We start from the raw sequence: 57,671 nt of genomic DNA on the forward strand, positions 1-57,671 counted from the left end.
CTGGTTGGCAACACTCTTTATCCCTGGTTGCAGCCTAGCTGCCACACCGGCGTACAGTTGGCCAAACAGCGGCTGCTGCGCCTGGGGATCATTCTTTATGGCTTTCGTTTAACCTTCCAGCAAATTGCCGACGTGGGGGCCAGCGGGATCATTATCGATGCCCTGACCCTGAGCAGCACTTTCTTGCTGGCCTGCTGGTTGGGTAAAAAAGTGTTCGGCCTCGATAGCCAAACCACCATGCTGATCGGTGCCGGTAGCAGCATCTGCGGAGCCGCAGCCGTAATGGCCACCGAGCCGGTGCTGAAGGCGGACTCCAGCAAGGTTGCCGTCGCAGTCTCTACCGTAGTGGTGTTTGGTACGCTGGCGATCTTTGCCTATCCGTGGCTGTATCAACTGAATGAGCACTTCCAATGGCTGCCGTTGACGCAGGAAACCTTCGGCATCTACGCAGGTTCGACAATCCATGAAGTGGCTCAGGTGGTTGCTGCTGGCCATGCCATCGGCCCGGATGCGGAAAACGCGGCGGTGATCGCCAAGATGATCCGCGTCATGATGCTGGCCCCGTTCCTGCTGTTGCTGTCTGGCTATATCAGCCGCCGGGCCGGTAGCGGCAGCGGCAGCGGCAGCGGCAGCGGCAGCGGCAGCAAGAGTGAAAAATCGGCCATCACCATTCCGTGGTTCGCCGTATTGTTCATCGCCGTTGCCGGGCTGAACTCGTTCAACCTGATCCCGGCCACGCTGGTACAGCATCTGATCACCATCGACACCTGGATGCTGGCCATGGCAATGGCCGCCTTAGGGCTGACCACCCACATTAGCGCGGTACGTCAGGCTGGTGTGAAACCCATCTTGCTGGCGACGCTGCTGTTCGTCTGGCTGATCGTTGGCGGCGGTGCAATCAACCTGTTGGTGCAGCACCTGTTGTGATCCCCCCTCTTCAGGCCCGAGCTTTCGGGCCTGCTTGTTTTACCCCCGCCATTCAATCCTTCGCTTATCAATGCCATAATGGCAGCGTTAACACAGGAGAATGAAAATGAAGTTTGTCGGTGCACACGTCAGCGCTTCTGGCGGCGTAGATCAGGCCGTGATCCGCGCACACGAATTAGAGGCGACCGCATTCGCCCTGTTCACTAAAAATCAGCGTCAATGGAAGGCCGCCCCGCTGCCTGCCGACGTGATAGACAAGTTTAAAAGTGCCTGCGCACAGTACGGCTTCGGCCCAGGGCAGATCCTGCCGCACGACAGCTATCTGATTAACCTCGGCCATCCGGTAACGGACGCGCTGGAGAAGTCCCGCGAGGCATTTCTTGATGAGATGCAACGCTGCGAGCAACTGGGGCTGACGCTGCTGAACTTCCACCCGGGCAGCCACCTGATGCAGATCGATGAGGATAAATGCCTGGCAAGGATCGCCGAGTCAATCAACATCGTGCTGGATAAAACCCAGGGCGTCACCGCCGTGATCGAGAATACCGCCGGGCAAGGCAGCAATCTAGGGTTCAAGTTTGAACATCTGGCGGCGATCATCGACGGTGTAGAAGACAAGAGCCGCGTCGGCGTCTGTATTGATACCTGCCACGCTTTCGCCGCCGGTTACGATCTGCGTAGCGAAGAGGACTGTCAGAAGACGTTTAAAGAGCTGGGTGACGTGGTGGGCTTTAACTACCTGCGCGGTATGCATCTTAACGATGCCAAGAGCGAGTTTGGCAGCCGCGTTGACCGCCACCACAGCCTGGGTGAAGGCAATATCGGTAAGACCGTGTTCAGCTATATCATGCGCGACCCGCGCTTTGATAATATCCCGCTGATCCTGGAGACGGTGAACCCGGATATCTGGGCAGAGGAGATTGCCTGGCTGAAAGCGCAGCAGTAATCAACAACTTGTGCTTGTTTAAGATGCCCCTAGCACTGGCTTGGGGCATTAGATAGATTTTTAGGAGGGAGAACAGATTACGTCCAGTCCAGATAGCCATTCTCATGTACCCAGACAATGCCAGCAGGACATTTTTCTGTTAGAAACCAAAACCCATCGAAAGCACCATCCTCCATTTCCTCCTGGTTTTTGGGGAAAGCATCGCGATACAATGCAATTTGTTCCTCAACAGTTCCCTGCAAAAAATTTCCGCGAGACGCTAATTTTATCTTCCCTTCTTGTATGAGACGTTGAAGAAGCGCCAAAAAATACGCTTTCTTCTCTTCATATGATAGTGCCTCTCTACCGAAATTATCGGGGCTCATTGCTGACCATACAGTCCCAATTGATGACCCCTCTAATTCCTCGCTAAACAACTTGAACTCTTCATCGCTATATAGCATCGATAACCTCATCGGAATTTAATTTCTGTTCTTTTTTTTACTTTACCATTGCCCCTAAAGGCATCTAATTGTTGATTACCGATTATATCAATTGTCCAGCGAGCTTTGGTTTCCTCTTGGCTATTTGAATAATTCCGCAAGTTGATCGTTGCCCCATCAACTTTTGCATAGTAGACGGTACCTAAGGAGGTTTTTCTTTCTGTAAGTGCTAGGTGACCAGCCAACGACTGTGCATAGTTGAAGATCTCTTGCTCAGTCATCTTCTCGGTAGAGAACACCTTCACATTCCCTGGCTTGTTACTGCCCCCTTCACCAAGCACCTGTTCAAACTGCTTCCCGAACACATTCAGCTTACTATCCGCCTGTTTAGGATCAAATACCTTAATCAGTTGGTCTGTATTGATTTTCTGGATATCTCGCAGATAATCCACAGTCTTAGCCGACAGATTTGCACCAGTCGCCGTCTCACCCTTGATAAAATCCGCAACAGGTTGTGTATTAAAGCTCTTGGTTTTATACAGTTCATCGGAGGTCTTAACTAGCTGTTGTGCTAGTTTCTTTGTGCTACTCTCAGATTTCCCAAGGATAAGCGTGCTGCCGGTAGTTACTGCACCAACCCCAATGATGGCCTCTGGAGAAACAATATCTGCCGCAAAAATACCGGCCTGATTCAGACAAAGCGCGGGATTGGTTTTACAACTGGCAATAGCCAGACGAGCAGCCAATACCAATTCAGGTGCAGCACCAATCAATGTCATGCCACCAGCGGAAAGTGCCAAACCACCTCCACCGACAACAGCAACCGCCACAGCAGCCTCACGGCGCGCGACAACTCGCTTGGCGGCATCATTATCGCCTTTGTCCGCTGCCAGAATATCCCGCTGATTATCTAGAGCATATTGATACAACATATGTTCGGTCATGTTATATCGGTACACGCTCTGGGCGCTATCTGCAGCACTATACGCCCCCTCAGGCGTATGTGTCGTAAGGGCACCGGTCAAAGCCCCAATGACCCGTACCGTTTGCTCCTTCGTCTCGTTACCTTGTAGGGCTTCCTGCAAGCGCAGCAGTTGGCGTTCTTTCTCATTGAGATTAGACGGTTCGAACAAGGTGCTTTGCATCATCACCCCAGCCAGCTCCGCCGCCAATGCCCCGGCAGCAGCACCTTTACCGTCACCACGCCCAATCTCGGCCGCAACTCCCGCTACCACCGCATGACTCAATACCTTGCCAGGAACCCCCAGCACCTGCCCATTATCACCAATCAGATTAGCTCCTTCAGCATTCAACTGACCGCCGAGATTTGCCAACAGGGCGTTGCTCAGGTTATCTCGGAAACTACCTCCGTTAATCGTCGTGTTTAGACTGGAACTGATAATCGATTGGCCTGCTACGCGCTGCGTTACCTTGCTCCAATCACCATTGCTGAGCTGAGGCAACTTCACGTCCTTGGGATTAAGTGGCTTACCTGCCGCATCCTTATTCCATCCTGTTACACTATCAAAACCGTTCAGCGCGCCTCCAATTGCCATAGCGGTTGCAGTAGCCTTAACTGCGTCACTGTTACCCAACGCCTTCAACGTGTTCGACAGGTTGCCCTGATTCTCTACCAGCACAACGGCAGCCTGCGACGCTAGCGAAGACATTCCGGCGGTCACAACACCGCTAGTTACGGCCCCACCGCCTACTGCTGTAGCCGTGCTGCTGGCAGCGGTTGCAACTAATGAGCTACCCGCTGTCACTGCCGCTGCTGCAATAGCAATCACCGCCGCCACGGCCGGATTTAGTTTCTGACTCTTATAATCCCAGTGATCATAGGCATCCTTTACTACTCTCCATTGCACATCGTTACGCTTGTTGAGATTTTTTACCCAGGTCGTTCCCGACGTATTCCCCAGCGCATCGATGGCACTTTGCAATACCTGTCCATTCTTCGCCTTCACATCGGCACTGATACTATTGGCTGCATCAACCACCAATTTTCCACCAGTATGAATTTGCGGCAGTACCCATTTGCCTTCGGAGTAACCTTTATCAGCCTGTTTGACAAAGAACCCCTTGGATAGGGAAACAGTTTGTTCAAAAGTGGTATCTTTGACCGCCCGGAAATTGATTGCGCCCCGAGTACTTGTCAAGCGGGCGTTATTTCCAGCGGCTATTTTGCTCGCTTCATAAGTACTATCGTCTCGGCTCAGCAGATTGATATTGCCGCCAGCGATAAACTCGGTGACCTTATTGGTGACGTCATGACGTGTTTGCGTCACCTCTTTCTTGGTGATACATAGACTCCATTTATTACATTTTTCCTTTTTGTCTTCGTAGTGATTCGACTCTTCCATGGCTTGCGCATACAGATAACCTCCTTGCGCCGCTATATCTAGAGTGCCAGTACGAACAGCTAACTCCCGATTACGTGCATCCTCCTGTGCCTTGCGTTGTTTTTCCGCATCATATTGACGTTGTTTTTCAGTCCGCGCAGCATTCAGGCGGTTTTCAGCAACACTCTTTTCTCTTGCAGGCTGTTCCAAACGTTGCTGAGCCTGGTTGAACGTGTTTTGTGCCGTGTTAACCGCATTTTTGGCACTATTTACCACATTCTGCCGGTCAATTAGGCGCTGGCGTATCTTGTCATATTCCGCCACAGTGGCTTCTTTTATCGCATTGGCAACTTTGACACCGTCAGGGGTGGGAGCCCAAGCCTCTCCCCATTGCAAGACATTATTGACAAAGGCCCTTCCGCCTTCCCGCAACAGCCGATCTAGATGATCTTTATTGTCAATGCGAGCCAATGCATCAAAATGAACGCCTCCACCACTGTAACTTGGCACCGCAACGAAACGGGCTGTTGACGAGGTTATGGGATGCGCGCCGACATCAAATAGTGACAACGTATCCGGATGTTGCTGCGCAGCGCCTAGTTCACGTTTACGAGCACCAAGCTGCCCCTCTGCCTGCGCTTTATTCTGCTGCGCCTCGTCAAATCTCTGGCGGGATGCCTGAAACTGTCGCTCGGCCGCTGCCAATGCGGCATCCACACCGGATAGATTCGCCGCAGGCGCTACCGGGCCAGTTTGCCCTTTAGACTGTAACCGGGTCGCCTGGAACAAAATGCTGCCACGGGAAATTATCGTAAGCAGGCCACCAGCAATCAGTTCACTACCCTGCTGAATCAATTGTTCCGTGTAGCCACCGGAATGCACACGGTGAGTCTTGTTCTCCACCGCCTCGAAGCGAATATCGCCGCCAGAGGTCAGCGTCATATTGCCACCCGAGGTCAACTTGGCACCGTAAGCCAACAGTTGATTATTTGCCGCCGCCGTCAGGTTTTTTCCTGCATGAAGAGTGGTGATCAGTTGGCGATCGTTCTTGTTGTTATCATTAGCCGCATCAACGACGGAGTACCCCAGTGCAGACAACCATAGGTTTTGCCCCGCAAGCAGAGTGATATTACCATTGGCGGCTAACGTTGCCCCCTGGGTACCGAGATCGCGTGCTGTATTGATCAATAAATTACCACCAGCCTGTATCTGGCTACCCAGCTCAGGCGTACGTGAAGCGGGGAATAAAGCATTAAATTGTTTCCCCAATACACGGTAATTAAGATCGGCGTTATGACCAGCCAGTAAGGTGATATCCTTTCCGGCTTTAATATGGGTGCCGCGTAATGCCAGATAGCCGCCACTGTTGAGCAACACCGAGCCGGTAGCGTTCATTTGTCCGGCATTCAACATCTGGTTAAACTGCACCTGCCGTTTCTCAGCAGAAAGATGTTCTCCTACTCTCTCGTTATCCAACGCCCCATCATTTCTTTCGAACGAGATGCCAGCGCTGGCCGTCATGGCAATATTGTTGCTTTGTGGGGCCATATAGATGTTGCGTAAAGAGATGCTTTTGCCCGCGTTCAACGTCAAGTCGCCCGAGGCGTTTAACTGGCTTAGCCAGCGAGAACCATCGCTGCCGAAATAACGTTGAGTCGGCGATGTGTGAACCTTGACGTTGCCGTTTCGGCTGGTCAGGGTAATGTTTTTCCCTTTCAGGTAGCCTTGGTGGGCATCCAACTCATTAACCGCCAAAACGGATAGACTATTACCCGCCGTCAGTTCTGCGCCGTCGGTATAAAATAGATCATCAGCAATAACAGTTAAATCGTCATGTGCACTAATTTTATCTGTGCTGATAATTTGATTGGCGTGCAACAGAATATTTTTCGCAGCTAGCGTATCTGTTCGCCCTAATCCGATAATTTCATTGACACTCCCCTCCAGCGGTGACGATGTGTCAAAATGTATTTTATCTTTAAAATCCGCCGTCAAATTATTACCCGCGGTAATTGATGAGTTCTGATACCCCGTTATTTTCCACATCAGAATCTCCTGCCGTTTATTATATGGCGCTTTTTCATTAACATATAATAAATTCCAGTTTCCAGGTGGCGCATCTTCATCGCTGGAAAAACCGCCGACGCCAAAAGTGGTAGACGCCAATCGCCAATAAAGATCCTTTTGCCCCAACTGTTCCCCTTTAACTGAGAAGCTGTTCCCGGTCAGTATCATATCTTTAGCGGCTTTAATCGTGGATTGGTCATTCCATAATGTAGTGGCATTAATATAAGCATTACTGCCAGAACTGATCATTGCGGGAGCTTGTGATTGGGTTATCACATATTCATCCCGTTTGACATTGACCTTATCGCTTTTTGAAAGATTGATTTCCCCGAACCAACTGCCAAAACCAAAGTCTTTCAATTCTGGTTCCAGCCGTATAAGAGCATCTACACCGTTGCGTGTGTCGTAGTAACTACCCACGAAAGATTTATTAAACGCCTTGGAATTGCCAGGAATATTCCGCCACTCCGCGCCCACCGAATTGCGCACGTTATTGAGTCTGTCCGCCCGAATAACCAGATCGCCACTATTGGTCTGAATACGTGCAGAGCGGTTATCCACCAGTTTAGCCTTGTTGCCCTGCACGTCTTTCTGTATCCACAGATTCTTGTTACTGTGCAGTGCAGCCTTGTGACCGACGTTGCTTACTGAGTCGGCAAAGATCCGCATATCACGATGCGCTGTCACATTGCCGCTATTACTTAATGCGGTCGCCGCCAGCGTCATATCGCGTTCAGCACGCACACTTGCGTTAGCAGGAATAGCGACCTCACTAGCGCTGACGTTCAGATCCGTTTGCGCGTGCACGCTACCCAACACAATCTTTCCATTGGCGTTAAGTGTAATATCACGCTGCGAGCTGTTGATATTGTTAAGATTGACCCCAATACCAGTCTCGTTAGCAACCAAACGGATCCGGTTAGCATACATGCCACCCAATGCTTTGGTATCGACCGCTAACTGAGGCTTGGGCCCTTCGTTGTTGATCGGTTTGATGGTGCCATCCTTGATGCTGATTCGGTTAGCGCCTTGGATTAACGACAGATTTTGGGCGTTGATTTTACCGTTCAACTCGGTGGCGCGGCTGATGATGTCGACATAGTCGGCCGAATTACCATCCAGCCCCTTGCCGCCGATAGTTATAGCGCCTTTTTTTACCTCTAACGCCTCTAATGCTCCCCGCTGGTCAAACTGTGGTTTACCTGTAGTCAAGGTGACGCCAGGGGTGTTAATAAACCCACAGCCATCACAACTGATGCCATTAGGGTTGGCAATTATCACGTTAGCTTTATTGCCGAAAATTTCCAGCTTGCCCTGTAGCTCTGAGCGGCTACCACCAGTGACTTCGTTAACGATCAGATGGGCGGCATTGCCGTTTAAATTGCCGTTGGCGCTTAACTCTCCCGCCAACTGCGACTTGCCAGCCTGAGTTGCGTTATTCAGCACAACGCCGGGTGTACCGACGTTGAAGTCTTTGTAGCTATTGTGCGAAATGCCCGCCTCATTGGGTGTGGCAATATCTACGACCGGCACATTACCCTGCCGCACTTGAGTCTGATTATTTGTAGTATTGATCCCAGCACCAAATGCCGGATGCAATGGCTGTAGGGCGGTCAGATAAATCAGTAGGTAACTGGCTCCCCGAGCCAGCGGGTGATTGAGTTTATCCATATTCTGTCCCTCGAAAAGATATTGGTTTCAGGCCCTTTCCCGGCCTCGGTTGTGTTGGCGCTATAACGTAACGGTGGCTTGCCAATAGGCCACCCAACGATCCGGTTGCAAGCTTTCCGGGTATCTTAACGGTTTGCCAAAAGTGAACGACTGGCCGAACCAGCGGCTGTTTATTACCGCCCCCACCGCCGCACCGGTGACATTTCCCCCGTCGATTCTCCCTGCCCGGCCTTGAACCCAACCTGAATCCAGTGCACCAATAAGGGTGAGGTCTCCCAACCCCAGCCGCCAACTAAGCTCATTACGCCAATAGGCTCCGCGGTTACCGGTCAGGTATTGCTCTCTGAAGCCACGCACCGAATATTGCCCGCCAACGGAAATACGCTCACTGGAATACAGGTTGTCCGGGGTGGTTTGACCATAGGCTGAAGCTAGGTAAGACAAGGAAGAAACCAGAGGATGAAAATAGCTAGTGCTGAGACTGAATTTACGGAATTTGCTGCGCGGCAGGTCACGGTGTTGCGGATCGTCCGCCGTCGCTCCTAACATAGACAAACCGTGACTGATAGTGGGATTGAACGTCAGATAGCCCTGTCCCAAAACCGCACTGTAATTGCCGCCAAAGCTCAGTGAACTGATTGTTGGACTACTTACGGCCAATCGTTCCCCCGCCAACCGATTTTCCGTACGCCGCCGGGTCAGCCCTATATCTATGCCGAACTTACGCGTACCATCACGAAACAGCGTTCGGTTGGCGCTCAATCGATGAGTCTGACTATCTCCCTGATAGCGGTAAGTCGCTTGGTTGAACGGTATCGCCTGAAAAAAATCACTCCAGGCATAGTAATAACCGACTTGCCAGTAGCCGTAAGGCAGACTCATGCTACCACTGAAGCTGCGACTACGGTGGTTATGGTTGAAATGGCTATTGCGCGCGACGGAAAATGCCCACTGGTCGCCAAAGCGTAAAGGATTATCCAGCGTCACCCCCACATTCATCTGGCCGGTGCCCGTACTTTTTTGGCCGCTGTTATCGGCCCCTAAAGAGAGACTCAGCGGCAAGCGCTTGGAAACTCGCAGCAATACAACGTTTGAATATCCGGGACGTAAATCGGGTTGGATATCAATATTCACCTGCTGCGAAGGCAAGCGATTGAGCTGTTCCATGCCTTGCTCAATATCCCGCAGGTTTAATACCCTGTCGATCAGGCCCGCAAACGCCATTTTCAGCGCCAGCGTCTCTTTCCCATCAAGGGTTATGGAACCAATCCGCCCTTCGCTAACGCTGATGATCAGCACACCGCTAGAAATATCCTGGGCTTTCAGGTAGGCCTGAGAGGTCACAAAACCACGTTGCAGATAAGCATTGGTCGTTTCACGTACCAATTGGTTGATATTGGCCAACGTCAGGCAGCGCCCTCGAAAGGGGAAGACAAGTTGTTCCTGCACTGACCATGAAAGGCTGCCAACTCCCTGTAAAATGATCTGGTGAACTTTTTGGCAGGCCTCCCCTGACAGATCTGGCGTCGGAGAAGAAAGTGTAGGCAACGAAACTTGGTTTTCTAATGCTTCACGCTGTTGCTGTGCCTGCTCCAACATCCCCCTTTGCCGTTGAATGATGCTATCGCGGTCAGCCGGGCTAAATTCTGCTGCCTGACTGTAATGAGCCATCCCACCGCAGGAGGATGCAATAAATACTAAAGATGAGACCCATCGCTTCCATGCAAACATTTTAATATATCCATTTACGCTTAGTTACCAATGTGATCGTTATTCGATCAATTAGAGCCAAATGTAAATGATTTTCATTTTCACAACCACTCGAAAATGATCACTTAATGAACAGCAAAGGCGATGGTATTGCCGATTTTTACGAGACAAATACTAATTTTGCAGGAGAGAAACGGTGGGAAAAGGGAAACTCTTGTTGCGGCAAATCCTCAGGTGGGTAGAACTGACTAGGCTGTGATCCTAAGGAGCACAGCCTATTATCAAGTAACCGTTACGCGACCGTGGCTACCGGCGCTTCAGAGCGTTTGAGGACCGCATAGGCCACGCCCGCCAGCAGGGTACCCGCCACAATCGCCAGCAGATACAGCAGCACCGGCGAGATAGCACCTGGGATCAACAGCACGAACAGACCACCGTGTGGTGCCATCAGTTTTGCACCGAAGGCCATCGACAGCGCACCGGTCAAAGCACCACCAGCGATACAGCACGGCAGAACGCGCATCGGGTCACGGGCAGCAAACGGAATTGCCCCTTCAGTGATAAAGCACAGGCCCAACACCAACGCGGCTTTGCCCCCTTCCTGCTCGGACTTCTCGAACTTGCGACGAGCCAGAATGGTCGCCAGCCCCATCGCCAGCGGTGGCACCATACCTGCCGCCATAATCGCCGCCATAGGTGCGTAGACCGAAGAGCTCAACAGCGCCACACCAAAGGCATAGGCCGCCTTGTTGACCGGGCCGCCCATATCGGTACACATCATCGCACCGAGGATTGCGCCCAGCAGTACCGCGTTAGCGGTGCCGAGCGATTGCAGCCAGTTGGTCAGGCCAACCATGATCTTGGCGACGGGCGTGCCCACCACGTAAATCATGATCAAGCCGGTGATCAGGCTGGCAACCAGCGGAATAATCAGGATCGGCTTGAGCGCTTCCATACTCGGTGGCAAACGCAGTTTACCGCTGATGGCCTTGGCCACGTAACCCGCCAGGAAACCGGCAATAATACCGCCAAGGAAACCCGCACCGGTGCTAACCGCCAACATACCGCCAATCAGGCCCGGAGTCAGGCCAGGACGATCCGCAATGGAGAACGCAATGTAGCCCGCCAGAACCGGCACCATCAGCGCAAAGGCCGAACCACCACCAATCTGCATCAGCGCCGCAGCCAGCGTACCTTTGACTTCAAACGCCTTGATACCAAACACGAATGACAGCGCGATACACAGACCACCCGCCACCACCATCGGCAGCATGTAAGACACGCCGGTCAGCAGGTGGCGATAAGGCCCTGCGCTCTCTTTCTTCTTGCCTGAGCTCGCGGTGCTGCCACTTTTTTGCGGTTGGAAGATCTCGGCTTCTACCTGTGCCTTATCCAGTTCCTGCGCGGTTTTCTTCAACGCCAAACCGGTCGAGGTGCGGTACATCGGCTTGCCGGCAAACTTGTCCAGATCCACTTCGATATCGGCCGCGACAATCACCAGGTCAGCCGCAGCCACTTCTTCTGGGGTGATTGCATTCCCGGCACCGACGGAGCCACGGGTTTCCACTTTCACCCACCAGCCACGTTTCTTGGCTTCGCTCTCGATGGCTTCGGCCGCCATAAAGGTATGCGCAACGCCGGTCGGGCAAGCGGTAACGGCAACAATGCGTTTCGGACCGGCAGATTTTGCCGGTGCTACCGCCTGGGCCGGAGCCTGATACGGTTTGGCTTGCGCCTGTGCTGTGGCCAGGAAGGCTTCAGGTTCACGCACAGCGTGTTCCACATCACCGATATAAACCTGTTTGCCGTTCAGCTCAGCGTCAGCAGGTGCAGCAACACCCGCTACCACCACCAGTTCAGCCTCGTTGGCCGTGTTAACCAGCGTCAGGCCGGTTTTGGCCGCAGCGGCCTCAAGCATGCGTTTCGCCAGGTGGCTACGAGCCTGCCCGAGCGAACTGTCTATCATCAGCAGCGTTTTCATTCTGACTCCTGCGATTAATTAAAGGGTTTCAGATCGACGCGCGCCATCATCGCGGCCAACTGCGGGCGATCGGTGATGCCAACGTTGCTCTGGCTCACTGCCAGGGCAGCCACGGCAGTGGCCAAGCGCAAGGTATGTTCGCTGGATTCACGCATCAGCAGGCCATAGATCAGGCCGCCGACCATGGAATCACCGGCACCCACGGTGCTGACCACCTCACAGGCTGGCGGTTTGGCGATCCAGGCACCAGAGGCGTTAACCCACAGCGCACCTTCAGCACCCAGTGAGATCACCACGTGGGCTATGCCCTGTTCACGCAGGGCGTGAGCTGCTTCCACCACATCGTCCAACTTCGGCAAGGGTTTGCCTGCCCAGATTTCCAGCTCACGGCGGTTAGGTTTTACCAACCACGGCGAGGCTTTCAGCCCGGCCACCAGCGCTTCACGGCTACTGTCAAAAATGATGCACGGACACTGCGCACGCAGGCGGGTCATCCACTCGGTGAAGGCTTCCGGAGCAACCCCGGCAGGCAAGCTACCGCTGACTGCTACCATATCGAACTGGCCCAGCCAGCTCAGAGAATCCACCACAAAGCGTTCCCAATCCTGCGGCGTCACTTCAAAACCGGAGAAGTTGAAATCGGTCACTTCACCGTCTTTTTCCGTCAGCTTAACGTTGATACGTGTACGCCCAGGGACCACCTGGAAACGGTTGGCAATCCCCAAATCGCTGAACAGCAGTTGGAAACCATCCTGGTTGTCTTTACCAAGGAAACCGCCAACGGTGACGTCGATACCTAAATCTTTCAGTACCTTGGCAACGTTGATCCCTTTACCTGCCGCATGGAGACCGGCAGTTTTTACCAGGTTAACCTCGCCCCGTTCGATCTCCGGGCAAAAGCCCACCAGATCGTAAGCCGGATTCAGGGTTATGGTTGCTACTCTTCTGCTCATGCTGCACCCTCGCCAAGACCTTCACTGATGGCTTCGCCGATGGCTTTCAGCGCTGCTTCAGCATCGTCACCACTGGCGGTAAAGCGCAGGTGATGACCTTTTTTCACTCCCAGTGCCACGACCTTCATCAGGCTGCGGCCGTTAGCCGGTTTACCACTACCGTCGAGATTGGTAACGGTAATTTCACTGGAGAACTGTTTGATTACGTTGACCAGCGCAGTGCCTGGGCGAGCATGCAGGCCATGCTCATTGCGCACTACGTATTCCGCACTCAGAACCGCGCTCTCTTCGGCAACTTCGCTGGTCAGTAGCGCCAGCACGCCCACCGCATCGGCGTTCAGCAAGCGTTCAGCTTTTTGGCTCACTAACAGATCGCTTAAGTAGTTCAGCACCGTCAGCGGTTGTTGATCGGCGACGGCGACGGTCAGCAACAGCGCGACCTTTTCGCCTTCTTCATCAAACGCCTGTGCCGGGCGGCTGACGGTGGCTGCGCTGGTCAGGTTGCCTTCGGTGCTGTCACTCAACCAGATACCCTGCCCCAGATTCAGCGGTTTGCGGGTGATCACATCGCTGACAAACTGGGCGTTAACCGCTCCGATTTTTTGCAGACGGCCCGCGTTCAAAGCTTGCAGCGTCATCAGCGAATCGGCGGCCACATCAAGAGCAATCAGTGAGGCATCAAACTTGAATTCAGCCGCCAGCTTCTCGCCCATCAGCAAACTGCGCAGTTCTTCGGCTGAAGTCGTTTTTGCCAGCTGTTCGGCGACGCTGTCATCACTGAGCACGTGCGTGAGCTGACGCAGTAATGCCAGGTGTTCATCAGAACGCGCAGCAATGCCGATCACCACATAGGCCGTCTGGCCTTCGCCCCACTCGATACCTTGTGGAAACTGGAATACCTGAACACCGGTGTTCAGCACCAGATCGCGGGTATCTGTAGTGCCATGTGGAATGGCGATGCCGTTGCCCAGATAAGTAGAGGTTTGCAGCTCGCGCTGCAGCATGCCGTCAACATAGGCGGCGCTGACGCATCCGGCAGAGGTAAGCGCTGCCGCTACCTGCCGGATGGCTTCCTGTTTGCCGCTAGCGGCAGCTCCCAGGTGAATATCTTGCTGTGACAACTGGAACATGGTTCTCCTCTCCTGCTGAATTGAATCGTTTCAGCCAAGTTAAGAAAAAGGAGCGTTACCCATCGCCTAACCAGGCCATCGATGACGCTGAAACGTTTCAATGAGTGTGTGAGCAGCAATCACCGAAAGCAAGTTTTCTCGATCTCGGCGTGATAGTTTTTTGACCTTACGCACACTTTCCTGGCTAAAGCCCCCATGTACAGGGGAAAATGGCATACTGTGCTGAAACAGTGCTGAAGGAAGATAACAACATGGTTGCCACCGGTATCGGGGTCATAATCGTTAACGCTCAAGGGCAAATCCTGCTGGGGAAACGCTGCAGCACCCATGCCCCTTTTTGGTCGATCCCCGGGGGTCATCTTGACGCGGGGGAAACCTTTGAGCAGTGTGCCCAACGCGAAATCGCCGAAGAGACCGGGTTGCAGATAGCTCCGCCAACCTTTATTGGTGTCAGCAATAATCTGCAAACCTGGCGGGCAGAGGGAAAACATACGGTGTCGATCTGTATGCTGGTTCAGCATCCAGGAGGGGAAGCCGAGCTGAAAGAGCCGGAAAAATGTGCCGAATGGCGCTGGTGTTCCCCGCACGACCTGCCGGAGCCCCATTTTGAAGCGAGCAGAACGGCGATCCACCTATGGTTGAGCCAACAGGTATATCTGCCTATATTATGACGTTACCCCCTGTAATTTCTCCTCTGTTCATCTCAAGCATAGCGTTATGTAAAATAGAATATAACGCTAATTTATTGCTCAATCACTCTACTTTTCACTGTAAATACCCCTAAGGTATTAGGTTTCTTTTGCGAAAATACCTATACTTATCCAGGTGTTTTTGACCTGGTGTCGAAACCTTTTTGGCAAGTTTTTCCTTGGTATTTCATAACTATAAGTGGGTTCAATATGAGCAAAAAACAAGCTGGCTTTGAAAAGCGACGCCGGTGGGGATGGCTTTGGATTTTGGTGATCGGGATTATTCTCGGCGCCGCACTGCTGGCAGGGACCGCAACGGTCTTCCATAAAACCAGCGATACCGCCTTCTGTGTCTCCTGCCACACCATGCAACAACCTCTGGCCGAATATCAAGGCAGTGTCCACTTCCAGAACGCCAAGGGGATCCGCGCTGAATGCGCCGATTGCCACGTCCCTCATGAGCCGCTCGATTACCTGTGGACCAAGATCCGCGCGGTGAAAGACATTTACGGCGAAATGACCGGCAAAATCGACACCCCGGAAAAATACGAAGCCCATAAGCTGGCCATGGCGCAATCGGTGTGGAAAACGCTGAAAGAAAACGATTCGGCCACCTGCCGTTCTTGCCATAGTTTTGATGCCATGGATATCACCGCCCAGCGTCCTGAAGCCCGTATTCAACACCCGGTGGCCATCAAGCAAGGCGAAACCTGTATCGACTGCCACAAGGGCGTTGCGCATATCCTGCCGGATATGAGCGGTGCCGCACAGGCTGGCGCTGCCGAACTGGCGAAAGCCGCGGCGGAAACCTCTCCAACAGCGACCACGCTGTTCACCATCGCCACCGAACCGTTCTTCCTGAAAGCCGACGATACGCATAATGCCGGTAACCTGATGCCTTCAACTGAAGTTCACGTCGTGAAACAGGAAGGTGACAAGGTGCTGGTTGACGTCAGCGGCTGGCAACAGGATGGCGTCAGCGAAGTATTCTACGCTGCGCAAGGTAAACGTATCCTCAGCGTCCTGCTGGGCGAAGATGCGCGCAAACTGCTGAAAACCGGCAGTACCATGACCGACGCCGAAACTGGCCTGGTCTGGCACCAGGTTTCATTGCAGGTGTGGTTACCACGTAAGCAACTGATCGACGATCAGCAGAAAATCTGGCGTTACACTGCCGATATGATGTCCGCCAACTGTACCGGCTGCCACGGCCTGACCGCCCTTGATCGCTTCAACGCCAACCAGTGGATCGGCGTGATTAAAGGTATGGCTCCTCGCACCTCGCTGTCACAAGAACAACTGCGCGTTCTGACGCAGTACGTTCAGAAACATGCCAGCGATATGCAACCTGCCACACCGGCCAAAAGTTAAGGGAGAAGCGAAATGAGCAAGTACCAACAACAACCATTGGCCATGAGCCGCCGTCGTTTCCTGACCGGTGCCAGCGCCTTGGCCGCCGTGCCTCTATTTGCGGGCCTATGGCCTAAATCAGCGTTGGCGGAAGCCATCAGCCAGGCCTTGCCACAGTTTGTGGCCTTACGTCAGGCGCAGAAAGGCATCCTGACCGGGGCGCACTGGGGCGCATTTGAAGCCATCGTGCAAGACGGAAAAATGGTTGGCGTGTTGCCGGTCAAAGACGATCCTTACCCGAACGATCTGATCACCATGGCTCCCCACCAGGTGCATGCGGAAAACCGTATCAAGTACCCAATGGTACGTAAAAGCTGGCTGGAAGGCGGCCCTGGCAGCCGCACCGAGCTGCGCGGCAACGATGAATGGGTGCGCGTCAGTTGGGAAAAAGCGATCGATCTGGTCGGTAACGAAATCGTCCGTTTGCAAAAAGATCACGGCCCGCAGTCGATCTATGCCGGTTCTTACGGCTGGAAAAGCGTGGGCATGCTGCACAACAGCCGTACCCTGCTGCAACGCCTGATGAACCTGAGCGGCGGCTTCCTTGGCTACGCCGGTGACTATTCTACCGGTGCTGCACAGGTGATCATGTCGCACGTGATGGGATCAATGGAGGTTTACGAACAGCAAACCGCCTGGCCAAACGTCATCGACAACAGCCAACTGGTGATCCTGTGGGGCTGTAACCCGATGGTTACGCTGAAAAACAGCTGGAACGTACCCGACCACGTCGGCCAGACCGGCTTTGAGGCGCTGAAGAAGAAAGGCACCCGCATCATCAGCATCGATCCGGTGCACAGCGACAGTGCCAAATATGTCGGCGCACAGTGGATCGCTCCGCGTCCGTACACCGACAGCGCGATGCTGATCGGTATCGCCCACACCCTGTTGACCGAAAAGCTGCATAACCCGGACTTCCTGAAAACCTACACCGTAGGCTTCGACAAGTTCCAGGCCTATCTGCTGGGTGAAACCGACGGCACGCCGAAAACGGCCGAGTGGGCTGCCGATATCAGCGGCGTCGATGCCGAAGTGTTGCGCCAGTTGGCGCGCGATATGGCGAAACAGCGCACCATGATCATGGGCGGCTGGGGGATCCAGCGTCAGCATCACGGTGAGCAGCAGCACTGGTTGCTGGTGACCGTGGCGGCCATGCTTGGCCAGATCGGCCTGCCAGGCGGCGGCTTTGGCTTCAGCTATCACTACTCTTCCGGCGGTAGCCCAACGGCCAAAGGCGGCATCCTCTCCGGTATCTCTGCGGGGAATGCACCGAAAAATTCACCAACGCCAATCCCGGTGGCTCGTATCGCCGAATGCCTGACCAACCCAGGCAAGACCATTCACTTCAATGGGACCGATGTCACTTACCCAGACGTGAAGATGGTGTACGTGGCCGGTGGTAATACCTTCCACCAGCATCAGGACACCAACAATCTGGTCAAAGCCTGGCAGCGCCCGGAAACCATCGTGGTTAACGAACCGTACTGGACGGCGACCGCCAAGCATGCGGATATCGTGCTGCCCGCGACCACCAGCTATGAGCGTAACGATCTGGAGATGGGCGGTGACTACTCGCAGCTGTACGTCTTCCCGATGCATCAGTGCGTGCCACCGCAGCATGAGTCACGCAACGACTTCGATATCTTCGCCGCTCTGGCCGCCAAGCTCGGCGTGCTGGATGCCTTTACCGAAGGCAAGGATGAAACCCAGTGGCTGAAAGGCATGTACGACGACATGAAGTTGCAGGCCCGCGCCGCCCGCGTTGCCCTGCCGCCGTTTGACATGTTCTGGGCGTCGAACAACTACATTCGTTTCCCGATCCCGCAGGAAAACAAACAGTGGGTACGTTTCGCCGATTACCGTGAAAACCCGCTGCTAAATCCGTTGGGAACGCCTTCCGGCAAGATTGAGATCTACTCCGATGCCATCTCGAAGATGGAGTATCTGGATTGCAAAGGTATTCCTACCTGGATGCCACCGCATGAATGGTATCGTGGCCCAGAGGCAGCCAAATACCCGCTGTCACTGAATACCGCGCACCCGACCAACCGCCTGCACTCGCAGCTCGACAACACGCCGCTGCGTAAGAAGTATGCGGTGGCCGACCGTGAAGCGATCTTGATCCATCCAGAGGATGCCAAATCGCGCAATATCACCAACGGCGACCTGGTGCGGGCGTTTAACGACCGTGGGCAGATCCTGGTTGGTGCCATTGTCAGTGAGGACGTGCGTCCAGGTGCGGTGCGGATCAGCGAAGGTGCCTGGTACGATCCGGCCGATCCGTCGACGCCGGGGTCGATCTGTAAGAACGGCAACGTCAACTGCCTGACTTTCGATATTGGCTCATCCAACCTGGCCCAGGGCAACTGTGGCCAGATGGCACAGCTGGAAATTGAGAAATATCAGGGTGAAGTGCTGAAGAATACCGCGCATGACGTTCCTGCTGGCGCATAACCGCTAGCCACCAGAGCAGGGTGATGGTGACATCACCCTGCTCTTTTTCTGCCGACAGATACCATCTAGTTACCCATTCCTTGATTGAAACAGGTTTTTGTTTTTTTTAAACGAGCGTATTATGCGCGCGTCTCCCTTCTCTTTGGCTATTCATTCAGCTTATGCGTACTTCAACTGCGGCGACACGACGCTTGCCCGATTTAACGTCGTTGGCATTTCTGGTCGTGGCTTTTCTCACCGGGATTGCCGGTGCCTTACAGACGCCCACGCTGAGTCTGTTCCTCTCCACCGAAGTGAACGTACGGCCAACGATGGTCGGGCTGTTCTTTACCGGCAGCGCGGTGATCGGCATTTTGGTCAGCCAGTTTCTGGCCAGCCGCTCAGATAAGAGGGGCGATCGCAAATCACTGATCTTTCTTTGCTGCATGTTGGGTGCCTTGGCTTGTGCGCTGTTCGCCTGGAACCGTAACTATTACCTGCTGCTGTTCGTCGGCGTGTTGCTGAGCAGCTTCGGCTCGACCGCCAACCCACAGATGTTTGCCCTGGCACGAGAACATGCCGAGCACACCGGCCGGGGAACGGTGATGTTCAGTTCTATCCTGCGTGCTCAGGTTTCGCTGGCCTGGGTGATTGGGCCACCGATCGCCTTTGCGCTGGCCTTGGGGTTTGGTTTTAAGGTGATGTATCTGGCCGCCGCCGCAGCCTTTATTCTCTGCGGAGCGCTGGTATGGAAGATGTTGCCCTCCATGCCAAAAGTGCAGAGTACCGGCGGGGCGACGCTGGAAGCCCCCCGCCAGAACCGCCGGGATACGTTATTGCTGTTTATGGCCTGCACGTTAATGTGGACGGCCAACAGCATGTACTTGATCAATATGCCGCTGTACATGGTGCGGGAACTGCAGTTACCGGAAAAACTGACGGGAATACTGATGGGTACCGCTGCCGGGCTGGAGATCCCGACCATGTTGCTCGCAGGCATGGTGGCCCAACGCTTTGGCAAGCGCTTCCTGATGCGTTGTGCGGTGATTGCCGGGGTGCTGTTCTATGCCGGGCTACTGTTTATAACCGGTACTTGGCAACTGATCACCCTGCAACTGCTGAATGCGCTGTTTATCGGGGTGCTGGCGGGGATTGGTATGCTCTATTTCCAGGATTTGATGCCCGGCCAGGCCGGGGCGGCCACCACGCTGTTTACCAATACCACCCGCGTTGGCTGGATTATTGCCGGTTCGATCGCCGGGGTCGTGGCTGAAATGTGGAGTTATCACGCGGTATTTTACTTTGCGTTGGCGATGGTCCTAGGTGCGGTGCTATGCCTGTGGCGGCTGAAGGACGTTCAAGGCGCGGTATCCACCTCCAACTTGGCAAGATAGATCAGCGCCTCATCACGGCGATCGTGGCACATCTCACGGCTGGCCTGCAGGCTGCCGCAGACTTTGGGCCGCAGCGGCGAATGAAATATTCCACAACGCAGTTGCTGGTCCAGATGGATGCAACGGGTATTGGCCGGTTTGCCGTTGGGCATACCAGGGATCGGGCTGGAAATCGAAGGTGCGATACAGCAGGCACCACAGTCGGCACGGCAGTCCATCTGCGATCCTATAGGGGCTGATTATGTGGCTGAGACAATAGCAGAACGCCGCATTAAGTTATACTCATTCACAATGCTTACCAATAGTGCTAGAGTTTATTTTTCAATGGAGTGGAAAGCTTAGAACTATCAATGGAGTGAGATCATGTCAGATAAAAATTTCAACCCGAGTTGGGAAGGCTACATGGGGGATTTCCTGAAGGGTAATGTCGGGATCAACCAGCTAAAACCCCAACATGAGTTTCTTGACTCTATCGGCTTGGAGAAAGCATTAAGCGATAACACGCAATATCACGTCGTTCTCACGCTCGCTGAGGCAAAAGGTATCCTTGAAGACATCGACTCGCGCCGCCCAGGAAATCCAGGTATGGGGCGTGGTGAAGCGTTCGCTCGGGGCTTTGAGCAACACAGTACCAGTCGTGGCGATGCGTTCGCCAGAGGTATTGAACCCAAAAATGTCCTCTCTTCTGTATTTAAAGTGACAGATCCCGTTTCTACTTATGCAGGCAATATAAATGACATGCGCGGGCTATATGATGTCATCATTGAGTTCAAGAAATTAGGAATAACTGCCACGGTGTTCACAGGGGCAAATGGCGTGAACCTTATTCATATATCAGGTTATGCCGGGCTTCGGCGAACCATAACTGGCACGCGGTATGCCGCCAACCATCCGCAGATGTTAGCGATGGGTATCGGGCAGCAAGGCATTAATACAGGGATAGTTAGGGGTGTACGCTTTTGTATTCTCGTTTATTGCTGGTTTTTTTATAGTTGCAACTTTAGATAACATAGATAAGCATTATGGTATAAGCAATAAATTGATAGCTTTATTGAAGGAGAGGATGAAAGTTAAACCAAGAACACCTGAAGCAAACTTTCAACACATCCTTAATGGGTTAGGGAAGTGAGCATGAAGAATCGTTTTTGGAAAGTATTAGGTACTACAGTACTGCTAATTATATTCACTGGTGGAACTTTAATGATTTACAGTTACGCTACTTCATTGATATTAATGGAGGATGAAATAACTTTTTCAGCCTCTATATTTATGTGTTTCTTTGGTTCACCTCTGATACTCTATGCTTTATCTGGCTCTGTTTTTGTCTTTATTTTTGATAGATTGCCAAGACATAATATGATAGTTGTTAAGCATTTAACCAGGTTAGCACTGGTATCAATACTTTTTAGTTTACCGGTTTCCTTGTATGTAAACTACAAACTTAAACATGATGGCTACTTGACCTGTGACAGAATTTCTTGGATGTCGCCAACGACTTATGTGAAAGATTTATCACTTTGTCGATGAGTGGCATTTCCCGCTATACCCGCCAATTAGACAAAAAAATACATCAGGGTACGTAAAGTGACGCCCCTCACCCTAACCCTCTCCCACAGGGAGAGGGGGACTGAATGTGCTACAAATTAACGTCAGTAACTGGCCTCGGCACCGCAATAACTCCATCTCGCATAGGGGAAATTTTAATGTGCCACTGATAAACTCCAGCACCGGACTACAGCCCCCTTATTACCAGTCACCAAGCATACCGCAGACAGACTTCTGCCCCTGACCACAACGCTATTGCAGCCCCTCTCCCACAGGGAGAGGGGACTGAATGTGCTACAAATTAACGTCAGTAACTGGCCTCGGCACCGCAATAACTCCATCTCGCATAGGGCAGATTTTAATGTGCCACTGATAAACTCCAGCACCGGACTACAGCCCCCTTATTACCAGTCACCAAGCATGCAGCAGACAGACTTCTGCCCCTGACCACAACGCTATTGCAGCCCCCTCTCCCCGTGGGAGAGGGTTGGGGTGAGGGGAAAACCACCAAAATAACGCCCTAAGCGCTGAAAATTGCACCAATCCCACCAAATATCCGCTTTACATGCACACATCGCGCACGTACCATTGAGCTAGTACAAAAGAACTCAAGGCCAACGGCCAATCAGGAGCAATAATGTCCGCGGACACCATCCAGAAGCTTTCCCGCCCTTCCGTCCTCGGTGGCGCGATGATCATTGCCGGCACCGCCGTAGGTGCAGGTATGTTCTCTATCCCTATCGTAACTTCTGGCGTGTGGTTCAGCGGCTCCGTGGCGCTGCTGATTTATACCTGGTTCTGTATGCTGATCTCCGGGCTGATGATTCTGGAAGCCACCATGAATTATCCGGCGGGCGCCAGCTTCCACACCGTGGTCAAAGATCTGCTTGGCAAAGGCTGGAATACCCTTAACAGCCTGTCGATCACCTTCGTACTCTATATTCTGACCTATGCCTATATCTCGGCGGGCGGTTCGATCATCGCCCATACGCTGGAAGGCGTCTTCGGCGCCAACCAAACTCTGTCTGGATTGGTGTTTGCCATCGTCGTGGCCTTTATCGTCTGGTTATCCACCCGCGCCGTGGATCGCCTTAGCACCATTCTGATCGGCGGCATGGTGATCACCTTTGTATTGTCCGTCGGTGATATGTTCACCCACGTGCAGCCTGCCGTGTTGTTCAACCAGGGCGGCAGCGACGCCAACTACCTGCCCTATGCGCTCGCGGCATTGCCTTACCTGCTGACCTCGTTCGGCTACCACGGCAACGTACCTGGTCTGGTGAAGTATTATCAAAAAGACAGCGGTGCCGTGGTGCGCAGCCTGGTATACGGCACCTTGCTGGCGCTGGCGATCTATATCCTGTGGCAGTATGTGATCCAGGGCAATATCGCCCGTGATGCCTTCAAGCAGGTGATCGCCGAAGGGGGCAACATCGGCAGCCTGCTCAAGCAGATGGGTAACGTTTCCAGTAGCTATGCCGTAGGCCAACTGCTTAACGCCTTCTCTTATATGGCGCTGGCCAGTTCATTCCTGGGGGTGTCGCTGGGGCTGTTTGATTTTCTCGCCGACTTCTTCAAGTTCAAGGATAACCAGGCAGGCCGCACCAAATCGGCACTGGTGACCTTCGTGCCGCCAACCCTGGCCGCGTTACTGTTCCCGAACGGTTTCCTTTACGCCATCGGCTTTGCTGGCCTGGCCGCCACCATTTGGGCGGTGATCGTTCCTGCCATGATGGCACGCGCCAGCCGCCGCCGTTTCCCACAGGCCAGCTACCGTGCTCCCGGCGGCCAAGGCATGATCCTGTTCATCATCCTGTTTGGGGCGATTAACGCCGTGGCCCACGTGCTAACGCTATTAGATCTGCTGCCGGTGTTCAAATAAGCCTCAGGGGCGGCCACGGCCGCCCGTTTTCCCCACTCTTTTTGCGCGCGGCTCTTGCCTGAAAAGCACGGCGCGAGTAACTTGTCGCAACTTCCTAAAATCTATGTTGACAGGGTATTCCAATGGCAAGAGCGAACGAAATCAAGCGCGGTATGGCGATCAATTACAACGGCAAACTGCTGCTGGTAAAGGACATCGATGTCCAGAGCCCAAGCGCCCGTGGTGCCAGCACGCTGTATAAAATGCGCTTTTCCGACGTCCGTACCGGGCTGAAGGTAGAAGAGCGTTTTAAAGGCGATGATATTCTGGACACCATCAGCCTGTCTCGCCGCAAGGTAAACTTCTCCTATATTGACGGCGAAGAGTATGTGTTCATGGACGATGAAGACTACACCCCTTATATCTTCAAGAAAGATCAGATCGAAGATGAGCTGCTGTTCATCCCTGAAGCGGGCTTGCCGGGTATGCAGGTACTGACGCTGGATGGCCAGGTGCTGGCGTTGGAACTGCCGCAGACCGTGGATATGGAAATTGTTGAAACCGCTCCGGGCATCAAAGGAGCCTCTGCCAGTGCGCGTAACAAACCGGCCACCATGGCGACCGGCCTGACCATTCTGGTACCGGAGTACCTGAGCAGCGGTGATAAAATCCGCATTCATATTGCAGAACGCCGCTATATGAGCCGCGCAGACTAGTCAACGGTAGGGGCGCAACCTGAGTGCGCCCTGCTTTTACTAGAGTAATTCCGGGAAAAACCGCCGCTTTAACGCCAGCTCGACCCCACGAACCTCCGCCAAACCTTTCAACCGACCAATGGCCGAATAGCCCGGATTGGTTTTCTTCTTCAGGTCGTCCAACATCTGGTGACCATGGTCTGGTCGCATTGGGATAGGCCGCAGATCGCCCGCTTTATGACGGCGCTGTTCTTCTGCCAGGATAGCTTCAACCACCGCAACCATATCCACATCCCCTTGCAAGTGCGCCCCTTCATGGAAGGTTTTAGGGTTTTGCTCGCGGCAGGTAGCGCGCAGGTGGGTAAAGTGAATGCGATCGCCAAAGGTTTCAATCATCCGCACCAGATCGTTGTCCGCACGCACGCCGTAAGAACCGGTACACATGGTGAAGCCGTTATAGATGCTATCTACCGTCTCTTTCAGCCACTGCATATCTTCGATAGTGGAAACAATACGTGGCAAGCCGAGGATGGGGCGCGGTGGATCATCGGGATGCACTGCCAACCTGACACCCACCTCTTCCGCCACCGGCACGATAGCGCGCAGGAAGACGGCCATATTTTCGCGCAACTGCGCCTTATTGATATGATCGTACTCCGCCAGCCGGGCACGGAACTGATCGAGCGTGTATCCCTCTTCCGCCCCAGGTAACCCGGCAATGATGTTACCGGTCAGCTTGGCAATATCTGCCGTACTCATCGCCTTGAAATAGCTTTGGGCCTGGGCCTGCTCTTCGTCGGTGTAATCTTTTTCTGCCCCACGGCGGCACAGGATATGCAAATCGAAGGCCGCAAAGGCGATCTGATCAAAGCGTAAGGCCTTGGAACCGTCCGGCAGTGGGTATTCCAGATCGGTACGCGTCCAGTCGAGGATCGGCATAAAGTTGTAGCACACGGTATCAATGCCACATTCCGCCAGGTTGCGCAGCGATTGTTGATAGTTGGCGATATGACGTTGGTAGTTGCCGCTGTGGGTTTTAATTTCCTCGTGCACCGGGATACTTTCCACCACCGACCACACCAGTCCTTTTTCCGCCAACAGAGCCTGCCGCGCCTTGATCTGTTCAACCGGCCACACTTCGCCATTAGGGATATGGTGTAACGCGGTCACTACGCCGGTTGCACCTGCCTGACGCACATCGTCCAGCGAAACCGGATCGTTCGGCCCATACCAACGCCATGTTTGTTCCATTGATTTATCCTTGTAAAAGTCGCTCTGTCATCGTTGAAGCGGTATCGGTGGTGAGGTAGATCGCAAAATCAAATCAATCCTGTTATACCACATTGCAGTAGATATCATTCATCTTTAACCTTACTGATTAGCGGCGTGCTGTCAAAACAGAAACGTCGATTGATTGATCCAACTCACGATCCTGGGATATTTTGGACTGACCAATTTCATTCACCTCTCTACCGCCCTACACTGGCGGTTGTTAACAGATACGCGAGAGCCGGGCATACACCTGCGGCTAACTGGTCTGATAGCTTTATACCAGCGATCAACCGGCCCTTGCTCTCGTCATGGAGCCATTAATGAAAACTATCGCCAACTCACCGTTGCCCGCCAAGACACAACTGCCCCAGTACGATCGCCAGAGCCTGCGCAGCCGAATTGTTCACCTGGGTTTTGGGGCTTTTCACCGCGCTCACCAGGCATTGCTGACCGACAGGGTACTCAACCGTAACGGCGGCGATTGGGGGATCTGCGAGATCAGCCTGTTCGGCGGCGATAAGCTATTTCAGACCCTGCGCGATCAGGATCACCTTTACACCGTGTTAGAAAAGGGCGCGGCGGGCGATCAGGCCATCGTTGTGGGAGCCGTTCACGAAAGCGTACATCGCAAATTAGAAGGCATCGACGCCGTGCTGGAAAAGCTGGCCGAACCGCAGGTGGCGATCGTCTCCATGACCATTACGGAGAAAGGCTACTGCATCGAACCGGGTAGCGGCCAACTGGATCTGCAACACGACGCGATCAAAGCCGATTTGGCTAATCCGACCCAACCCACCACGGTGCCGGGGATCCTCGTGGAAGCACTACGCCGGCGTCGAGAGCGCCATCTACCCGCCTTTAGCGTGTTGTCCTGCGACAACATTCCAGAGAACGGCCACGTGGTACGCAATGCGGTGACCGGGCTGGCCAAAGCGCGCGATCCACAACTCGCCGAGTGGATCGCTCAACACGTCACCTTCCCCAGCACCATGGTCGATCGCATCGTTCCGGCCGCTACGCCAGAAACGCTGGATGAAATCGCCGCCGCTTTGGGTGGCATGCGTGATGAATGCGCTATTGCCTGTGAACCCTTCATTCAATGGGTGGTGGAAGATAATTTTGTCGCTGGCCGCCCACGCTGGGAGGATGCCGGTGTACAACTGGTGGATGATGTTCTGCCGTTCGAGCAAATGAAACTGCGGATGCTCAACGGCAGCCACTCCTTCCTGGCCTACCTCGGTTATCTGGCGGGTTACCAATACATTGTTGACTGCATGGCAGATGAGAATTATCGCCGCGCCGCACACCATTTGATGTTGAACGAGCAGGCTCCGACGCTGCAGGTCGCTGGCATCGATCTGGCCGCCTACGCCAAGCAGTTGATCGAACGTTACAGCAACCCGGCACTGCAACACCGCACCTGGCAGATCGCTATGGATGGCACGCAAAAGTTGCCTCAGCGCCTGCTGGAATCGATCCGCTGGCATCGGCAATATGGCGGTAGCCATGCGGGGCTCGCGCTTGGCGTCGCGGGCTGGATGCGTTATGTCGGTGGGATTGATGACGCAGGGCAACCGATTGATATCCGCGACCCGATGCTGGCCACGTTGCAGCAGGCCGTCAGTTGTTCACAGGACGGTGAACCCCGCGTGGCTGCATTGCTGGCGTTGAAAAGCGTGTTTGGCGATCAGTTGCCAACGGATAGTGCGTTTGTGGCGGAAGTAACACGGGCCTATCTGTCATTGTGCGATCGAGGAGCGCGCCAGACGGTAAAAGATTGGGTAACCACCCAGTTGAATTGATCTCTATCGGCCGCCATGCCAATCAACCAGGCATGACGGCCACTTGACTGAATGTGGATTAACGGTATTCCACCGTCATTATTCCGAGTTTTTTTTGCTGATCCAACCACTTGATTTCGCTCTTGCCGAGATTCTCTGGCAACTCTTTGCTACCGCTCTCCAGGCTCGCTAACTGGTGTTTGCTGGTGTAGTTTTTCCCGTCGCGATAGCATTGCGTTTGTGCCGTTGAGTCAGCGACTTCCACCGTGCAAGGGCCTTCGACAATGGCACCATAGAAGTGGATCACGCCTCCGGTAGCTGCATTGGCCACGCCTGCTGCCAGCCATGAAAACAACATTCCTGCGATCAAAAACAACCGTAAGCTTTTCATGGGCACCTCACTTGTTATTAAGCCAATATAAACCTGAAAAAAAGTTCTTGGATTAAACGCAAGTTAGAGAGGTTTCATCTATTTATCATTTAGTTAGATGGGGTTCCACCTCTCTGGCGGCGCATAATTTATTGCCGCAAAATACAGATTTCAAGTCGGAAAAGTCTTAATTTGATATCCAGTAACGGCCAGTTGGCAGACGGCTTACCGTACGCAATCCTGGTCAGTCGGTTGGGCAATGAAAGGTATGAAAACGAAACAAAGTACGGGGTCTGGGGATGTCATGCCGAGCCCCACTCGGCATGACAGAGGACTTAACGATAAATTACCGTCATTATTGCGAGTTTTTTCTGCTGGTCTACCCACCGCATTTCGGTGGTACCGATATTCAGCGGAAGTTCTTTACTGCTGGCATCAAAACTTGCCAGCCTTTGCGTGCCTGTGTAGTTATGCCCGTTACGATAGCATTGGGTATTCGCCGTTGAGTTGCTAACATCTACTGTACAAGGCCCTTCGACAATGGCACCCACGAAGTTGATAACGCCACCTGTGGAACCCGCATGACTTGCTGCCATCCATGAAAACAACGCTCCTGCGATCATAATTAACCGTAAGCTATTCATGGCAACCTCACTTTTGTTAAGCCACTTTAAAGATAGGTTATTTATTTAGGAATAATCGCAAGGATAGGTGGTTTTTTTTATGGCTAATCGGTGCATTAAGGTCGTGGAAACAATACGGTACGGTACAATTAACTTTGTTAATGCCACGTTTTTTATGGGAAAAGTCCTAACATTTCAGCAGAAAAAAAACGCCAAAAACAGGCGGTTTTCATGCTTATATTTGTGATCTGGCACGCCTATGTGCAAACGCGATAAAAAAGCAAATAATTGCTCACTTTCAATCAATTGAAAACATCATTAACGGGGATCTCCAAATGACAAAAACCAATCTGATCACAGGCTTTCTCGGTAGCGGGAAAACCACCACCATTCGACACCTGTTGGCCACCAAGCCGGAAAATGAGCGCTGGGCCGTGCTGGTCAACGAGTTTGGCGAGATTGGTATCGATGGCGCCCTGTTGGCCGACAGCGGTGCGGTATTGAAAGAGATCCCCGGTGGCTGCATGTGCTGCGTTAACGGGTTACCTATGCAGGTAGGGTTGAATATGTTGTTGCAACAGACCAAACCCGATCGGTTACTGATTGAACCCACTGGATTAGGTCACCCCAAGCAGATCCTGGCGCTGTTGACTCAGGAAACCTATGGCGGATGGATCGATTTGCTGGCAACGATCTGTGTGCTTGATCCCCGCCAACTTGGCGAACCTCGCTATAGCGAAAATGAAAATTTTCGCGATCAACTGGCTGCGGCCGACGTCATCATCGCCAATAAAATGGATACCTGGCAGCCGCAAGATGCTCAGGCACTGGAAGCCTGGCAAACGTTACATGGTCAGCAGCGGCCGGTCTTTTCCATTGAGCAGGGGCGCATGGATATCACGCTGTTGGATCGGCCACGCACCAATTGCACAGAATTGCCGGACGCACAGCATCATCATAGCCACGCCAAGACCCAAGGATTAGCGGCGTTGCGTTTGCCTGAAAACTCCCGCTGGCGCCGAGCCCTCAACCAAGGCCAAGGATTCACCAGCTGCGGCTGGATTTTCGATGGGGAAACCGTCTTTGATACCGTCGGTATGATGGAATGGATCAGGCTAGCTCCGGTTGAGCGGGCCAAGGCGGTCGTACGCATTGCCGAAGGCAGTTTGCTGATCAACCGCCAAGGGCAGGATCTCAGTATCGAGACGCGTCCCACCGCTCCGCTCGACAGCCGTATCGAATTGATCCACAGCGACGAGGCCAACTGGAATGCTTTGCAATCGGCCTTGTTTAATATCCGTTTAAGTTAATGCTTTTAACGTTGGCATTATTTTTTTGATTTTTTTACAGGTTAGCCATGACACGCCGCAATTTACCCTTCATCCTCATGCTCAACGTCTTGGGCATCGTGCTATTTCTTTCCTGGTATTTACCCAAGGATCACGGGTTCTGGTTCAAGATTGACTCAGCAATCTTTTTCTTCTTCAACCAACATCTGGCCAGCGATGCCTGGTTTCTGAGAATGGTGGCGATCACCAACAATCGAATATTCGACGTCATTTCGCTCATCGCCATGGGGCTACTGTACCTTTTCTTCTACCTCAAGCAGGATGCCTTTGGACGCCGCCGTCTGATCGTTACCGGCGTCGTGATGTTGTTAACGGGAGTGGTGCTCAACCAGTTTGGTCACCTGCTGCCGGTAAAACACGCCAGCCCCACCCTGACCTTTGACAATATCAACCGGGTCAGCGAACTCACCGGGATCCCAACCAAAGACGCCTCCAGCGACAGCTTCCCTGGCGATCATGGCATGATGCTGTTGATTTTCTCCTGCTTTATGCTGCGCTACTTTAACCGCACGGCATTTGCCATCGCGCTGCTGATCACCCTGGTCTTCTGCCTGCCACGCATCATGATCGGTGCACATTGGTTTACCGATATTGCCGTCGGTTCGCTGTCGGTGGTGATGGTCGGTACCAGTTGGTGGCTGATGACTCCGGCCAGCGATGTTGTGATCCACTGGTTGAACTGCAGATTACCTGGTAAGTATCGCCCAACGCAGCCATAACTTTAGATTATGATAGCCGGGAGGCCAGCGCCTCTCGGTGATTTACCTGTCGCATCTTGTTTACTCAACAACCACACCGTTAACATGCCTACCCCATTAATTAACGCCAATCCAACATAACCGCTGAACCGCGTTTTTTTATATGAAGATTTACATTATGTTACATCACAATTTCATATAAAGAATGTCGGAAAAAGGCTCGCAATCCTCACTTCATTCCGGTACTCTCGGATGCGTTTGTGCCTGGTTTGGCTTGGCTCGTTAGTAAAAATCCGAAAACTGTGCGTTCCTGCACATTTCCGATGCTAACTGATTGTCCTTCCTGCCGGTGCCAACTAGTCTCGTTCCGTTTGGTATTTTTCAGATAACGACTAGCGTCGTTAAGGACTTCAAGGGAAAACAATTACAATGGTCAAATCTCAACCTTTTCTGAGATATTTTTTGCGGGTGTTACCTGCAATTGCGGCAGCCTTGGTGCTCTCCGCCTGTAGCTCAACAAACACTTCGAAGTTAGATAGATCACAAACTGAGATGCATGCAGTTAATGACAAAAACGGTCTTTTACTGCAAGCCTCTCAGGATGAATTCGAAGCGATGGTACGTAACGTTGACGTCAAGTCAAAGATTATGGACCAGTATGCTGATTGGAAAGGCGTCCGCTATCGTTTAGGTGGTGAAAGCAAGCGCGGCATTGATTGCTCGGCGTTTGTACAACGTACCTTCCGCGAACAGTTTGGTATGGATCTGCCCCGCTCAACCTATGAGCAAGAAGATATGGGCAAGCAAATCCAACGCGCCAAACTGCGCCCAGGTGATTTAGTGCTGTTCCGCGCCGGTTCTACTGGCCGCCACGTCGGCATCTATCTGGGTAATGACAAATTCGTTCATGCCTCTACCAGCAGTGGTGTGACAATCTCCAGCCTTTCGGATAACTATTGGGATAAACGTTATCGTGAAGGCCGCCGGTTACTGGGTAAAAGTTCCAGCTAACGGCGTAGTATCTGAATCAAGTCCTGAAAACCAAACAAACGAGACGAGAACGCTGCCCCAGGGCAGCGTTTTTTTTCACTGTAACGCTGGCGCCGAACAAACCCGCATCGCTATTTTCGATTATCACTGCGCCAGAAACCACGCAACGGTTGAAAAAATAGCCTATCATCGTCAAGTGACATGCCATTTCGTCACGCGCTATTTACGCTGTGTCTAAACAGACAGCCTTAGCGCAAGCCAAGCGAATAATGACGCAGGCAGGATCGGTGGGATATATTAATCACCAATAATATAACAAGAATATTTTTATGCTGCGCTCAGGGGGCGAGTAATGGGATTGAAGGGAGCATTTGCACGCCATGCGTCCAACACACGGCGTAGCCTGACTAAAAGCTGTATTGTCGCAGTCGTTTTCTTCCTTGTTTTTACCTCTGTCACTTTATTTCTGATCGATCATCAGCGCACGCAATATCAGCATAAAATCGAAACCCGTACGCAAAAATATGCCGTTAATTATCTCGATTATCTGCAAGAAATCATGCAGCAAATCATGCCGCTTACGGGGAAATCCTGCGAACAGGCCAAGTCCGACCTGACCTATCGTGCCGCTTTTACCACCGGCGTACGCACCTTTGTGCTGGTCAAAGACGGCTTTGCCTATTGCTCTTCGGCAACCGGTAACATGATGCTGGGAATGAGCCATATCTATTCCGATATTGACTGGCATAAACCACTGGATATGGCATTACAGCAAGGCACACCGATGGTACCGGGAAAACCGGCGATTGCCGTGTGGCTGCGCCACCCCGGGCCAGGCAACACCGGCATATTAGCCACGCTGGATCTCACCCTGGCGCCCTACCTGCTGCTCAGTTCACCCGATAGAGATACTCCCGGATTTGCCATCGTGATCGGCGAGCATGCGGTAACCACCTTCGGCACTAATATGATGCCGCTGGCGCAATTACCTAAAAGCCAAGCCAGCCGGCTAGCCGTCCCGGGCTATCCACTGAGTATGATCTTCTACCATCAATCCCTGACGGCTAATGATATCCGTTTGACCGTGTTGGGCAGCCTGGTGCTCTCCCTGATGGTGGGTGCGCTGTATTACTATATGCAGATACTGCGTCAAAGCCCCGAACGCGCGCTGATGAGAGGCATCAAACACAATGAGATCTTTGTTGAATATCAACCAGTGTTCCATTCCGCAACCAACACCATCGCCGGTCTTGAGGCATTGATACGCTGGCAGCATCCCACCGAGGGGCGCATTCCACCCGATCTGTTTATCCCCTATGCCGAAAGCGAAGGGTTGATCGTGGCGTTGACCCGCCACCTGTTCCGTAGGATCGTGGCCGATATCCCGCAATTGGTGCAAGCTCTGCCACGGGGCGCCAAACTGGGCATCAATCTTGCCCCTTCTCACCTTAATGCGCCTTCGTTCCATGACGATATCACCGAACTGCTGGCTAAGTTGCCGACCGACTATTTCACCGTGGTGTTTGAAATCACCGAGCGCGGCATGGTGGAAGAACAAAACGCCTTGGAAGAGTTTGAGTGGCTGCACCGCCAGGGCGTTGAGATCGCCGTGGATGACTTTGGTACCGGCCACAGCGCCTTAATCTATCTACAACGCTTCACCCTGGATTACCTCAAGATCGACCGCGGTTTTGTCAATACCATCGGCCAGGATACGGCGACCGCTCCCGTCCTGGATGCGGTGATCTCGTTGTCTAAAAAACTGAACATGCTGACCGTGGCGGAAGGGGTAGAAACCGCCGAACAGGTGAGTTTCCTGCAAGAACGCGACGTTAATTTTATGCAGGGCTATTATTTCAGTAAGCCACTGGGTATTGAGGAGTTTGTGGCCTTTTGCCAGAATAAGGCCGTTTTTGATTATCGGGCCGCAGTTAATCCCTGATATTTAAACTTCTTTACTCAGAAAACCAGCCTGAAATGCTATGCTACCGGCTGGATTAATTGACTTATATCCGACGTATTCCAAGTCTTGGCTTGAAAGGCGACGGGTATAGATAGCAGGAGCTTACCGTAGAGATGTCCGTACGCATTTTTGCTGCCTTGGTGCTTTCGGCACTCAGCTTTAGCATGCAGGCCGAAACCCTTAATGAAAGCTACGCTTTCGCCACGCTCGGTGAGCCGAAATATTCCACCGACTTTAGCCATTTTGACTACGTGAACCCCGCTGCCCCCAAGGGCGGCGATGTTCGGCTGGCAGCCATCGGCACCTATGATAACTTCAACCGTTTCGCCTCGCGTGGCGTGCCCGGTGAAAGAACCGGGGAACTCTACGATACGCTGTTCACCAGCTCGGACGATGAGCCTTCCAGCTATTATCCTTTGATTGCTGAATCGGCTCGTTACCCGGCAGATATGCGTTGGATGGAGCTGGATATCAACCCACGCGCGCGCTTCCATGATGGTAGCCCGATCACCGCCGCCGACGTGGCCTTCACCTTCAACAAATTTATGACCGAAGGGGTGCCGCAATTCCGTTCGTCGTATAAAGGCGTCACCGTCAAGGCCATCTCCCGTCTGACTGTGCGCATAGAACTCCCCAAACCGGATAGAGATCAGCTACTCGGCCTATTAAGCCTGCCGGTGATGCCAGAAAGCTTCTGGAAAGACCATAAACTGAATGAGCCACTGACTGTTCCCCCACTAAGCAGTGGCCCTTATAAAATCAGCAGCTACCGATTGGGTCAGTACATTACCTACGAGCGCGTACGCGACTATTGGGCCGCCAATCTGCCAGTGAATCGTGGGCGCTATAACTTCGATACGCTGCGTTATGACTATTACCTGGACGATAAGGTGGCGCTGGAAGCCTTTAAGGCCGGGGCTTACGATTTCCGCGTCGAAGGTTCTCCAAAAAGCTGGGCCACTCAATATCAGGGCGGCAACTTTGCACGCAACTTCATCATCAAACAGGATGAAACCAATCAGGCGGCACAGAATGCCCGCTGGTTAGCGTTCAATATCCAGCGCCCGATTTTCGCCGATCGCCGAGTGCGGGAAGCCATTACCCTGGCCTTCGACTTCGACTGGATGAACAAGGCGCTGTATTACGATGCCTATCAGCGCGCCAACAGCTATTTCCAGAATACCGAGTACGCGGCCACCGGCTACCCAGATGCTGCGGAACTGGCCTGGCTGGCCCCGCTGAAAGGCAAAGTGCCAGCAGAAGTGTTTACCTCGATCTATCAGCCTCCAACATCCGACGGCAGCGGCAATGATCGAGCTAACCTGCTGAAAGCCAACGAGTTGCTTAAACAGGCCGGCTGGGAAGTGAAAAACCAGCAGTTGGTCAACAGCAAAACCGGTAAACCCTTTACCTTTGAGCTGATGCTACCAAGCGGTAGCAATTTCCAATATGTGCTGCCTTTCCAGCATAACCTGAAGCGGTTGGGCATCGATATGCAGATCCGCGAGATCGACATCAGCCAATTCACCCGCCGCATGCGCGAACGTGACTTTGATATGATGCCGAGGGTCTACCCCGCTATGCCGTTCCCCAACTCCAACCTGCAAATCTACTGGGCCACAGAATATCTGAATTCCAGCTACAACAGCCCTGGCGTCAGCGATCCGGCTGTCGATGCCCTGATAGAACAGATCATGAAGCATCAAGGGGATGAAAAAGCGTTACTGTCCCTTGGCCGTGCGCTGGATCGGGTGTTGACCTGGAACATGTATATGCTGCCGATGTGGTACTCCAATCACGACCGTTACGCCTATTGGGACAAATTCTCTTCGCCAGCGGTACGCCCGGCCTATTCAATCGGGTTCGACAACTGGTGGTTCGACGTCAACAAGGCGGCACGCTTGCCGGCGCAACGGCAATAAGGAGCCTCCGGTGGCCGCTTATCTGATACGCAGATTACTGCTGGTGATCCCCACGCTGTGGGCGATCATCACCATTAACTTTTTCATCGTGCAAATCGCCCCCGGTGGGCCGGTCGACCAGGCCATTGCCTCTATTGAGATGGGGCAAACCAGCGGATTTGGCGGCGGAGGCGCGGGTGAAGGCCTTGGGCACATGAAGGCTGGCGCGGGCAACGTGGCCGAAGGCCAATACCGTGGCTCACGCGGCCTGGATCCCGAAGTGATCGCCGAGATCACCAAGCGTTACGGCTTCGACAAGCCGCTCCACGAACGCTATTTCACCATGCTGTGGAACTATATGCGCCTCGATTTCGGCGAAAGCCTGTTCCGCGGTGCCTCGGTGATGCAGCTGATTGGCCAGAGTCTGCCGGTTTCCGCGACCCTGGGGCTATGGAGTACACTGATCATCTATCTGGTGTCGATCCCGCTGGGTATCCGTAAGGCCATCCACAACGGCAGCGCCTTTGACACCTGGAGCAGCACGCTGATTATCATCGGCTACGCCATTCCGGCATTCCTGTTCGCCATCCTGATGATCGTGCTATTCGCCGGTGGCAGCTATCTGGACTGGTTCCCGCTGCGCGGGCTGGTTTCCAGCAACTTCGACACGCTGCCGTGGTACGGGAAAATCACCGATTATCTGTGGCACATTACCCTGCCAGTGCTGGCAACGGTGATCGGCGGCTTTGCCGCCCTGACCATGCTGACCAAAAACTCGTTTCTTGATGAGATCCGCAAACAGTACGTGGTCACCGCCCGCGCCAAAGGGCTGGACGAGAAGAAAATCCTTTACCGCCACGTGTTCCGTAACGCCATGCTGCTGGTGATCGCCGGTTTCCCGGCCACCTTTATCAGCATGTTTTTCACCGGTTCATTGTTAATCGAAGTGATGTTCTCGCTCAACGGCCTCGGGCTGCTGGGCTACGATGCCACCCTGCAACGCGACTATCCGGTGATGTTCGGAACGCTTTACATATTTACCCTGATCGGCCTGCTGTTGAATATCGTCAGCGATATCACCTATACCCTGGTCGATCCGCGCATTGATTTCGAGGGCCGTCAATGAGCCGCTTAAGCCCTATCAATCAGGCCCGCTGGGCACGTTTTCGCAGCAACCGCCGTGGTTACTGGTCGTTGTGGATTTTTCTGGTGGCCTTTGCGCTCAGCCTGGCCGCCAACCTGATCGCCAACGACCGGCCGTTGCTGGTGCGTTATGAAGGCCGGCTGTATGTGCCCTTTATGGTCAACTATAGCGAAACGACCTTCGGTGGGGAGCTGAATACCACTACCGATTTTCAGGATCCCTTTGTTATCAAGCAGATTGAGCAACACGGCTGGGCCATCTGGGCCCCGATCCGCTTTAGCTACAACACCATCAACTTTGCCACTGAAGTGCCCTTCCCATCGCCGCCGTCACGCCAAAACCTGCTCGGCACCGACAGTAACGGCAGCGATGTGCTGGCCCGGGTGCTGTACGGTTTCCGTATCTCAATGCTGTTCGGGCTGGCGCTAACGCTGTGTTCCAGCGTGATTGGTATCTGTGCGGGAGCGACGCAGGGCTATTACGGCGGCCGATTCGATCTTTGGGGGCAACGGCTGATCGAGGTTTGGTCGGGGATGCCAACGCTGTTCCTGATCATCCTGCTGTCCAGCATCATCCAACCCAATTTCTGGTGGCTGTTGGGCATCACCATCCTGTTTGGTTGGATGAGCCTGGTGGGCGTAGTGCGTGCCGAATTCCTGCGTACCCGTAATTACGACTACATTCGTGCCGCCAGAGCGATGGGCGTGCCGGATCGCGTGATTATGTATCGCCACATGCTGCCTAACGCCATGGTGGCCACTCTGACCTTCCTGCCGTTTATTCTGTGCGGTTCGATCACCACCCTCACCTCTCTCGATTTCCTCGGTTTCGGCTTGCCGCTCGGTTCGCCTTCGTTGGGTGAGCTCCTTCTACAGGGCAAAAACAACCTGCAAGCTCCGTGGTTGGGCATTACCGCCTTCCTGGTGCTGGCAGTGTTGCTCTCACTGTTAATCTTTATCGGCGAAGCGGTGCGCGACGCCTTCGACCCAAGCAAGGCGCATTAATATGACCACTCCTCTGCTCGCTATTCAGGATCTCAGCATCGCCTTCCGCCAGGGGGGCAACTTGAATCAGGTGGTCAACGGTGTCTCGTTACAGGTGGAACAAGGGGAGACGCTGGCGTTAGTGGGTGAATCAGGCTCAGGCAAAAGCGTCACCGCCCTCTCCGTACTGCGGTTGCTGCCTTCCCCGCCGGTGGTGTATCCCGGTGGGGATATTCTGTTTAACGGCAACTCACTGTTACATGCATCGGAAGCCGAACTACGCAAAGTGCGTGGCAACCAGATCTCGATGATTTTCCAGGAGCCGATGGTGTCGCTCAACCCGCTGCACACTATCGAAAAACAACTGGCTGAAGTGCTGATGCTCCACATGGGCATGCGCCGTGATAGCGCCCGTGCCGAAATCATCCAGTGCCTCGATCGGGTGGGCATACGTAACGCCAAAGGGCGCCTGAAGGATTATCCCCATCAACTCTCCGGCGGAGAACGTCAGCGCGTGATGATCGCCATGGCGGTGCTGACCAAACCCAAGCTGTTGATTGCCGACGAGCCAACTACCGCGCTAGACGTAACCATTCAAGCGCAGATCCTGATGCTGCTGAAAGAGTTAAAGCAGGAACTGGGGATGGGATTGCTGTTTATCACCCACAACCTGAACATCGTGCGCCGGTTGGCGGATAACGTGGCGGTGATGCGCCAAGGGTTGTGCGTAGAGCAAAATAGCCGTGACGGCCTGTTTAGCGCCCCACAGCACGCCTATACCCGTCAGCTATTGGCTGCGGAAGACGTGGGCGAGCCTCTGCCGCTTCCGGCCAGCAATAAGCCTATGCCGCTGCTGAAAGTGGAACACCTGCAGGTCAGTTTCCCGATCAAACGTGGCCTGTTACGGCGTATCGTCGATCAGAACTACGCGCTGAAAGATCTGAGCTTCGAGATACAGCCTGGGGAAAGCGTGGGCCTGGTGGGCGAATCGGGTTCAGGCAAGAGCACGACGGGCCTGGCGCTGCTGCGCTTGTTGAGCTCAAAAGGTGGGATATGGTTTGATGGCCAACCACTGCATCAGTTCAATAACCAGCAGATGTTGCCTTACCGCAGCCGGATGCAGATCGTGTTCCAGGACCCTTATTCCGCGCTGAATCCACGCCTGAACGTGCTGCAAATCATCGCCGAAGGGCTGGAGATCCACCAGCAACTGACCGCAGAGCAACGCGAACAGCGGGTGATTGAGGCGTTGGAGGAAGTCGGATTGGATCCGGCTCTGCGCTATCGTTATCCCACAGAGTTTTCGGGTGGGCAGCGCCAGCGTATCGCTATTGCCCGCGCGCTGATCCTGCAGCCGCAGCTGTTGATCCTGGATGAACCGACGTCCTCGTTGGATAAATCGGTACAGGCGCAGATCCTGACGCTGCTGAAGTCACTTCAGCTTCGTCACCGGCTGGCCTATCTGTTTATCAGCCACGATTTGCAGGTGGTACGATCGTTGTGCCATCAGGTGATCGTACTGCGTCAGGGAGAAGTCGTGGAGCAGGGTGACTGCCAAACGATTTTCAACGCACCTGCTGCTGCCTATACGCAGCAGTTATTGCAGTTGGTTGATTAGCGGCATCATTCAGAAGGGGTACTGCGCGCTGAGCTGCTCGGCAATCGCCGCACCGACGTTTTTCAATCGGCACATGGCGGCACTCTCATCGCATTGGTGAACGAACAGGCAAGGCTCGCCTTCCCATTCAACGATGGAGCAATTGACCTGGATCTCTTGCAGAGACAGGTTGAGCTGCTGCATGACCCGCCAGGCTTCGCGCCCGTCATGGCTGAGCAGCTTGAGGCCGATCAGATCGTTATCTTCGTCTATGCCGCTAAGCGGTATCGGTTCAACCTTGCTGCCGGTAAAACCTGATAGCCAACGATAACTTTGCGGCAAGCGATGCACTACCGAAAGCTGGAAACTATCCACATGAAATCCCTAGTATGAAAAGATGAAACACTTTTTACATCACAGGATGACTTAGTTATAGCCGGGATCATCCGACTTTGCCGCCCACAAATGTTATTTTTAAGTAAAATTTGCAACAAACAATTAACTTCATCCTGCGCTTGCTGATATCACTCAGTTTTTCTCCACCGTAGAAGGTTCTCTCACGGCATTTTGCGACTCAGCTCGCATTTTTGCGTTATATGTAACCCTTTCCTGCAGCGATCTCAACATTTTTTTCTTGCAATGCGGTTACTTTACAATCGGTATAATTTTACATTATGCAAACATATCGCTCAAACACCCAAGGCAGGTTAAATCAATAATACTTTGATTTAAAATAAAATAAGGCCAATTAACCGCTAAGAAAACGCCCCACCAACCAGCGGGTTGCACCTCTGGCCACCTGACAAAATAATGCTGCCATATTTAACAAAAAAACTACAGTTCGTTTGACCGCCGTTTAGTTAGCCTGCATATATTTAGCAACAAACTTAAACTTGCAAGCGGGTAGATTGGGGTCTAATTGCCTTTGATCTCCCTCTCACCAAGGAGAGGGAGCTGGGCCAGAGCTGTAATCAAGTGCAGAAGTCAGTCTGTGGTTCGTTCAGTAACATCAAGGGCGGAGATCAGGTACAGGACTTAACATGTGGCTCATTCATTGGAAGAGCAAAGGTGAGCTCAGTAACGATAAAACAGCTCGATCGGTCCCCTCTCCCTGTGGGAGAGGGTTAGGGTGAGGGGCAAATCAGGCAGGGTTATTGCGCGGGCGGCTGGCATAAAAATAGAACAACACCGCAACGATGCTGCACAGCGCCATCGATGAAACCATCGGCCATGCGCTTTTGCCTGGTGCCATGGACAGTATCGCCCCGACCAGTGCGCCAATGCTGAAGCGCAACGTCCCAGCCAGCGAAGAGGCTGTTCCCGCCATATGGGGGAAATCGTCCAGGATCACCGCCATCGCGTTAGACGAGATCATGGCGATACAGCCGAGATAAACCGCCACCCCGAGCACCAGTGCCCAGAAACCCAGCCCGCTGGCGGTGACTGCCAGCAACCATACACCCATCGTCAATTGCACAAATAGACCAAGGCGGAACATTTTGACTGCCCCCAGGCGGCGCACGTTGCGGCTATTGATCAGGGTCGTCAGGAACAGAAACACGATGTTCAGCGCAAAGTAATAACCAAAATGCTGCGGTGAAACGTTATTCAGCTCGATATAGACAAACGGCCCGGCGCTGAGGAAAGAAAACATCCCGGCAAACGAGAAAGCACTGGCCAGCATATAGCTCAGCACGCGCTTGTGGCGGAACAACGAGCCGAAATTCCTCAACGTGGTGCGCAGATGGAATTTTTGCCGCCGCTCCTTGGGCAACGTCTCCTTGATAAAGAACGCCACCAGTACCGACCCCAACAGCGCCGCTGCCCCCATGGTCCAGAAGATGGCATGCCAGCTGAACCATAGCAGCAGCACGCCACCGATCATCGGAGCCAACAATGGCGCAATGGTCATCACCAGGATCACGAACGACATCATGCGTGAGAACTCGTCCTTGGTGAACATGTCACGCATCAGGGCGTTGATCACCACACTTGCCGCCGCTGCAGCCAGCCCGTGCAGGAAACGCAAGTTGATCAGTTGCTCCACCGATTGGGCCATCGCACAGGCCCCACCGGCGATAGCAAAAATCAGCGTGCCCCACAGGATCACCGGTTTGCGACCAATGCTGTCGGACATCGGCCCATAGAACAGTTGACCAACGGCAAAGCCCAGCATGTAGGCGCTGAGCGTCATCTGCACCCGGCCCGACTCCACGCCAAACTCCTGAGCGATTATCGGCATGCTGGGCAAGTACATGTCGATCGCCAACGGCATCAGCATGGACAGCAGGCCCAGAATAAAGATCAAACCGAGGTGAGAGGTCCGGTTCTGTTGCACGTTCAACGACTCCTTGGTCGGTCGCAAAAATTAATCCAGCAGGTGCGGGGCGCCTACGCTGGCAATCTCTTCTTCGGTCAGCGGGCGATATTCTCCCGGTGCCAAATCGTCATCCAACACAATGGCGCCAATACGCTCACGGTGTAATTCGATGACCCGGTTACCCACGGCTGCAAACATGCGCTTCACCTGATGGTAACGCCCTTCGCTTATGGTTAGACGCACCAGGGTATCTTCGATTTTTTCCAACTTCGCGGGCTTGGTCAGATCTTTTTCGTTATGCAGTTGCACGCCTTGCTCGAACTGCTGAGCAGTATCGGCGGCCAACGGATGTTCCAACGTCACCAGATAGGTTTTCTCACACTGGTGGCGCGGTGAGGTGATGCGGTGCGACCATTGGCCGTCATCGGTCATCAGTACCAGGCCGGTGGTATCAATATCCAGCCGCCCTGCCGCATGCAGCTTGTATGCAACGGGTTCATCCAGGAAATAGAGCACGGTTGGATGATCCGGGTCGTCGGTAGAGCACACATAACCCTGTGGCTTATTGAGCATGAAGTAACGTGGCCCGTTCAGCTGTGACAACACGTTGCCATCAAACCGCACTTCTTGTTCCGGAACCAGTTTAAGAGCCCCGCTCTTGACCACTTCACCGTCTACGGTGACACGTTTTGCACGGAGTTCACGCGCTACCAGCGCACGGCTGATACCCAACTGCTGAGATAAAAACTTGTCCAGTCGCATTGAATCTGCTTTGCCTGTCGTTGTTATGATCGCATTGATCTGGTTGCTAAATATGACGCCCCGTTGTCGCACCAGGTGCAAAAAACAGGTTCGAAGAGGATGTTCGCGTAGGGAAGCCGCTTAGTATAGCGACGGAAACGATGCCATAACAGGAGTAATTTCCATGCTTCTCGCACTGCGTAGCCGCAGAAGGCATAATAATAGAAATTTTTCCGCCGTCTGAGGAGCAAAATGTCACAATTTCAGTGGAATGTTACAGCCCACTTCAGCGAGCGGTACTAACGCATGGCTTTTACCCTACGCCCCTATCAGTTGGAAGCGGTCGACGCCACCATCAAGCATTTCCGACAGCACCCTGAACCGGCCCTGATTGTGCTGCCAACCGGCGCTGGCAAAAGCCTGGTGATCGCCGAGTTGGCAAAACGCGCCCGTGGCCGGGTGTTAGTGCTAGCCCACGTTAAAGAGCTGGTGGCGCAAAACCATAGCAAATACTGCGCTTACGGCCTGGAGGCCGACATCTTCGCCGCTGGGCTACAGCAAAAAGAGAGCAGCGGTAAGGTGGTGTTTGGCAGCGTGCAATCGGTAGCACGTAATTTGTCGCTGTTCGACGGCGCATTTTCCTTGCTGATCGTCGACGAATGCCACCGCATCAGCGACGATGACGACAGCCAATACCAACAGATTATTCAACACCTGCAAAAAACCAACCCGCAGCTGCGCCTGCTTGGCCTGACGGCCACCCCTTACCGGCTGGGAAAAGGCTGGATCTATCAATATCACTACCACGGCATCACCCGTGGCGACGGCAACAGCCTGTTTCGCGACTGCATTTATGAACTGCCGTTGCGTTATATGATTAAACACGGCTTCCTGGTGCCGCCAGAACGGCTGGATATGCCGATCGTGCAGTACGATTTCAGCCGCCTGGAGGCCAGAAGCAACGGCCTGTTCAGCGAAGTGGATCTTAACCGCGAGCTGAAACAGCAAAACCGCATCACGCCGCACATCATCAGCCAGATCGTCGAATACGCCGAAACCCGTAAAGGCGTGATGATTTTTGCCTCCACGGTGGAACATGCTCGTGAAGTGCATGGCTTGTTGCCAAGTGGGGAAGCGGCTCTGGTCAGTGCAGAAACGCCGCCAGGCGAGCGTGACGCGCTAATCGAAGCCTTTAAGCAACAGCAGTTGCGCTACCTGGTTAACGTGGCGGTGCTGACCACGGGTTTCGATGCACCGCATGTCGATCTGATCGCTATTTTGCGCCCCACCGAGTCCGTCAGCCTGTATCAGCAGATCGTCGGGCGCGGTTTACGGCTGGCCCCAGGCAAGACCGACTGCCTGATCCTGGACTACGCAGGCAATCCCCACGATTTGTTCACGCCGGAAGTCGGCGTCAGCAAACCCCACTCAGACAGCCAACCGGTGCAGGTCTTTTGCCCTGGCTGCGGTTTTGCCAACCTGTTTTGGGGCAAATGCACCGAGAACGGCGACATCCTCGAGCACTACGGCCGCCGCTGTCAGGGCTGGCTGGAAGATGATGAGGGGCATCGCGAGCAATGTGACTACCGCTTCCGTTTCAAATGCTGCCCGCACTGCGGAGCAGAGAACGATATTGCGGCACGCCGCTGCCATCAGTGCCAGGAGGTTCTGGTCGATCCGGATGATATGCTGAAAGCCGCGCTGAAACTGAAGGATGCGCTAGTCCTGCGCTGTGGCGGAATGGAACTGCAAAGCGGCAAGGACGACAAAGGGGAATGGCTGAAAGCCACCTATTATGACGAAGATGGCACCAGCACTAGCGAACGGTTCCGCCTGCAAACGCCCGCACAACGCAAAGCCTTCGAGATGCTGTTCCTGCGCCCGCACCAACGGGCACCTGGCGTCCCCTTCAGTTGGCAAAACGCGGCGGACATTCTGGCGCAGCAGGCGCTGCTGCGCCATCCAGACTTCGTCGTCGCACGCAAACGCGGCCAGTTCTGGCAGATACGTGAAAAAGTTTTTGATTATCAGGGCCGCTTTCGCCGTGCCAACGAGCTGTATTAGCCCCGTGCGGCAGGTTTTCATTGCCCAGCGAGCGGCTTTCCGTTAAAATGCCGCCCGCTTTACCTGGGTTCGCCCAGTGTGAAAGCAGGTTATCGAGCCTGTTACTGGGTCGCCTGTAGCAGGGTAAATTTTCTTTTAAGAGAAAAAACAATGTTCACTATCAACGTACAAGTACGTAAAGACCAGGGTAAGGGTGCGAGCCGCCGCCTGCGTGCAGCAAACAAATTCCCAGCTATCATCTATGGTGGCGAAGAAGCTGCGATTGCTATCGAACTAGACCATGATTCTGTAAAGAACATGGAAGTTAAACCAGAATTCTACAGCGAAGCAGTAGTTTTGGTTGTCGACGGTAAAGAAACCAAAGTTAAGGTTCAGGCTGTACAGCGTCACCCGTTCAAGCCAAAACTGGCTCACATCGACTTCGTTCGCGTTTAATCGCCACGTTATCGATTTTCGGGACGCCGAAGTGAAAAACGCCGCAATTGCGGCGTTTTTTATTGGCGGTCATTCAGCGATGCTTACTTGCCGCCCGTGCGACGTTGTAACTGATCGCGCAGATTCGGTGGCGTACCTCTGATCGTCAGGGTATCGGTGGCCGCATCCCAGAAAATGCGCTCCCCCAGCAGCATCGCATCAAAGTTCAGGCTGATACCGCCGCCGCTGCCGGCAAATTTGGTCAATTGGCGTAACGTGCCGCGATCCGCCGGGAAGCTATCTTCCAGCTCGTAGCCCTGTTCGCTGGAAAACTGCAGGAAATCCTTCTCACCCACCGGGGCTATCTCTTTTGACAGTTCCTGCAGCTCGATCTCTTCACCGGCCTGCAACTGCTCATTACAGTAGCTGTAAACCTGCTGACGTACCGTCTGGCGTTCGTGTTTGCCTAGTTGAGCATCGGCACAGTAATCATCCACCGCCTGTAACAAGCCACGGTTTTGCGCTTTGGTATCCAGCCCTTCCGACGCCGCCAGGAAATCCATAAAGAAATCGGAGACCTTGCGCCCTACCCGTCCTTTGAGGAATGTCAGATAGCGCGTCGATTGCGGGTTGGTTTCCCATTCGGTCAGATCGATACGCGCTACAATGTCCGCGTGGTTGATATCCAGATAGTGGGTAGTGCGGATATCCAACTCTTCATTGACACGCGTACTGTTGCAACTGTTCAGCACCGTAATCAACAAGTATTCTACCGCCAGATAGCGGTAATGGGCGAACAGCACCACGCCACCGTCGGCAAACGGATATTTGGCCAATTCGTCGCGCAGACGGCCGGTAGCAGCACGGCTAAATGCGAGGAAATCTTCATCACCCTTACGACAACTGCGCAACGCGTCCGCCAATTCGCTTTGCTCGTTGAACAAGCCGTAAGCCTTACTCTTGGCGCTGTAAACGCGATGCAGCTCTGCCATCATCTCTTCCACCGCCGCATTGGTGGTAAGAAGGGAATCGCGCAACACCACTTCCAGCGTCTGCTCATCGCGTTTTACCAACTGGTGCAGTGCAATCTGCTCGATATCCAGACTCATGATCAATCCTCCTGTTCTTTGAGCGCGTATTCAAGCACTGACGAAGCCGAAAGACAACGGGCATGGCAATACCTTAACGATCTTCACGCTATAAAAGAGCGGAAAATCACGGCTCTATACGGTAAGATATGGGACTTTGTCGAGCTTTGAGCACAATCTTTATGCCACAATCATCTCGTTACAGTGACGAACACGTTGAACAACTGCTCTCTGAGCTGGTCAACGTTCTGGAAAAACACCATACTCCCACCGACCTCTCTTTGATGGTGCTGGGCAACATGGTAACCAATTTGATCAACACCAGTATTGCTCCCGCACAGCGGAAGACACTGGCCAGATCGTTTGCTGAAGCCCTGCAGGCTTCTATCCGTGAAGATAAAGCGCATTAATAATTACTTATGGTGACAAACCGTCAGCGTTATCGTGAAAAAGTCTCCCAGATGATTAGCTGGGGGCACTGGTTCGCCTTATTTAACATTCTGCTCAGTATCGGGTTGGGCAGCCGCTACCTGTTTGTTACCGACTGGCCGTCCTCACTGCTGGGGCGAGTCTATGCGTTGGTCAGCCTGATTGGGCAGTTCAGCTTTATTGTCTTTGCCGCCTACCTGCTGATCATCTTCCCGCTCACCTTTGTGGTGATGTCGCAGCGCCTGCTGCGATTTATTTCCGCGACGTTGGCCACCACTGGGCTGACGTTGCTGCTGGTCGACAGCGAAGTCTTTACCCACTTCCACCTGCACCTTAATCCGGTGGTGTGGGAGTTGGTCATCAACCCGGACCAAAGTGAGCTGGCGCGCGACTGGCAGTTGGTGTTTATCGCCGTACCGGTGATATTCCTGGTCGAAATGTTGTTTGCGACCTGGAGCTGGCAGAAACTGCGCAGCCTGAACCGGCGCAACTTCGGTAAACCGCTGGCGGTGCTGTTCATCTGTTCGTTCTTTGCTTCGCACCTGATTTATATCTGGGCGGATGCCAATTTCTATCGGCCGATCACCATGCAGCGCGCCAACCTGCCACTCTCTTACCCAATGACTGCGCGTAAGTTCCTGGAAAAACACGGCCTGCTCGATCAGCAAGAATATGAGCGCCGCCTGATGCAACAGGGCAATCCAGAAGCGGCGGCCGTTGAATACCCGCTCAATAGCCTGAACTACAGCGATAAAGGCAGCGGCTACAACCTGCTGATGATCGTGGTGAACGGCGTGCGTACCCAGGATTTGGCGCAAGACATGCCGGGCCTAAGCCGCTTTGCCCAGGAAAACATCCGCTTCAGTGACCATTACAGCTCCGGTAACCATGCGGACACCGGCCTGTTTGGCCTGTTCTACGGTATTTCACCTACCTATCTGGATGGCATTCTGGCCGGGCGCAAACCGGCCGCGTTGATTAGCGCACTGAGCGATCAAGGCTATCAGTTCGGCCTGTTCTCTTCAGATGGTTTCAACGCCACGCTTTACCGCCAGGCGCTCTTGACCGATTTCTCGCTCCCGCCGGAACCGTTCGTGCAGAGCGATGCTGCCACCACGCATCAATGGCAGAGCTGGTTAGCCACTCAGAGCGGAAATAGCCCTTGGTTCTCCTATATCAATTTCAGCGGTGCAAAGTTCCCCGAAGGTGACAATAAGCTCTCGCCGGAAGCCTTTACCCAACTCTATCGTACAGGCGCGAAAGACGTCGATGCACAGATTGAGCAGGTGCTGGCAACGCTGAAAGAAAAAGGCCTGCTGGATAAAACCGTGGTGGTGATCACCGCCGAGCACGGCATAGAGTTCAACGATACCGGCAAAGGCAACTGGGGAGCGGGCAGCAGCTTTAACCGCAGTCAGTTGCAGGTTCCGTTGGTTATTCACTGGCCAGGCACGCCAGCACAAACCATCAATAAGCTGACCAATCATAACGATGTGATGCGTACGCTGATGCAACGTCTGCTGCATGTGAAAACACCGGCTAACGACTACTCTCAGGGCGAAGACCTGTTTGCCGCACAGCGAAAAAACAATTGGCTCGCCACCGGTGACGGCAGCCAGTTGGTGATCACCACGCCAACACAGACGCTGACATTGGATGGCAATGGCAACTACCGTGCCTACGATCAAGACGATAACGAGATCAAAGACGAGAAACCCCAGCTAGCGCTGCTGTTACAGGTGCTGACCGATGTAAAACGCTTTATCGCCAACTAACTGCTTAAATCTAGAGCAATCGGTGAGGTAGCTGCTTGAATTTACATCTGAAAACGGTAGTATAGGGTTCTGCGTCGGCATGTAGCGCAGCCTGGTAGCGCACCGTCATGGGGTGTCGGGGGTCGGAGGTTCGAATCCTCTCATGCCGACCAACTATTTATAAAAAAACCAACCAGTTACGGTTGGTTTTTTTATGCCTGGAATTTGGCAATGGTAAAACGATGGTAAAATTGCCGGCGAAATGAGTGATTCAGCTCAATACGCCTATAGAATACTGAGCCTCTTTTACCTAGTCTGCTTATCCTATGTTTCAACAGCACTTTTCAACCTTCCGAGTTTAACCGTGCCAGCTCAACGTTATCCTGACCAGGAAAGGCGCTGCCCCTTCCTATGTTCCAACCCTATTGCGAACATTACGGAGCCGGTACGGGGCAGCATTGATTATGTTGTGGCGGCTTTGGGGATTTCAACTGCCGCCATGGCCCTTGCTGCTTGAAGTAGCTAATGAGCGCTTTATAAACTCAATCTTCGCCGTTTGCCGCCTGAGCTCCAAGATGCGTAATACGTTGAAAACGTCTGCTTTGTCGATACCTTCCTCTAAAAGCATATTGAAATCATAGAGAAACAGTGTAACTTCCTCTTTGCTAATCTCTGGCCGCATTCCGTTATCTCCTTTATGTTACCTAAATGGCTACAATGCATTAACAATCGAGGTGTAACCGGGATTTCTGCCGGGGCTGCTATCACTCCTTGGTTTCTTCGATCGGCGCAGATTAGAGCGGGTTTGCGCCGTATGACCGCACAAAGTTTTCGTTTCCCCTATAACCGAATAACCCGCACTAGGCGGGCTTGTCTGAAGTATTTATGCCGCTCTAACCAACTGAGCTAAATGGCCGGTGGTTTTATCACTCAGTCGCCCAAGGCCTGAATTCCAGTACAGCATTTTTAAAAACACTATAAACAACTTGTGATGGGGGTTTGGGAAAGGTGGTATTTGCTGTTGCCTTTATAGCTGCACGACAAAGTGCAGCATCACCATCTACAGCCTGGACATCCAGAAGCATACCATCCGGAGCTAACATGATTCTTAAATTGCATTGTTTACCAGCGTATGAATTGGCATCGTAAAAATTGCGTTGAATAGCGTATCGAACCTGCTCGGCATACTTTTCAACCCCCACCCCAGGTGCATTAGGAGTGCCGCCGTTGAGGGGAGTAAAAAGATCATCAACACTGTTTCCGGATGGCCTGGTTTTAGCCACAGAATCTGTTTTCACACACCCCGACAATAACGATGTGGCAATGACTAAAAGCAATGTCGGCAAGCCAATTTGAAATCCTATCCAAACCCTCTTCACGCTTTGTTCCTTATGGAATATCCACAGCAAAGAATAATAAACTAGCAAAAGAATTCAGAAGATTAGAGCGGTTTCTTACGCTCACGCAAAAAATGTTAATAAAAATGACAAAACCCCGCCGAAGCGAGGTTTTTTGATTAAATAAGCTACTGACTAGCAACAGGCCATACCAATGTGTCATTTCAGGCCGTTCGCCAGATTGTGTCTCTCAATGGAGAACGGTGCCATTGTGACTGTTCACAAGCACAACACTAATCAGAGACCACCAGCGATTAATAAGCCCACGAGTTTCAACTCTGCGGGCAGGCGACCATATAGAGATCGTGGACGGGCATACTCGCATCAAAACCACGCACTCTCTCTGGATCATCAATAGCCGGGTCAGCAAGCTGCTTGGCTACGTCGTCTACACTGACATCTTCAACATAAAAAGTCGCATCAGTCATTTTATTGCAGTTAAAGTAAGTCCCCATTAATACCATTTTCCCAGGGGTCGTATAGCTCTCCTGTTTATTGACCAGTGCAACAACACCATCCGCTCGTTTAGCGACGACAGCATAGCTTTCCTCAGAACGGTCAAAAACATAGGCATCATTTTCTGGATAAGTCGACCATATAGCAGACTTTTCAGCAAACAACTCTGCCAAATTAATCGCTGGCTTTAGTGCCCTTTTGTTCTCAGCATCTTGGGCAACTGCCGAAGTCACCACGCCGATGGTGCCAACCGACAGCATACCTAAAAAGAGTAGCGTTTTTTTCATGGTATTAATTCCGTTTTGAAAAAGTTTTAAATATAACAGCTTAAATAATAATCTTATGACATGTAAAAGAAGTATTGCACAGCCGATCATCTTTGCACTCAATTATGATGAGTGCATTCAAACGGACGCGCAAAGATCAATATGCATGATAAAAACCAACGGTTCATACCTTGACAATTAGTGTATAACGGCAATAGCAAGCTGCCACAGCCCACTCGGTTGCGCTGACGTACAACGCGCCATGCCGTGCCTGACGCACAAGTAACTAAAAATCAAACACCTATGTGCTCGATTTTGATGGACGGTGCACTTCACGCCCCTCTTCGGAGATAACCCACCGTCGCTAACAGGCAAAGCGAATAGCCAAATAGCTCACAACCCTCCTCCACCATATTCTTCACCACGCGGTTATACCCATCGAGCATCAGCTCATGCCATAGCAGTTGCATACCAAACAGACGTGAAAATACTAATATGCATAACAACCCGGAAAACATCATGCCGTAACTTGGGTGACTGAAGAAATGTGCTAGTCCACGTAGCGTAGCGGGCAGCTCTTTGAGTGCATAAAGCACACAGATCAGCGTTACGGCTAAGGCAAACCACACCCAGGCACCATGCCTCAGCATATCGAACACAAAGTCCATCTCGCGGATCAGCATACATAGGAAGAAGCCACCAATTAATACCCTGGCATACCGATGCTCCGCCTGACGATAAGCGGAGATAAAGAAGCTGAGGGCTATCGCCACCAGTATGATCTCTTGGGTTACCTCGGTGAGCGACGTCTCGGAGACAAAGTTATGCAGCCAATGCACGTCAATGAAGATAAGGCCCATCAAGAAGGTCAAGAAGATACCTGAGAGAAAGAAGACACACAACTTTCTAATAATTATGGATAAATTTTGCTGCATATTAAGAATGATTATCAATTTCAAGGTGACTCTATACTATTAATCTCAGCCACGGATACCGTGGCAAATAGTGCGTAATAGCTATATCGGCAGCTTTAGAGCACGCTTCCCTCAACGTTGGCCACGATAAAATTTTCGCCTCCCCCTCTTGCACTCACCCAGTCCCTTCGGTCAAAATAACTGTATACATAAACAGTAACGTTAGGGTTGGGCTATGTTCGTTGAATTGGTGTTTGATAAGCGTAATGTCGCAGGGATCCCCGGTGCCGATGAAATCATCAAGGCTGAGCTGACAAAACGGGTGCATCGTATCTTCCCGGATGCAGAGGTGAAGGTAAAACCCATGCAGGCCAACGGCCTTAACTCGGACGCCAGCAAAAGTGATCGCGAGAAGTTAAACCGTATGCTGGAAGAGATGTTCGAAGAGTCTGACCAATGGCTGGCCACTGATATTTAAAGGCCCCAAGGGCGCGGTCACTGGCTGCGCCGCATCATGGATGCCTAAAGACAAAAAACCCCAGCATTTCTGCTGAGGTCTTTTATATGGTGCCGGCTACCGGAATCGAACTGGTGACCTACTGATTACAAGTCAGTTGCTCTACCTACTGAGCTAAGCCGGCGAAATCTGTCGGAAGGGGTACTGTTTCCGTGGAGCGCAATATAATACAGCCAGACTGGAACAATCAAGCGTAATCAACAGATTATTTATCTTGTCGATTAAAAAACGGCTTATATGCCGAATTTCTCACCAATGGCCCGTTCTTCGCGACTTAGTGTCTGATTAATATAGTCCACAAACAGCTCCAAAGCCGTGCTCCGCTGCCGCCCCAGTGGTAATTGTAGTTGCAAGGTCCGCGGGCTTTGCTGCTCGACTGCAAAAGGTTTCAGGATCAATCCTTGCGGCTGCAACAACGGCATCGCGGTAAACTGACTACAGATGGTCACCGCCATCGGGGAACCCTGTAAAAAATAGTACAGCGTGGAGAAGTTATCACAGGTTAGCACTGGTTCAATGAAGGTGCCATTCATCTGACAAGAGATATCAAACAGCTGATGTACCGTGGAGCCTGGCTCTGGCAGACACACCGGATACTGGCAGAGATCCGCCAGAACCACCTGCCTGTCGGCTAATGGATGATCCTTTCTCATCAACAACAAGACCGGGGCGGGCCACGAAGCCGCTACCTCAACGCCCCGCTCTGGGTGCAAACTAAACTGCAGCACCATGTCACACTCGCCATTGCGTACCAGCCGCGCCAACGTTTTAGTATCTGCCACTGTCAGCACGAAGCTGACAGCCGGGTATTCTGCACGAAAACGCGCCATCAGTTGTGGCATCAGCATAAAGGCCACTCCATTACTACAGGCCACGCGTAGCGCAGTACGCCGTTCGGCTTTCAACCCTTTGATTTCTGCCACCGCCTGCTCAATATTCAACAGGCTTTTACGAATATGGTTTTCAAAAATCTGCCCGGCCTCGGTCAGCACCATCCCCCGCGCGTGGCGTTCGAACAATGGCGTGCCAACCTGTACCTCCAGGCGCTGGATCTGCCTGCTGATCGCCGATACCGCCACAAACAGCTGTTCACTGGCCGCACTGAGTGAACCACAGTTGGCGACTACCAGAAAAAAGCGAACCTCGCTACTCAACATGCCGTCCCTCTCCATGGTGCAAAGCTTGCCAACGAGCAAACGACCGTTGCCTTTAAAGCAAAGCTTGTTTGTTAAATGGATAATTGTGGCAAACCCCAATTTTAGCTTAGATAACAAACACAACAAGTAAAACAACGCAACGCAAACACAACGGGGAAATAATCATGACGGGTGAACAGGCCGTCGCTTTGGCGACAGCGTATTTTGACAGTGGCGAATTCCGCCGCATATTGGCGCGGCGCATCGCGCTGGCCACCGAAAGCCAGCGGCATGACGACGATGCCGGCATTTTGCTCTATCTCGAACAGGAAATCATGCCGCCGTTACGGGCACTGGGTTTTGAGTTGCAACTGTTCGATAACCCGGAAGCGGTCAACCGCCCGTTTCTGATCGCCGTACGCATTGAAGATCCTGCATTACCCACCCTGCTGAGCTATGGCCACGGCGATGTGGTTTTCGGCGACGACGAAAACTGGCGCGCAGGCCTTTCGCCTTGGGAGTTGAGTGAAGAAGGCGACCGTTGGTACGGCCGTGGCAGCGCGGATAACAAAGGGCAGCACAGTATTAACCTGGCGGCGCTGGAGCAGGTTTTCCATGCACGCGGGGGTAAACTAGGGTTCAACTGCAAGCTGATTGTTGAAATGGGCGAAGAGATCAGTTCCCCTGGGCTAGCGGCCATTTGCCAGCAACAACGCGAATTGCTGCAAGCCGATCTGTTTATCGCCTCCGATGGCCCACGGCTGAATGCCACACAGCCCACGTTGTTCCTTGGCTCACGCGGCTGCATCAATTTCCGCCTCAGCATCCACGCCAGGGATAACGCCTATCACTCTGGCAACTGGGGTGGATTACTCAGCAATCCCGGAACACAACTGGCTAATGCCATCGCCTCTCTGGTTAATCAACACGGTCAGTTACAGGTTGCAGCGCTGAAACCCGCCCCTCTGGATGACAACCTACGCGCCATTTTGCGCGATCTCAGCGTTGGCGGCCAAGCTGGCGATCCGGCGATCGATGAGAGCTGGGGTGAAGCTGGCCTAACCCCAAGCGAGCGCCTGTATGGTTGGAACACGCTTGAAGTGCTGGCCTATCAAACGGGCAACCCGGCTCGGCCAATGAACGCCATTCCCGGCAGCGCCACGGCAGTATGCCAACTGCGCTTTGTGGTCGGTACCGACTGGAAAAATCTGGTCAACCATATCCAGCAGCATCTGCAATTACACGGCTTTGGCTATGTGGAGGTGGAATGGCTGCACGGCTCACCGGCCACCAGGCTCAATCCACAAGATCCACTCGTTCCCTGGGCACTTGAGATCCTGCAACAAACCAGCGGCAAAAAACCCGCATTACTCCCCAACCTGGGCGGATCGCTGCCTAATGATGTGTTTGCCGATACGTTGGGATTGCCCACGCTGTGGATCCCCCACTCCTATCCAGCCTGCGGTCAACACGGGGTTAATGAGCATATGTTGAAATCCATCGCTCGTGAAGGATTGCAGATCATGACTCGCCTGTTCTGGGAGTTGGGCGAAAATGGCAGCACGATCCTGGCACAACGCCGGGCAGGAGAGTCCTCATGAGCGCGATAGCCCAACAGGAGAGCGTAGCGGCCAAGCCCAATTTGTATAAAACGCTGTTTGCCACCTGCATCGGCAACGCGTTGGAATGGTTCGATATCGCGGTTTATGGCTTTTTCGCCAGCTATATCGCCCACGCCTTTTTCCCTACGGAGGATCCGGCCGTTTCATTGTTGCTGACTTTCGGCAGCTTTGGTGTCTCATTCCTGATCCGCCCACTGGGTGCTGTGGTGCTCGGAGCCTACGCCGATCGGGTTGGCCGCAAGAAGGCACTTTTGATGTCCATCAGCCTGATGCTGCTTGGCGGTGCGATCATCACCTTTATGCCTTCTTATGCCACCATTGGGCTGGCGGCTCCGCTGATGATCCTGATTGCCCGACTGATTCAGGGTTTTTCCGCCGGTGGGGAGTTTGGCAGTTCAACCGCCTTTCTGGTCGAACACTTCCCGGAGCGCAAGGCGTTTATCGCCAGTTGGCAGTTTGCCACGCAAGGCGCCAGTACGCTGATGGCTTCCGCCTTCGGGTTAGGTATGACCCACTGGCTGACAGAAAGCCAAATCCAGGACTGGGGCTGGCGTATTCCCTTTGCTTTTGGGTTACTGATCGGCCCGGTGGGGCTCTATATCCGCCGCCATGTACATGAGCCAGCCAGCTTCGTACAGCAGCAGAAACCCGAAGCACCGTTAAAGATGCTGGTCGGTAATCAAAAAAATCTGCTGTTGTTGGCCATTGGACTGATGGTGATTTCCACCGCCATCAACTACATGTTGAATTATGTACCCACCTATGCCACCAAAAACCTGAACCTGTCCGGTTCCGCCGCCTTTAGTGCGACCCTGTTAGCCGGTGTGATTTTAACGGTAGTCACCCCGATAATGGGATTATGGGCGGAAAAAGTCGGCCGCCTGCCGTTAATGTGGGGTTCGCTGATCCTGCTGCTGCTGACTATTTACCCGGCATTCCTGCTGGTGGTGAACCATACTTCGCCAATGATGCTGATGTTGATGGTTGGCTGGCTGGCCTTGCTGAAGTCCATCTACTTCTCGACGGTGCCTTCGGTGATGGCCGATTTGTTCCCGATGGCAACACGGGCCAGCGGGATGGCAATCAGCTACAACGTGGCGGTGACGGTATTTGGTGGCTTTGCGCCGCTGATCTGCACCCTGCTGATCACCGCAACCGGGACCAGCCTGGCACCAAGCTATTATCTGATGATGATGGCTCTGCTGAGCGGCTGGGCACTGTTAGGTAGCAGAAAGCATTTGCGTTCGGCCTGATAACCCCCCCAGGCTAATCCTATTTACCCCCTTGAAGAGATCCTCAAGGGGGTAAATAGCTCTTCGTCAATTAGCAACCATTGGCACACTGAGGCTCAGGATTGTTGAACAGGATACGAACCAGCAAAGCCCTCGGTTCGCGCAATGGATCATTGCCGATAGCTAACACTCGACCATCATGGGTCGCGGTATATTCCCGAATGATATCGCCAAAAGCATTACGCTGAACGGCTACTTTCTGCCCTTTGACCACCGAATCGCCGACGTTAACCAGAATCTCGGTAAATCCACCAACCTCAGCTCGGATCGAGCTCATTTCATTACCGATAAAGGTTTTTTGCTCTTTAGCCGTTGCCCCTAATGTTCCGGCTGTCATGCCTTGTTGAACCATCAGGTTACGCACCCCTGTCAAGCTACGCGCGATAAGTTCAGGTTGATAAAGCTTGGGCTTGCCAATTTCGAGAGTAATAGCAGGGATCTTGTTTTCAACGAAGGTGGTTTCGACAGAGCCTTTCTCACCAGGATCGGCTTTAATCTGGTCCGCCGGGAACAATTCAGCCATTTGCTTCACCTGCGGGTTACGGTAATCCGCATAGATGAACAAGGGATATTCGGTACCCCGGCTCTGCGTGTGCATATCAACGAACAGGGTGGCATTGCCCGCCCACAAATTATTCCATAACAGCCAAGCCTGCTGTTCGGCGGCGTTACCTTTTTCCTTGCCCGGCCAGACCCGGTTGAAATCGACCATATCCCCCCCATCATTGGCCAACTGCCAGTTTCGGTTATTGGCCAACATGCCAGAAGGATTCGCGCCCACGGCACCGATCACACTGCCTTTCAACTCTGCGGGATCCAGCTTTTCAAATACCTGCTGTATCACCCGGGTGCCATTTAGTTCATCACCATGGACCGCCGCTTGTAGACCCAGCTTAGGACCAGGTTGTGCGCCTTTGGCCACCATAACGGGAACATACCAGTGTTGACCGATCCCATTGCTGGTCCCCTGGAACATGAAGCGATAAACCTTTCCTGCCTCCAGATCGTCTACATCCAACTTGCTGATAACCGGATTACCCTCAATTTTATCTCCGGTATAAACCGTTGCCGCCTGAGCATTAAGCATCCCCGTAAGCAACACCGCCAACATCGTAACCTTATGCATAATTATTCCCTTTAGTATCAGTAAGTAACACATAAAAAATTTTTAATCATTGGTCAACCGACTAGCAAAAGCCGTACTTCAGGAACAAGACTGGGTGCGCTTACCAGTGCCTCTAATCAAGGCATAGGCGCTTAAAAGCTCCAGGGTAAAAACATATTGGCCGCGCCCGACACGGCGAGCCATGGACCAAAGGCTAACGGTTGATTAAGGTCTTGTTTTGCCAACCCTCGCTGTATCAACGTAACCAGCAGACCACTGGCCGCTGCAACCAAAATCACCTGTGGCAACGCTTGCCAACCTAACCAGGCCCCTAACGCCGCAAGTAATTTAAAATCACCATAGCCGAGAGCCTCTTTACCGGTTGCCAGCTTGAATAGCCAGAACACGCTCCATAGGCAGACATAACCTGCCACTGCGCCAATCGTCGCCTGTTCCAACGAGGCAAAATGCCCCTGAATATTGAATAAAAGTCCGATCCACAGCAGTGGCAACGTCAGCACATCTGGCAAGAGTTGTGTCTGATGGTCAATAACTGCCAGCGTCAGCAAAAAAGAGAGCAATATCCAAGCCCCCAGCAAGGGGAAACCTAGCGGGAATATAAGCGCCGTCAGCACAAACATCATAGCCGTTGCCACTTCAACCAGCAGGTAGCGCCTTGGGATCCGCTCACCACAGCAACGAGCCTTCCCCTTTAACAACAGAAAACTCAGCAGGGGTATATTGTCCCTGGCCGCAATAGGATGCTGACAATGCGGGCAACAGGAATGCGGTAATAGCAGATCAAAGCGCGGTATGGATTCAGGTAAGGGCAGCGCCAGTTGCACGAGCGCCTCGCGCTGCCATTGCTTCTCCAGCATCACCGGTAATCGATAAATCACCACGTTCAGAAAGCTACCCACTATGGCCCCAAACATCCCCACGACACCCAGCCAGAGAAGGGGAAATGCAACAGTAAAATCCAGTAATAAACTCAAAAAACCTCCCCGCAGTCAGGCAAATACCTACCCAACCTTTTAAGACAGCCAGTCCGTTTTAAAGCAACCGCCCCTGAACCTGCCAGGCTATCTGCCCCTGATCGTTAGCCCTGCCTAACTGATTTATCAGTGGCCCCATCGCCTCCGGTAATACCGGCCCTCGGCGCACCTGACCGTTGAACTGATAGCGCCCGTCAAATCCGACGGTGCCACGCCCCGTCAGGCTCAGATGAGAGGAGTCTTGTTTCAACACCAACACCAGAGCCCCTTTTCCATCACAGCTCAATTGGCCTTGCACGTTTGCCAGCTCCAAC

Annotated in this window: 48 protein-coding genes and 2 tRNA genes (2 of these 50 cut by a window edge); 27 read left to right on the forward strand and 23 right to left on the reverse strand. The window is 53.0% G+C overall.

Going from position 1 to position 57,671, the window contains the following annotated elements; genetic code table 11:
* Positions 1-927, forward strand: partial view of a YeiH family protein gene (locus tag N6G83_RS24900; RefSeq protein WP_211135762.1) — the 3' portion only. The gene continues 183 nt to the left of window position 1, outside the view; the window shows 927 of its 1,110 coding nt (coding positions 184-1,110); its start codon lies off the left edge, out of view; its stop codon occupies positions 925-927.
* 106 nt (positions 928-1,033) lie between these two features.
* Positions 1,034-1,873: a deoxyribonuclease IV gene (gene nfo, locus N6G83_RS24905; RefSeq protein WP_074028242.1), complete on the forward strand. Its 840-nt coding sequence runs from the start codon at positions 1,034-1,036 to the stop codon at positions 1,871-1,873.
* Between the two features lie 77 nt (positions 1,874-1,950).
* On the opposite strand, the gene N6G83_RS24910 is transcribed toward nfo, so the two are convergent.
* The 6 genes from N6G83_RS24910 to fruB form a co-directional block, all read right to left on the reverse strand.
* Positions 1,951-2,316 (reverse strand): DUF596 domain-containing protein, encoded by a 366-nt coding sequence (locus tag N6G83_RS24910; protein ID WP_161739727.1) that lies wholly within the window; start codon positions 2,314-2,316, stop codon positions 1,951-1,953.
* Between the two features lie 8 nt (positions 2,317-2,324).
* Complete coding sequence (locus N6G83_RS24915; RefSeq protein WP_211135763.1) at positions 2,325-8,375, reverse strand: DUF637 domain-containing protein; 6,051 nt, start codon at positions 8,373-8,375, stop codon at positions 2,325-2,327.
* A gap of 60 nt (positions 8,376-8,435) precedes the next feature.
* A complete protein-coding gene (locus N6G83_RS24920) occupies positions 8,436-10,106 on the reverse strand; it encodes a ShlB/FhaC/HecB family hemolysin secretion/activation protein (RefSeq protein ID WP_260524042.1) in 1,671 nt (556 codons plus the stop codon).
* Between the two features lie 271 nt (positions 10,107-10,377).
* Complete coding sequence (gene fruA / locus N6G83_RS24925) at positions 10,378-12,066, reverse strand: PTS fructose transporter subunit IIBC (RefSeq protein ID WP_065683220.1); 1,689 nt, start codon at positions 12,064-12,066, stop codon at positions 10,378-10,380.
* A gap of 14 nt (positions 12,067-12,080) precedes the next feature.
* A complete protein-coding gene (gene fruK, locus N6G83_RS24930) occupies positions 12,081-13,019 on the reverse strand; it encodes a 1-phosphofructokinase (RefSeq protein WP_024528059.1) in 939 nt (312 codons plus the stop codon).
* A complete protein-coding gene (gene fruB / locus N6G83_RS24935; protein WP_024484971.1) occupies positions 13,016-14,149 on the reverse strand; it encodes a fused PTS fructose transporter subunit IIA/HPr protein in 1,134 nt (377 codons plus the stop codon). Before fruB ends, fruK begins: the two co-directional genes overlap by 4 nt.
* Positions 14,150-14,358: 209 nt before the next feature.
* On the opposite strand from fruB, the gene N6G83_RS24940 reads away from it, so the two are divergent.
* From N6G83_RS24940 to N6G83_RS24955, 4 genes are all read left to right on the forward strand, one after another.
* Complete coding sequence (locus N6G83_RS24940) at positions 14,359-14,820, forward strand: nucleotide triphosphate diphosphatase NUDT15 (protein WP_024528058.1); 462 nt, start codon at positions 14,359-14,361, stop codon at positions 14,818-14,820.
* Positions 14,821-15,048: 228 nt separating this feature from the next.
* A complete protein-coding gene (locus tag N6G83_RS24945) occupies positions 15,049-16,209 on the forward strand; it encodes a NapC/NirT family cytochrome c (RefSeq protein WP_024528057.1) in 1,161 nt (386 codons plus the stop codon).
* A gap of 12 nt (positions 16,210-16,221) precedes the next feature.
* Entirely contained in the window at positions 16,222-18,702 is a 2,481-nt protein-coding gene (gene torA / locus N6G83_RS24950; RefSeq protein WP_074028240.1) for a trimethylamine-N-oxide reductase TorA, read from the forward strand.
* A gap of 161 nt (positions 18,703-18,863) precedes the next feature.
* On the forward strand, positions 18,864-20,075 hold the full coding sequence (locus N6G83_RS24955; protein WP_211136113.1) for a sugar efflux transporter: 1,212 nt from the start codon (positions 18,864-18,866) through the stop codon (positions 20,073-20,075).
* On the opposite strand, the gene N6G83_RS24960 is transcribed toward N6G83_RS24955, so the two are convergent.
* On the reverse strand, positions 20,039-20,293 hold the full coding sequence (locus N6G83_RS24960; RefSeq protein WP_024528054.1) for a YkgJ family cysteine cluster protein: 255 nt from the start codon (positions 20,291-20,293) through the stop codon (positions 20,039-20,041). The two genes, N6G83_RS24955 and N6G83_RS24960, sit on opposite strands and share 37 nt — an antisense overlap.
* A gap of 145 nt (positions 20,294-20,438) precedes the next feature.
* On the opposite strand from N6G83_RS24960, the gene N6G83_RS24965 reads away from it, so the two are divergent.
* The 4 genes from N6G83_RS24965 to yeiP all read left to right on the forward strand — a co-directional run bounded on the left by N6G83_RS24965 (position 20,439) and on the right by yeiP (position 24,197).
* Complete coding sequence (locus N6G83_RS24965) at positions 20,439-21,083, forward strand: hypothetical protein (RefSeq protein ID WP_260524043.1); 645 nt, start codon at positions 20,439-20,441, stop codon at positions 21,081-21,083.
* A 123-nt stretch (positions 21,084-21,206) separates the two neighbouring features.
* Positions 21,207-21,602, forward strand: a complete 396-nt coding sequence (locus tag N6G83_RS24970; protein ID WP_211136114.1) for a DUF1240 domain-containing protein — start codon at positions 21,207-21,209, stop codon at positions 21,600-21,602.
* A gap of 655 nt (positions 21,603-22,257) precedes the next feature.
* Positions 22,258-23,502, forward strand: a complete 1,245-nt coding sequence (gene mtr, locus N6G83_RS24975; RefSeq protein WP_021805860.1) for a tryptophan permease — start codon at positions 22,258-22,260, stop codon at positions 23,500-23,502.
* Positions 23,503-23,624: 122 nt separating this feature from the next.
* Positions 23,625-24,197, forward strand: coding sequence for an elongation factor P-like protein YeiP (yeiP, locus tag N6G83_RS24980; RefSeq protein ID WP_021805861.1), 573 nt, complete (start codon positions 23,625-23,627; stop codon positions 24,195-24,197).
* A gap of 39 nt (positions 24,198-24,236) precedes the next feature.
* Here yeiP and uxuA read toward each other — a convergent pair whose 3' ends face one another.
* Complete coding sequence (uxuA, locus tag N6G83_RS24985; protein WP_024528053.1) at positions 24,237-25,427, reverse strand: mannonate dehydratase; 1,191 nt, start codon at positions 25,425-25,427, stop codon at positions 24,237-24,239.
* A 341-nt stretch (positions 25,428-25,768) separates the two neighbouring features.
* Between uxuA and N6G83_RS24990 the strand changes: the two genes are divergently transcribed.
* Positions 25,769-27,250 (forward strand): mannitol dehydrogenase family protein, encoded by a 1,482-nt coding sequence (locus N6G83_RS24990; protein ID WP_211136590.1) that lies wholly within the window; start codon positions 25,769-25,771, stop codon positions 27,248-27,250.
* 58 nt (positions 27,251-27,308) lie between these two features.
* Here the strand turns inward: N6G83_RS24990 and N6G83_RS24995 are convergent, their stop codons facing one another.
* Both N6G83_RS24995 and N6G83_RS25000 read right to left on the reverse strand, forming a co-directional pair.
* Positions 27,309-27,620: a type 1 fimbrial protein gene (locus N6G83_RS24995; RefSeq protein ID WP_024528051.1), complete on the reverse strand. Its 312-nt coding sequence runs from the start codon at positions 27,618-27,620 to the stop codon at positions 27,309-27,311.
* Between the two features lie 314 nt (positions 27,621-27,934).
* Positions 27,935-28,243, reverse strand: coding sequence for a type 1 fimbrial protein (locus N6G83_RS25000; protein WP_024528050.1), 309 nt, complete (start codon positions 28,241-28,243; stop codon positions 27,935-27,937).
* Between the two features lie 314 nt (positions 28,244-28,557).
* On the opposite strand from N6G83_RS25000, the gene N6G83_RS25005 reads away from it, so the two are divergent.
* The 8 genes from N6G83_RS25005 to yejF all read left to right on the forward strand — a co-directional run bounded on the left by N6G83_RS25005 (position 28,558) and on the right by yejF (position 38,868).
* Positions 28,558-29,532: a CobW family GTP-binding protein gene (locus N6G83_RS25005; RefSeq protein ID WP_024528049.1), complete on the forward strand. Its 975-nt coding sequence runs from the start codon at positions 28,558-28,560 to the stop codon at positions 29,530-29,532.
* A 47-nt stretch (positions 29,533-29,579) separates the two neighbouring features.
* Positions 29,580-30,290: a phosphatase PAP2 family protein gene (locus N6G83_RS25010; RefSeq protein WP_024528048.1), complete on the forward strand. Its 711-nt coding sequence runs from the start codon at positions 29,580-29,582 to the stop codon at positions 30,288-30,290.
* 408 nt (positions 30,291-30,698) lie between these two features.
* Positions 30,699-31,280, forward strand: coding sequence for a bifunctional murein DD-endopeptidase/murein LD-carboxypeptidase (gene mepS / locus N6G83_RS25015; protein ID WP_024528047.1), 582 nt, complete (start codon positions 30,699-30,701; stop codon positions 31,278-31,280).
* 331 nt (positions 31,281-31,611) lie between these two features.
* On the forward strand, positions 31,612-33,201 hold the full coding sequence (locus N6G83_RS25020) for a cyclic di-GMP phosphodiesterase (RefSeq protein WP_211136209.1): 1,590 nt from the start codon (positions 31,612-31,614) through the stop codon (positions 33,199-33,201).
* 134 nt (positions 33,202-33,335) lie between these two features.
* Positions 33,336-35,144: an extracellular solute-binding protein gene (locus N6G83_RS25025; protein WP_211136208.1), complete on the forward strand. Its 1,809-nt coding sequence runs from the start codon at positions 33,336-33,338 to the stop codon at positions 35,142-35,144.
* Positions 35,145-35,154: 10 nt separating this feature from the next.
* A complete protein-coding gene (locus N6G83_RS25030; protein ID WP_021805871.1) occupies positions 35,155-36,249 on the forward strand; it encodes a microcin C ABC transporter permease YejB in 1,095 nt (364 codons plus the stop codon).
* A complete protein-coding gene (locus N6G83_RS25035) occupies positions 36,246-37,271 on the forward strand; it encodes an ABC transporter permease (RefSeq protein WP_024528044.1) in 1,026 nt (341 codons plus the stop codon). The genes N6G83_RS25030 and N6G83_RS25035 overlap by 4 nt, the downstream gene beginning before the upstream one ends.
* Before the next feature lies 1 nt (position 37,272).
* Positions 37,273-38,868, forward strand: coding sequence for a microcin C ABC transporter ATP-binding protein YejF (gene yejF, locus N6G83_RS25040; protein WP_211136207.1), 1,596 nt, complete (start codon positions 37,273-37,275; stop codon positions 38,866-38,868).
* 9 nt (positions 38,869-38,877) lie between these two features.
* On the opposite strand, the gene N6G83_RS25045 is transcribed toward yejF, so the two are convergent.
* The 3 genes from N6G83_RS25045 to rsuA form a co-directional block, all read right to left on the reverse strand.
* Positions 38,878-39,222: a YejG family protein gene (locus N6G83_RS25045; RefSeq protein WP_021805874.1), complete on the reverse strand. Its 345-nt coding sequence runs from the start codon at positions 39,220-39,222 to the stop codon at positions 38,878-38,880.
* Between the two features lie 766 nt (positions 39,223-39,988).
* Positions 39,989-41,185 carry a Bcr/CflA family multidrug efflux MFS transporter gene (locus N6G83_RS25050; protein WP_024530608.1) on the reverse strand — a complete coding sequence of 399 codons (1,197 nt, stop codon included), beginning with the start codon at positions 41,183-41,185 and terminating at the stop codon, positions 39,989-39,991.
* A gap of 30 nt (positions 41,186-41,215) precedes the next feature.
* On the reverse strand, positions 41,216-41,929 hold the full coding sequence (rsuA, locus tag N6G83_RS25055; protein WP_024530607.1) for a 16S rRNA pseudouridine(516) synthase RsuA: 714 nt from the start codon (positions 41,927-41,929) through the stop codon (positions 41,216-41,218).
* A gap of 285 nt (positions 41,930-42,214) precedes the next feature.
* Between rsuA and N6G83_RS25060 the strand changes: the two genes are divergently transcribed.
* Together N6G83_RS25060 and rplY are read left to right on the forward strand one after the other, a co-directional pair.
* Positions 42,215-43,972, forward strand: coding sequence for a DEAD/DEAH box helicase (locus tag N6G83_RS25060; RefSeq protein ID WP_211136206.1), 1,758 nt, complete (start codon positions 42,215-42,217; stop codon positions 43,970-43,972).
* Positions 43,973-44,122: 150 nt separating this feature from the next.
* Positions 44,123-44,407: a 50S ribosomal protein L25 gene (rplY, locus tag N6G83_RS25065; RefSeq protein ID WP_024486231.1), complete on the forward strand. Its 285-nt coding sequence runs from the start codon at positions 44,123-44,125 to the stop codon at positions 44,405-44,407.
* 83 nt (positions 44,408-44,490) lie between these two features.
* On the opposite strand, the gene yejK is transcribed toward rplY, so the two are convergent.
* Positions 44,491-45,495 (reverse strand): nucleoid-associated protein YejK, encoded by a 1,005-nt coding sequence (yejK, locus tag N6G83_RS25070; protein WP_024530605.1) that lies wholly within the window; start codon positions 45,493-45,495, stop codon positions 44,491-44,493.
* A 161-nt stretch (positions 45,496-45,656) separates the two neighbouring features.
* On the opposite strand from yejK, the gene N6G83_RS25075 reads away from it, so the two are divergent.
* From N6G83_RS25075 to N6G83_RS25085, 3 genes are all read left to right on the forward strand, one after another.
* A complete protein-coding gene (locus tag N6G83_RS25075) occupies positions 45,657-45,884 on the forward strand; it encodes a YejL family protein (RefSeq protein WP_021805879.1) in 228 nt (75 codons plus the stop codon).
* 9 nt (positions 45,885-45,893) lie between these two features.
* Positions 45,894-47,678, forward strand: coding sequence for an LPS biosynthesis-modulating metalloenzyme YejM (yejM, locus tag N6G83_RS25080; RefSeq protein WP_024530604.1), 1,785 nt, complete (start codon positions 45,894-45,896; stop codon positions 47,676-47,678).
* 75 nt (positions 47,679-47,753) lie between these two features.
* A tRNA-Pro gene (locus N6G83_RS25085) sits at positions 47,754-47,830 on the forward strand.
* 314 nt (positions 47,831-48,144) lie between these two features.
* Here N6G83_RS25085 and N6G83_RS25090 read toward each other — a convergent pair.
* From N6G83_RS25090 to N6G83_RS25105, 4 genes are all read right to left on the reverse strand, one after another.
* Positions 48,145-48,339: a hypothetical protein gene (locus N6G83_RS25090; protein ID WP_211136205.1), complete on the reverse strand. Its 195-nt coding sequence runs from the start codon at positions 48,337-48,339 to the stop codon at positions 48,145-48,147.
* Positions 48,340-48,583: 244 nt separating this feature from the next.
* A complete protein-coding gene (gene tolA / locus N6G83_RS25095; RefSeq protein ID WP_211136204.1) occupies positions 48,584-49,036 on the reverse strand; it encodes a cell envelope integrity protein TolA in 453 nt (150 codons plus the stop codon).
* A 290-nt stretch (positions 49,037-49,326) separates the two neighbouring features.
* A complete protein-coding gene (locus N6G83_RS25100) occupies positions 49,327-49,797 on the reverse strand; it encodes a hypothetical protein (RefSeq protein WP_152529962.1) in 471 nt (156 codons plus the stop codon).
* Positions 49,798-50,108: 311 nt separating this feature from the next.
* Positions 50,109-50,711 carry a hypothetical protein gene (locus N6G83_RS25105; RefSeq protein WP_211136212.1) on the reverse strand — a complete coding sequence of 201 codons (603 nt, stop codon included), beginning with the start codon at positions 50,709-50,711 and terminating at the stop codon, positions 50,109-50,111.
* 214 nt (positions 50,712-50,925) lie between these two features.
* Here N6G83_RS25105 and N6G83_RS25110 point away from each other — a divergent pair, with 214 nt between their 5' ends.
* On the forward strand, positions 50,926-51,168 hold the full coding sequence (locus N6G83_RS25110) for a DinI family protein (RefSeq protein ID WP_021178442.1): 243 nt from the start codon (positions 50,926-50,928) through the stop codon (positions 51,166-51,168).
* Positions 51,169-51,255: 87 nt separating this feature from the next.
* Here the strand turns inward: N6G83_RS25110 and N6G83_RS25115 are convergent.
* A tRNA-Thr gene (locus N6G83_RS25115) sits at positions 51,256-51,331 on the reverse strand.
* Positions 51,332-51,440: 109 nt separating this feature from the next.
* Positions 51,441-52,364 (reverse strand): LysR family transcriptional regulator, encoded by a 924-nt coding sequence (locus N6G83_RS25120; protein WP_211136203.1) that lies wholly within the window; start codon positions 52,362-52,364, stop codon positions 51,441-51,443.
* 164 nt (positions 52,365-52,528) lie between these two features.
* Here N6G83_RS25120 and N6G83_RS25125 point away from each other — a divergent pair, with 164 nt between their 5' ends.
* A complete protein-coding gene (locus N6G83_RS25125; RefSeq protein WP_074028146.1) occupies positions 52,529-53,944 on the forward strand; it encodes a M20 family metallopeptidase in 1,416 nt (471 codons plus the stop codon).
* Positions 53,941-55,218 (forward strand): MFS transporter, encoded by a 1,278-nt coding sequence (locus tag N6G83_RS25130; RefSeq protein ID WP_211136202.1) that lies wholly within the window; start codon positions 53,941-53,943, stop codon positions 55,216-55,218. Before N6G83_RS25125 ends, N6G83_RS25130 begins: the two co-directional genes overlap by 4 nt.
* Positions 55,219-55,288: 70 nt before the next feature.
* Here the strand turns inward: N6G83_RS25130 and N6G83_RS25135 are convergent, their stop codons facing one another.
* The 3 genes from N6G83_RS25135 to N6G83_RS25145 form a co-directional block, all read right to left on the reverse strand.
* On the reverse strand, positions 55,289-56,383 hold the full coding sequence (locus N6G83_RS25135) for a succinylglutamate desuccinylase/aspartoacylase family protein (RefSeq protein ID WP_081375733.1): 1,095 nt from the start codon (positions 56,381-56,383) through the stop codon (positions 55,289-55,291).
* Positions 56,384-56,514: 131 nt separating this feature from the next.
* Complete coding sequence (locus N6G83_RS25140; RefSeq protein WP_211136201.1) at positions 56,515-57,357, reverse strand: A24 family peptidase; 843 nt, start codon at positions 57,355-57,357, stop codon at positions 56,515-56,517.
* A 58-nt stretch (positions 57,358-57,415) separates the two neighbouring features.
* On the reverse strand, positions 57,416-57,671 hold the end of the coding sequence (locus N6G83_RS25145; protein ID WP_211136200.1) for a type II secretion system protein N. It continues 488 nt past the right edge of the window; 256 of the gene's 744 nt are visible here — the last part of the coding sequence; its start codon lies beyond the right edge, outside the window; its stop codon occupies positions 57,416-57,418.

This window comes from Serratia sp. PL7, from assembly GCF_945957435.1.

Bases quoted from the DNA above. Each gene is read 5' to 3' on its own strand.
- yejF (WP_211136207.1), top strand. From the start codon at position 37,273: ATGACCACTCCTCTGCTCGCTATTCAGGATCTCAGCATCGCCTTCCGC.
- N6G83_RS24970 (WP_211136114.1), top strand. From the start codon at position 21,207: ATGAAGAATCGTTTTTGGAAAGTATTAGGTACTACAGTACTGCTAATT.
- N6G83_RS24910 (WP_161739727.1), bottom strand. From the start codon at position 2,316: ATGCTATATAGCGATGAAGAGTTCAAGTTGTTTAGCGAGGAATTAGAG.
- fruK (WP_024528059.1), bottom strand. From the start codon at position 13,019: ATGAGCAGAAGAGTAGCAACCATAACCCTGAATCCGGCTTACGATCTG.
- nfo (WP_074028242.1), top strand. From the start codon at position 1,034: ATGAAGTTTGTCGGTGCACACGTCAGCGCTTCTGGCGGCGTAGATCAG.
- N6G83_RS25075 (WP_021805879.1), top strand. From the start codon at position 45,657: ATGCCACAATCATCTCGTTACAGTGACGAACACGTTGAACAACTGCTC.
- fruB (WP_024484971.1), bottom strand. From the start codon at position 14,149: ATGTTCCAGTTGTCACAGCAAGATATTCACCTGGGAGCTGCCGCTAGC.
- yejM (WP_024530604.1), top strand. From the start codon at position 45,894: ATGGTGACAAACCGTCAGCGTTATCGTGAAAAAGTCTCCCAGATGATT.
- N6G83_RS25060 (WP_211136206.1), top strand. From the start codon at position 42,215: ATGGCTTTTACCCTACGCCCCTATCAGTTGGAAGCGGTCGACGCCACC.
- N6G83_RS25100 (WP_152529962.1), bottom strand. From the start codon at position 49,797: ATGAAAAAAACGCTACTCTTTTTAGGTATGCTGTCGGTTGGCACCATC.
- N6G83_RS25125 (WP_074028146.1), top strand. From the start codon at position 52,529: ATGACGGGTGAACAGGCCGTCGCTTTGGCGACAGCGTATTTTGACAGT.
- N6G83_RS24960 (WP_024528054.1), bottom strand. From the start codon at position 20,293: ATGGACTGCCGTGCCGACTGTGGTGCCTGCTGTATCGCACCTTCGATT.
- N6G83_RS25090 (WP_211136205.1), bottom strand. From the start codon at position 48,339: ATGCGGCCAGAGATTAGCAAAGAGGAAGTTACACTGTTTCTCTATGAT.
- mepS (WP_024528047.1), top strand. From the start codon at position 30,699: ATGGTCAAATCTCAACCTTTTCTGAGATATTTTTTGCGGGTGTTACCT.
- N6G83_RS25010 (WP_024528048.1), top strand. From the start codon at position 29,580: ATGACACGCCGCAATTTACCCTTCATCCTCATGCTCAACGTCTTGGGC.
- N6G83_RS25105 (WP_211136212.1), bottom strand. From the start codon at position 50,711: ATGCAGCAAAATTTATCCATAATTATTAGAAAGTTGTGTGTCTTCTTT.
- rplY (WP_024486231.1), top strand. From the start codon at position 44,123: ATGTTCACTATCAACGTACAAGTACGTAAAGACCAGGGTAAGGGTGCG.
- N6G83_RS25000 (WP_024528050.1), bottom strand. From the start codon at position 28,243: ATGAATAGCTTACGGTTAATTATGATCGCAGGAGCGTTGTTTTCATGG.
- N6G83_RS24990 (WP_211136590.1), top strand. From the start codon at position 25,769: ATGAAAACTATCGCCAACTCACCGTTGCCCGCCAAGACACAACTGCCC.
- N6G83_RS24995 (WP_024528051.1), bottom strand. From the start codon at position 27,620: ATGAAAAGCTTACGGTTGTTTTTGATCGCAGGAATGTTGTTTTCATGG.
- N6G83_RS25135 (WP_081375733.1), bottom strand. From the start codon at position 56,383: ATGCATAAGGTTACGATGTTGGCGGTGTTGCTTACGGGGATGCTTAAT.
- N6G83_RS25120 (WP_211136203.1), bottom strand. From the start codon at position 52,364: ATGTTGAGTAGCGAGGTTCGCTTTTTTCTGGTAGTCGCCAACTGTGGT.
- N6G83_RS25020 (WP_211136209.1), top strand. From the start codon at position 31,612: ATGGGATTGAAGGGAGCATTTGCACGCCATGCGTCCAACACACGGCGT.
- N6G83_RS24915 (WP_211135763.1), bottom strand. From the start codon at position 8,375: ATGGATAAACTCAATCACCCGCTGGCTCGGGGAGCCAGTTACCTACTG.
- N6G83_RS25130 (WP_211136202.1), top strand. From the start codon at position 53,941: ATGAGCGCGATAGCCCAACAGGAGAGCGTAGCGGCCAAGCCCAATTTG.
- fruA (WP_065683220.1), bottom strand. From the start codon at position 12,066: ATGAAAACGCTGCTGATGATAGACAGTTCGCTCGGGCAGGCTCGTAGC.
- mtr (WP_021805860.1), top strand. From the start codon at position 22,258: ATGTCCGCGGACACCATCCAGAAGCTTTCCCGCCCTTCCGTCCTCGGT.
- N6G83_RS25110 (WP_021178442.1), top strand. From the start codon at position 50,926: ATGTTCGTTGAATTGGTGTTTGATAAGCGTAATGTCGCAGGGATCCCC.
- yeiP (WP_021805861.1), top strand. From the start codon at position 23,625: ATGGCAAGAGCGAACGAAATCAAGCGCGGTATGGCGATCAATTACAAC.
- yejK (WP_024530605.1), bottom strand. From the start codon at position 45,495: ATGAGTCTGGATATCGAGCAGATTGCACTGCACCAGTTGGTAAAACGC.
- uxuA (WP_024528053.1), bottom strand. From the start codon at position 25,427: ATGGAACAAACATGGCGTTGGTATGGGCCGAACGATCCGGTTTCGCTG.
- N6G83_RS24920 (WP_260524042.1), bottom strand. From the start codon at position 10,106: ATGTTTGCATGGAAGCGATGGGTCTCATCTTTAGTATTTATTGCATCC.
- N6G83_RS25035 (WP_024528044.1), top strand. From the start codon at position 36,246: ATGAGCCGCTTAAGCCCTATCAATCAGGCCCGCTGGGCACGTTTTCGC.
- N6G83_RS24955 (WP_211136113.1), top strand. From the start codon at position 18,864: ATGCGTACTTCAACTGCGGCGACACGACGCTTGCCCGATTTAACGTCG.
- N6G83_RS24965 (WP_260524043.1), top strand. From the start codon at position 20,439: ATGTCAGATAAAAATTTCAACCCGAGTTGGGAAGGCTACATGGGGGAT.
- N6G83_RS25005 (WP_024528049.1), top strand. From the start codon at position 28,558: ATGACAAAAACCAATCTGATCACAGGCTTTCTCGGTAGCGGGAAAACC.
- N6G83_RS24940 (WP_024528058.1), top strand. From the start codon at position 14,359: ATGGCATACTGTGCTGAAACAGTGCTGAAGGAAGATAACAACATGGTT.
- rsuA (WP_024530607.1), bottom strand. From the start codon at position 41,929: ATGCGACTGGACAAGTTTTTATCTCAGCAGTTGGGTATCAGCCGTGCG.
- N6G83_RS25025 (WP_211136208.1), top strand. From the start codon at position 33,336: ATGTCCGTACGCATTTTTGCTGCCTTGGTGCTTTCGGCACTCAGCTTT.
- N6G83_RS24945 (WP_024528057.1), top strand. From the start codon at position 15,049: ATGAGCAAAAAACAAGCTGGCTTTGAAAAGCGACGCCGGTGGGGATGG.
- torA (WP_074028240.1), top strand. From the start codon at position 16,222: ATGAGCAAGTACCAACAACAACCATTGGCCATGAGCCGCCGTCGTTTC.